Below are 41,571 nucleotides of genomic sequence, written 5' to 3' on the forward strand. Positions count from 1 at the left end.
CTGCTCCCCGCCGCCGAGCGCGAGGCGCTGGCGATCGCGCCCGCGGGGCCGCTCGCGCTGCGCGGCAGCGTGCCGGTCGCGACCTATGCGCCGAGCCGCCTGCCGCAGGCCGACGCCGACCTGATCGCGCGGCTGACCGCGCTCTATGCCGACGACGCGCTGCTCCGCCCGCTGTGGGACAGCGCGGTCAAGACGCAGGAGCTGGCGAGCGACATCGGCGGCAATAATGGCCGCAACGGCGCCGAGCTCGGCAAGCTCGCCGCCTCGCTGATGCTGCCCCCAGACGGCGCGCGGGTGATGATGGTCGAAACCGGCGGCTGGGACACCCACAGCGGCCAGCGCGGGCGGCTCACCGCGCAGCTTCGCGGGCTCGACCAACTTGTGGGCGCGCTGCAGGCGGGGCTCGGTCCGGCGTGGGGCGACACGCTCGTCGTCGTCGCGACCGAATTCGGCCGCACGGTCGAGGTCAACGGCACCGGCGGCACCGACCATGGCACCGCCTCGACCGCGATGTTCTTCGGCGGCGGGCTGGCGCAGGGCGGCAAGGTGTCGGCCGACTGGCCGGGGCTCGCCGCCGCGGCGCGCTACGAAGGACGCGACCTCAAGCCGACGCGCAGCCTCGAAAGCGTGATCGCCGGCGCGGTCGCGCATCATTATGCGCTCGATCCGGGGCGGGTGACGAAGACGCTCTATCCCGATGTCTGACATGGACGTGCCCCTGCGAAGGCAGGGGCCCATCTCCGTTTGGCGCGAACTCGAACCGGCGGGAGATGGGTCCCCGCCTTCGCGGGGACACGTGGGGTTTTATCCGTCACCGAAGTGTGTAGGCTGACCCTGAAACCAGCGGGTGGGGACGGATCATGTGCCGCGCGATGATGTATCTGGGCGAGCCGGTGCAGCTCGACGACCTGCTGTTCAAGCCCGATAGCAGCCTCGTCAATCAGGCCTATATGCCGCGGATGCTGCACATGCTGAACCTCGCGGGATTCGGGATGATGGCGTGGGATTCGTCGAGCTTTCTCCCCGCGGAACCGCACTGCTATCGCTCGCCCTCGCTGCCGATCTTCGACGGCAATTTGAAATCGCTGGCGGTCAAGACGCGCGCCGAATGCGTGATCGCGCACGTCCGCGGCGTCGCCTACTCGACCAGCGTCAAGGTCAGCGAGCAGAACACCCACCCCTTTCACTTTCCCGGCGCCGCGGTCGCGATGGCGCATAACGGCGACATCTATCGCATCGGCGAGATGAAAGGGACGCTGATGGCCGATATCGGTCCCGGCCTGCTTGCGCAGATTTCGGGATCGACCGACAGCGAGTGGGTCTATGCGCTGCTGCTGTCGCAGCTTCGCGACTGGCGCGTCGAGCCGGATCGCGACGAATTGATCGCGGCGGTGCTGCGAACCGTCGATCTGATCGAGGCGGCGCGGCGGCATCACGGCATCGCGATCTCGTCGAGCTGCAACCTGTTCATCACGACCGGGCGGCAGATATTGGGGCTGCGCCATTGTTTCGACTTCGGCCATTACCGCACCGGGTCGCCCGATCAGCTTCACGAGGCGAACATGAATTTCCTGTCGATGTGGTTCACCACCGGGCGCGACTATGGCCTGCACGACGGCGAGTGGCAGATGGTCGGCGGCGAGGAGGAACCGCGCGCGGTGATCGTCGCGTCGGAGCCCTTGTCGTCGAACAGCGCGACGTGGATGCCGGTCCCCGAATATGCGATGGTCCATGCCGAGATGGTCGGGAACCGCCCCGAATTCCGGGTGGTGCCGCTGGCGCGCTAGGCTCCGGCTAACCTGCCGGATTGCGCGCGGTGACGATCCAGGCGGCGCCGTCGATCATCACCGATCGCTCGCCCGGCTTCGCCGCGAACGCGCGCCGCACGGCCGCAGCCGCCTGCGCGCGAATTTCGTCCGGCTGTTCGGCGAGCAGGCGCGCCAGCGGACCGACCTGAAAGGCCATTTCGACGGCATTATCGATCGCCGCCTCGCGCGTCTCGCCATGGCCGAAGGGAACGGGATGGTCGAAGGGGGTGACGGAGATGCCGGCGAAGCCTGCATCGGTCAGGATGCGCGCGACGCGTTCGCCGTCGCCGAACGAAAAGGGACCGGGCGCCTCGGGATCGGGCGGCGGCGGCAAGGGAATCAGATCGCGGACCGCCGTCATCGGCAGGCGCACCCAGTCATTCTCCGCCGCGCTCCGCCAGCAGACGAACGCGAGACGGCCTCCGGCCTTCAGGCTCCGCCGCATATGCGCGAAGGCCGCGGCGGGTTCGTCGAAGAACATCACCCCGAAGCGCGAGAAGAGGAGATCGAGCGCGCGCTCGGGAAGCGCGGCGGTGCCGGCATCGGCGAGCTCGAAGGCGAGCGGCGCCCCGGCCGGAGCCGCCTCGCGCGCGCGGTCGATCAGCGGGGCGGAAATATCGACGCCGAGCACGTGACCGCGCGGCCCGGCGCGCGCGGCGAGCGCCCGGCTGGTCGCGCCCGCGCCGCAGCCGACATCGAGTATCTGCTCGCCCTCGCCGGGTGCCGCGGCCGCGATCGCCGCGTCGCCGAACGCAGCGAGCATCGCATCGAGCCGCACTTGGTTGGCGACCCATTGCTCGCCGCTGCGGCCGTTCCAGTCGGCGACCTGATATGTGCTGCTTTCCGTCATCGGTTCCTCTTGCTGGCTGTTCGTCAGGCCGCGACCGCGTGCCCGCGGCGCATCGCGAGGATACGCGCCTCGACCTGATCGAGCGCGTCGAGTGCGGTGACGAGATCGGCGTTGACCGACGCGCCGAGCTCGCGGCTGAGCGCGTCGCCGGTATCGAGCATCTCGGCAAAAGTCGCGCGATCGAAGGCGAGCAGCGTCGCCTGTTCGCTCGTTCGCAGCAGCCGGTCGTGCGTGCTCCCCGCGAGCATCGCCGCGATACCGACGAGCTGGCCGGGGCCGGTGACGGTGAGCTGGTAGATGCCGTCCCCGTGCGGCAGCGCGCTGCGCACCGCGCCGCGCACGACGAGCCAGATCTTGTCCGACGCGCCGCCCACATGTGCGAGATCGGTGTCGGCCGGGGCTTCGACCCGTTCGCCGGCGTCCCAGAAGGCGAGCCGCTGCGCCGGGGTCATCGCCGCGCAGCAAGGCAGCCTGGCGAGGAAAGGCTCGGGCGTGAAGCTGTCCTCGATGACCGGTGCCAACGCGCGCTGCGGACGCGGGGTAAAAGCGTCGGGGCCATCGGCGATCAGCGCCGCGATATCCGCCGCCTTGGCAACGACCCGTCCGGCGATCAGCCGCCCGAGTTCGGCCTGCAATTGCAGCGAGGCGGGGCGGAGCCGCGCCAGCGCGGCGCGGAACTGGTCGGCGGGAAGATACCAGGTCGCGACCGGTCCGCGCGCGATCCCCATCGCCGAGCGGCGAAGGTCGCGGCCGATCAGCGCCATGTCGCCGATCACCTCGCCCGGCCCGACCTCGGCGAGCCTGGCAAGCCCGCCGCCGGGCAGCCGCTTGCCGATATCGACACGGCCCCGATCGATCAGGAACAGCCCGTCGGCGCGTTCGTTCTGGACGAGGATCGCGGCGCCGTCGGCGAAATGGCGCGGAAGGAAGGCGTCGGCGAGCTCGGCGCGCTCGGCCTCGCCCAGTCCCGCGAAGAGCGGCGCGTCCGCCAGCCGGCTGGCGGACAAGAGGCTCATGCAAAGACCGCCCAGGTCGGCGCGTGGTCGCTCGCCTTTTCGCGCCCGCGATAATCCTTGTCCACCTGTGCGTCGACGAGCCGATCGGCCATCGCCGGGCTGAGCAGCAGATGGTCGATGCGGAAACCATGGTCGCGCTGCCAGCCGCCCGCCTGATAGTCCCAGAAGGTCCACACCCCGCCCGCCGGATGGCGGCTGCGGATCGCGTCGGTCCAGCCGTCGCCGAGGATACGGAACCAGGCGTCGCGCGAATCGGGCTGCATCAGCGCGTCGTTCGCCATCGCGCGCGGGTCCCACACATCGTCGTCGTGCGGGATGACGTTATAGTCGCCGGTCAGAATCGCGGGGACCTCGGCGGCAAGCAACGCCTTCGCGCGTTCGCGCAGCCGCGCCATCCAGCGCAGCTTGTAGTCGAATTTGGGGCCCGGCTGCGGATTGCCGTTGGGAAGGTATATGCAGCCGACGCGCACGCCGAATATATCGGCCTCCAGATAGCGCGACTGCTCGTCCTCGGCCTCGCCGGCGAGGCCGCGCTGGATTTCGACGGGTTCGGCGCCCTTGGCGAGGATCGCAACGCCGTTGAAGCCCTTTTGCCCATGATAGAGAAAGCCGTAACCCGCTGCCTCGATCTCCTTCGTCGGCATCGTCTCGTCGCTCGATTTCAGCTCCTGCAGGCAGGCGACGTCGGGCCGGGTTTCCTCGAGCCATTCGATAAGGCGCGGCAGGCGCGCCTTGATTCCGTTGATGTTGAAGGTCGCGACTTTCAGGGGCACCGGCTCACATCACTTTCCGTTTGCCCTGAGCTTGTCGAAGGGCCGTTCTTTCCTTCCAGCGTAAAAGAAGGACGGTGCTTCGACAAGCTCAGCACGAACGGAAGCGAGGTAGCTCTTAGATCGAGAAGCTCGACCCGCAGCCGCAGCCCGAGGCCGCGTTCGGATTTTCGACCTTGAACGACGATCCGCCGAGCGAATCGACGAAATCGACGACGCAGCCGCGCACGAGGTCGATGCTTACGGAATCGACGACCAGCTTCACCCCGTTGGTTTCGGTCACGATGTCGTCGGCGTCGATGCTCTCGGCGAGGCCGAAGCGATAGGTGAAGCCCGAACAGCCGCCGCCATCGACCGCGAGGCGGAGCGCCGCCTCGGCCTCGCCCTTGCGATCCGCGATCCAGCGGACGCGCGCCGCGGCGGCGGGGGACAGGCTAATGTCGGAAATCTGCGTGGCCATGGCGGCAAGATAGGGGGCGCGGCCCCAAATGAAAAGGGCGCCCCGGCCGTTTACCGTGGGGCGCCCCTCCTCTCCGACCCAGAGAAGCTGTTATTCGGGACCGCCCATCGCGAGCTTGTCGCCCGTCAGTGCCGCGATCGTCATCGAGTCCGAACGGACGAAGGGCATCGGATTGACCGGCGCGCCTTCGATGCGAACTTCATAATGGAGGTGGTTGCCGGTCGAACGGCCGGTCGAGCCGACATAGCCGATCACATCGCCCTTCCGCACCTGCTGGCCGGGGCGGACGATGTACGACGACATATGACCGTAGCGCGTCTCGATCTCGTTGCCATGTTCGATCTCGACATAATTGCCGTAGCCGCCGAGGCGCTGGGCGCGGCCGACAATGCCGTCGGCGGTGGCGTAAATGGGGGTGCCGTAGGGCGCCGGGATATCGACGCCATTGTGGCGCGCGAGCTTCCCGGTGATCGGATGGACGCGCATGCCATAGGTCGATGAAAGCGACATCTGCTCGATTGGGCGGCGCGAGGGCACCGAAACGCCGATGTTCGCAGCCAGGCCGGTGTCGAGGCGCTTCCACGCCTGGAAGATCGCGCGCGCTTCCTGATTTTCGGTCGGCGCGGTCACCCCGGCCGGGAAATTATCTTCCTCGGGCTCGTCGGGAACCGTGATGCTGGCGTCGCTGCTGCCCGCATTGGCGGCATGGGCCGCCGGAACGGTCGCGACGGTCAGCGCACCGGCGCAGACAACAAGACCAAGATGAAACTTTTGCGCCAGAGAAGCGTATCGCACGTATCGACCCCGCAGTCCTTGTCGCCAGTGCCCTTTTTTAAGGGCCGCTGGTGCCGGATGTTCGCTCGGTTGGGATTATTCCCTGCCCGCGAGCGTTGATGACGGGGCAAAGCTTACCAAGCAATAACCGCGTAATAGTCTTGCGTTAAACCGGCTTTGTCGCGCGCCGAGTCGTTGAACGGCGGCTTAACGGAGCCCCGGAATCGCGATTTTACGAGGGTCTGCCACGTTTCGACGGCGTTGAATCCCATTTCGTCGCACTTCTGGTTAAACCAGACTGTGCCGGCGGTCACATGGCGGATTTCATCGTTGAAAATACGCGATAAAATCTTCGCCGACGCCTCGTCGCCAACGGCGCGGAAGCGGGTGATCGTCGCCGGAGTGACATCGAGCCCGCGCGCTTCGAGCACCATCGGCACGATCGCCAGCCGCGCCAACGCGTCGTCGCTGGTCGCCTCGGCGGCTTCCCACAAACCCGCATGCGCGGGCAATTCGCCGTAGAAGCTGCCAAGCTGGCGCAATCGCCGGTCGAGCAAAGCGAAATGCATCGCCTCGTCGGCCGCGACGGAAATCCAGTCGTCGACGAAGCCGCGCGGGAATTCGCCGCCGAAGCGGCCGACGAGATCGACCGCGAGATCGATCGCGACGAATTCGATGTGCGCGAGCGCGTGGAGCATCGCGATCCGCCCGCGCTCCGACCCGCCCCTCCGGCGGCGCGGCATCTGATTGGGGGCGAGCAGTTCGGGTTTGGCGGGCCAGGCGGGCCGATCGGGCATCGTCCCATCGCAGCGATGCGCGAGCGCGCCGCGCCGCCACGCCCGCGCGAGCGCACGCGCCGCACGGCGCTTGTCGTGCGGGTCCGGCGTCAGCAGGACCGCACGCGCGGCTTCGCCCAGCGATAGCATTTACAGCGCCTTCGCGGCCTCCAGCACGGCCTCGGCATGGCCCTTCACACGCACCTTGCGCCATTCCTTCGCAAGCTTGCCGTCGGCGCCGAACAGGAAGGTCGAGCGCTCGATCCCCATATAGGTGCGGCCGTAATTCTGCTTTTCGACCCAGGTGCCGAACGCCTCGCACACCGCTCCGTCCTCGTCCGAGGCAAGGCGGACGGTCAGCCCATATTTGTCGCGGAACTTGCAGAGCTTCGCGGGCGCGTCGCGCGACACGGCGAGCACCTGCGCATTCAGATGCGCGAAGTCGGGCGCGAGGCGGGTGAAATCCTGCGCCTCGACCGTGCAGCCCGGCGTATCGGCCTTGGGGTAGAAATAGACGACGAGCGGCACGCCCTTCATCGCCGCGAGGTCGATCGCGGCGCCGTCGGCGTCGAGCAGCTTTACCGCGGGAATGGCGTCGCCGATGGCGAGGGTCATGAACCTGTCTCCTGCTGCGGCGGGCGAATCGAGGCCCACCAGTTCGCGATCTCCTGCCGCGCCGCTTCGTGCGCGGCAAGCAGTTGCGGCCAGCCGGGCTCGCCGCACGCCGCCGCGACCAGTTGACGCGCGGCCGCGGTCGCGGGTTCCCCGTCGGGCGCGGTCAGCCGCAGCATCACGAGCATCCGCCCGAGCAGGCCGTGCGCGTCGCAGACCTCCGCCGGCGCCAGCCCGTCGATGCGCAGGCAGGCGAGCGCCGAGCCGATATTGGGATCGTGGCAGCGGCCGGTCGCGAGCTGCGTCACCTGCATCGCGAACTCGAGATCGACGAGGCCGCCGGGGCCGCCCTTGATGTCGAGCGGGCCTTTCGCGGGTTTGTGCGCGGCGATCTTGTCGCGCATCTCGGCGGCGTCCTTCGCTACGGCATCGCGATCGCGCGGGCTCGCGAGCAGCTCGTCGATGATCCGGTGGAGCTCCGCCTTCGCGCCGTCCGAGCCATAGACCGGCCGCGCGCGGAGCAGCGCCATATGCTCCCACGTCCAGGCTTCCTCGCGCTGGTAGCGCTCGAAGCTGTCGAGGGTGACGACGAGCGGGCCCTGCGCGCCCTGCGGGCGCAGCCGCGTATCGACGTCGTAGAGCTTGCCCGCCGCGGTCGGCACCGACATCGCCGCGGTCACGCGCTGCGCGAGGCGGTTGTAATAGGTCGTCGCGCCGAGCGGGCGCGGCCCGTCCGATTCGGCGAGATGATCGCCGGTGAAGAGATAGATGAGGTCGAGGTCCGAGGCGTGGGTCAGCGCCCGCCCCCCGAGCCGCCCGAGCGCGAGCACGACGAGTTCGCTATCGGCGATGCGCCCGTGCGTCGCCACGAACTCGGCGACCGTCGCGTCGGCGAGCACCTGCAATGCCGCCTCGGCCAGTTCGGAATAGCCGCAGGCGACCGTCATCGGATCGGTCGCGCCGGCGATGAGCTGCACGCCATAGGCGAAGCGCCACTCGCCGACGCGGTCGCGGACGCGGTCGAGCAGGCGTTCGTAATCGAGCCCCGACAATCCCGGCGCCCATTCGGAAAGCAGCTCGTTTTTGGTCGCCGGCGCCTCGAACGCGCGCTTGTCGATCAGCCCCTCGATCAGCTCGACCCGCGTGCCGAGCGCGTCGGCCAGCGTCGGGGCGAGCGACAGGATGCGCGTCGCGATCTTCGCGAGCTCGGGCTGCGCCGCGAGCAGATGAAAGAAATTGATCGCGCTCGGCAGCCCGCCGACGAGCTTGTCGAAGCGCACCAACGTCGCCTGCGGATCGGGCGCGGCGCCGATCGCTTTCATCAGTTCAGGCAGTACGGTTTCGAGCGCGTCGAGCGCCGCGGGGCTGCGTAGCGCGCGCAATTTCCCGCCGCGCCACTCGGCGATCGTGCGGATCGCCGCATCGGGCGGCTCGAACCCCATCCCCATCAGCGCGCCGGAAAGTTCACCCTCTTCGCGCGGCAAGCCGGCCGTCGTCGCACGTTCGACGACAAGCCGATCGTAGCAGGCAGCGACTTCAAGCGTGACCGGCTCCAGCGCGGCGAGGAGCGCCGCGCCGTCGGTCTCGCCATCGAGCCGCGCGACCGCGTCGAGCGCGGCGGGCTGCACCGGCAGGCTGTGCGTCTGCTGATCCTCGATCATCTGCAGCCGATGCTCGATCCGGCGTAGCGTCGCGTAGTGACCGGTCAGCCGCCCGGCGACCGCCCCGTCGATCCGCCCCGCCCGCGCCAGCGCGGCGAGCGCATCGACCGTCGCCGGCGCGCGCAGCGACGGATCGCGGCCGCCGTAGATGAGCTGATGCACCTGCGCGAAAAATTCGATCTCGCGGATGCCGCCGCGCCCGCGCTTCAGGTCATAGCCCGGACCGAAGGCCTGGCCCTGCGAGAAATGATCGCGGATGCGGTCGCTCATCGCGCCGATTTCCTTGAGCTGCCGGAAATCGAGGCTGCGGCGCCAGATGAAGGGCTGGATCGCGGCGAGAAAGCTCTCCCCGAGCGCGCGGTCGCCCGCCGAGGCGCGCGAGCGGATGAACGCCGCCTGCTCCCACGCCAGCGCCTCGGATTCGTAATAGGAGATCGCCGCGCTTTCGGGGAGGACGATCGGCGTGACCTCGGGATGCGGGCGGAGGCGGAGATCGACGCGCAGGACATGACCGTCGGCGGTGCGCGCCGAGAGAATCTCGACCATCCGCCGCGCGATCCGCACCGCCGCCTCGTCGGGGTCGTCACGCGACCGGCGCGGCAGCGTTTCGGGATCGAAGATCAGGATCGGGTCGATGTCCGAAGAATAGTTGAGTTCGTGGCTGCCGAGCTTGCCGAGCGCGATGACCGAAAGCCCGCGCGGTTCCTCGCCGGGCACACGCTCGGCGAAGGCGGCGGCGAGCGCCGCGTCGCACGCCTGATCGGCGAAGGCGGCGAGCAGCCGCGTCGTCGTCGCCACATCATGCTCGCCCGACAGATCGCCGAGCGCGAGCAGCAGCGCCACCCGCCCACGCCATTGGCGGAGCGTGCGCATGATGTCGTCATCGACCGGCGGCGGCACGACATGCGCGAGCGCGGCGTCGGTGCCCTGAGACAGAAAGCGCGTCACATCGTCGGGATGGAGCTCGGCGAGCCGCGCGAGAAAAGGCGCGTTGGCCGTGAGCCGGTCGAGCGCGGACTGGCGCGCGGGAGCGTCGGGTGCGGTCATCGAATGGTGCTATCGCCTGCTCATCCCGGCGTATCAACCCCAACCGCGTCATTGCGAGCGAAGCGAAGCAATCCAGGGCGGTTTATGCCTGCTCTGGATTGCTTCGCTTCGCTCGCAATGACGGCTTTCTTGAATGCCGATCAGGCCGGCACCGTGCTCTCGTCGAAAAACAGCACCTGCGAGATCGCCGCGCGCAAGGTCGCGGGCTGATAGGGCTTGGTCAGCAGGAAGGCCGGCTCGGGCCGGTCGCCGGTGAGCAGCCGCTCGGGAAAGGCGGTGATGAAGATGACCGGCACGCTCATGCTGCCCAATATCTCCTGCACCGCCTCGATCCCCGAACTATTGTCGGCAAGCTGGATGTCGGCGAGAACGAGCCCCGGCTGGTGCGTCTGCGCCTCGGCAACCGCTTCGGCGTGGGTGGTGGCGACCGCGACGACATCGTGGCCGAGCTCGCGGACGATCATCTCGATATCCATCGCGATGATCGGCTCATCCTCAATGATCAGGATGCGCGCGCGCGTCTGCCGGTCGATCTCGTCCATCGCCTCGCCGATCAGCGCCTCGACCGCGGCGCCATCGCGGCCGATGATCCGCCCCGTATCCCCGGCGTTGAAGCCCTCGACCGCGGTCAGCAGCAAGGCCTGACGTGCCAGCGAGGGCAAGCGGCGGAGGCGCGCGTCGGCGACCGCGGTTTCGGCAGGCACCACCTCGTCCCCGGCCGCGGCCTGCTCGGCCATCAGCCCAAAATTGTCGTGCACCATGCGATAGAGCTGGATGCGAAGATCGGCGCCGGTATCGACCGCGTCCGGATGCGCGACGAGCGTTTCCAGCAGGCGCGCGACAAGCGCGTCGCCGCTTTGCTGGCTTCCCGAAATCGCGCGGCCATAACGCCGAAGATAGGGAAGATGCGGCGCGATCGCCTGACCCAATGACATAAAGACCCTCCTGATGCCGTGGAAACGGCGGATTTTGGTTCCCGACGGGGATAATTCGGCCGCCGACGGCATAATTTCACCCCTTGGGAACGAATGTGCCGTAAAATAGTTTCCCAGAGAAGCAACAAAGGCGCATTGCGCTTTGGTTTCCGCGCGGTTAGCAAAAGGCCCCATGTCGACCATTTGGCAAGATAATGTCGTCTAAATCCGGTACGTCGCCTCGCAAGCCGGCCGGAAAGGACGCCGAGAAAAAGCTCCCCGGGAAGGCGCAGGAGATCAATATGGCCCTGCGTCGCGCCTATGATTCGGCCGTTGACGAGACGATTCCGCCGGCGATGCTCGACCTGCTCAGCAAACTCGACTGATCATCTTTTATAGCGCGCGGCGAAATCCGACCGGAACGCCGCGAAGCTGCCCGCCGCGATCGCGTCGCGCATCGCCTGCATCAGCGCCTGATAAAAATGAAGATTATGCTGCGTCATCAGCATCGCGCCGAGCATCTCGCCGGCGCGGACGAGATGGTGGAGATAGGCGCGCGACCAGGTCGTGCAGACCGGGCAGTCGCACGATGCATCGAGCGGCCCCAGATCCTCGGCATGCTTCGCGTTGCGGATATTGACCGGGCCATCCCGGGTAAAGGCCTGGCCGTTGCGGCCCGAGCGCGTGGGCAGCACGCAATCGAACATGTCGACTCCGCGCGCGACCGCACCGACGAGGTCGTCGGGTTTGCCGACCCCCATCAGGTAACGCGGCTTGTCGGCGGGAAGCTGGCCCGGTGCATAGTCGAGCACCCCGAACATCGCCTCCTGACCTTCCCCTACGGCCAATCCGCCGATCGCATAGCCGTCGAAGCCGATGTCGGTCAGCGCCGCGGCCGAACGCGCGCGTAGCGTCTCATCGAGCGAGCCCTGCTGGATGCCGAACAGCGCCGAGCGCGCCGCATGCTCCTCCCCGGCATCGAAGCCCGCGCGGCTGCGCGCCGCCCAGCGCATCGAGCGCTCCATGCTCGCCGCGGCGCGCTTTGCGTCGACCCCGGCGGGCGGGCATTCGTCGAACGCCATCACGATATCGCTGCCGAGCAGGCGCTGGATTTCCATCGAGCGTTCGGGGGTCAGCATGTGGCGCGAGCCGTCGAGGTGGCTCCTGAAAGACACCCCTTCCTCGCTCTGCTTCGTCAGCGCCGACAGGCTCATCACCTGATAGCCGCCGCTGTCGGTCAGGATCGGCCGGTCCCAGCCCATGAAGGCATGCAGGCCGCCGAGCCGCGCCATGCGCTCGGCGCCGGGACGCAGCATCAGATGATAGGTGTTGCCGAGGATGATGTCGGCACCGGCCGCGCGAACATCAGCGGGGCGCATCGCCTTCACCGTCGCGGCCGTTCCGACGGGCATGAAGGCGGGCGTGCGGATATCGCCGCGCATCATGCGGATCACGCCGGTGCGCGCCGCGCCGTCGGTCGCGGCGACCTGAAAAGCGAATCTGTCGGTCATCGCGGGCGCCTATGACGGGGACGCGGGCGAAAGTCGAGACGGGGCACCGGGCCCCGAGGATGAAAGCCTTACTCCCGCTCCTCCTCGCTCGACGGCTCTTCGGCGGCCGCCTTGGCCTTTTCCTTTGGCTTTTCCTTGTCGAAGATCGCCGCGAGCTCCTTCTGCTTCGTCTCGGACAGTCCCTTCTCGGCGGCAGGGAACATCTCGTCCTCCTCCTCGTCGATATGGTGAAGATAGCGATCCTTCATCGTGCGGAATCGGGTCAGCCAGCCGGTCGAACCGAAATCCATCTCGTAAAGCTCGGTCAGCATGTCGTCGATTTCCTTGTGCTCCGACACGCTGTGCTGCGCGTCCTCGCGCAGGCCGGGCTTGGCGAGCATCGTCGCATAGAGCGACATCTCCTCCGACGCGGCATGCGCGGTCACCTCGACGCGGAACGTCTCGAACAGTTCTTCGCGCTCGGGGCTGTCGCCTTGCGTCGCGTCGATCTGCTTCAGCAATTTGCGATGCCGGTCGTGGTCGGCCTTCAGCCGGGCGAAGATTTTGGTTTCGGCCATGCGGGCCTCCTTCGACAGTTGATCGAAGGGAAAACGTTGGAGCCCTCTGGCGGTTCCGTCGTCAGGCCGCCTGCCAGTCGCTCGTCGTGGTGAAGGCCGGCAGCGCCAGATGGGATTGGGTCTGCTGGCTCGCCGCCGCGATCAGATAGGGCGAGACGCGATGGCGCGTGCAGAGCCCGCCATTGCCGTCACTGACCAGCGACTGCTCGAACTCGATGCCCTGCTGATGCTTCATCGACCGGCGGACGGTCGCGGTCGCGAGCTGGCCTTCGCCGAAATCGATCACGAACTGGGTCCCGACCGGGACATCGAGCATCCCCTCGATGAAGGCGCCGGTCGCCGACAGGTTGCGGATCACGACATTGTAGCGGTGATTGCCGTGAATCGCGCCGACCTTGCGGAACATGTGGAAGCGATCGTTGCGCTGGCGCGCCGGACCCGACGGCTTGATCGTCCACGACCCGGCCTCGGCATGATCGAGCAGCGCCTCGCTCGACACCGGCTGGCTGTAGATATAGCCCTGCACATGGCTGACCGCGAGCTTGCGGATCAGATCGAGCTGATCGTGCGATTCGATTCCCTCGGCGGTGGTTTCCATATCCAGCGCTTCGGCCAGCGCGACGATCGCGGCGATGATCGCGGCATTGCGCGATCCCTTCTCGGTCGCGCCGCGCACGAAGCTCTGGTCGATCTTGATCTTGTCGAACGGCGCCGACTGCAAATAGCCGAGCGACGAATAGCCGGTGCCGAAATCGTCGAGCGCCAACCGGACGCCGAGTCCCTTCAGCGCCTTGAACATCCGCGCCGTCTCGTTCGAATCGGCGAGAAACACGCTTTCGGTGATCTCGAGCTCGAGTCGCTCGGGCGACAATCCGGCAGCCGCGAGCGCGTGGGTGACGATTTTCGGCAGATCCTCGTTCGCGAACTGGATCGGCGAGACATTGACCGCAACGCGCAAATCGCCCGGCCAGCGCGCGGCATCCGCGCAGGCGGTGCGGAGCACCCATTCGCCGAGCGGCCAGATCAGATTGGCCTCTTCGGCGATCGGAATGAACACCGAAGGCGAAATCACGCCGCGCTCGGGGTGCGTCCAGCGAACGAGCGCCTCGACCCCGGTCACGATATTCGATTTGGCGTTGACCACCGGCTGATAGCTTAGCTGCATCTCGCCGCGGGCGAGCGCGTCGCGCAGATCCTCTTCGAGCTTGCGGCGGTCGTCGGCGGCCTGATGCAGGTCGCTCGAATAGAAAGCGAAGCGCCCGCGGCCATTGCCTTTCGCGGCATAGAGCGCGAGGTCGGCGTTGCGGACGAGATCGTCGCTCGTCTGCCCGTCGAAGGGCGCGATCGCGACCCCGACCGACGCGCCGATGATGCAGCGGCTGCCCTCGACCGAATAGGGCTGCGACAGGCTGGCAATGATGTCGGCGGCCATGTCGCCCAGCTTGCCGCGATCCTCGACGTCGGGGAGAATGATCTGAAACTCGTCGCCGCCGAGACGGCTGACCATCTCCTTGTCGCCGACGATCTTGAGCAGCCGCTCGGCGACCTGCTTGAGCAGCGCGTCGCCCGCCGGATGGCCGAGCGTATCGTTCACCTGCTTGAAACGGTCGAGGTCGAGGAGCATGATCGCGCAGCTCCGCTGCTGCTGCGTGAAGGCCGCGAGCGTCATGTCGAGCTTCTTCGAGATATGAAAGCGGTTCGCAAGGCCGGTCAGCGAATCATAGAGCGCGAGGCGCGACGCATCCTCGGCCGAGCGGCGCTGCGCGGTGATGTCGGCGCCGCTGCCGCGATAGCCCGCGAAATTGCCGTTTGCATCGTAATGCGGGCGCCCCGAGATCGCCCACCAGCGATCGTCGCCCTCGAACGCGCTGCGCAGCGGCAGTTCGTCGAACTTCGACTGTTTGGTGAAGAGAAAAGGCAGGGTGCGCTGGCGCTCGCTCTGGCTGTCGACAGGCAGGAACAGATCGGTGAAGCCGGCGCCGACGAGCTCGCCGCCGGATCGTCCCATCAGCCGCGCGACCGCGTCGGTGATATAGGTCAGCCGCCCCTTCGCGTCGGTCGCCCAAAACCAGCCGCGCTTGCTTTCCTCGAAATTGCGGAGCAGCAGCAACGCCTCGCGCGTATCGAGGTTTGCGAGCGTTGCCGCACCGTCGCGCGGCCGCGCCTTGCGCGCGCCGAGCTTGCCGAAAAACCCGCGCGCGCCATCGCTTTCCGCGCTGTCCTTGCGGTCTCCGCCCCCGATACCCGATGGCATGTCCATCAACGAACCCTTGCCCACCCCTTAAGTCAGGGGTCCGCAATGCCCGCAATGCCTTGCCATAATGTAAATTTCAGCAGCCCCGGCGGGCCGGACTGTCCCATTTAGGGAAGCAACAGGCTCGCGTCGCCATAGCTGTAGAAGCGATAATCATGTCCGATGGCATGAGCATAGGCCGCCTGCATCGTCTCCAGCCCCATCAGCGCGCTGACCAGCATGAACAAGGTCGAGCGCGGGAGGTGGAAATTGGTCATCAGTCCGTCGATCGCCCTGAAGCGATAGCCCGGGGTGATGAAGATCGCCGTGTCGCCCTCGAAGGGCGCGATACCATCATGGCCCTGTGCGGCGCTTTCGAGGAGGCGGAGGCTGGTCGTGCCGACCGCGATCACCCGGCCGCCGTTCGCGCGGACGGCGTTCAGCCGGCCGGCGGTCGCGGCGTCGATTCGGCCCCATTCGGCGTGCATGACATGATCGTCGGTGTCGTCGGCCTTCACCGGCAAAAAAGTGCCTGCGCCGACATGCAGCGTCAGCGTCTCGGTCGCGATCCCCGCCGCATCGAGCGCGGCAAGCAGTGCGGGCGTGAAGTGCAGTGCCGCGGTCGGCGCGGCGACCGCGCCGTCCTTTTCGGCGAACATCGTCTGATAATCGCTGCGATCGGCCTCGTCGGTCGCACGCTTCCCAGCGATATAGGGCGGCAGCGGCATGGTACCTGCGCGTTCGAGCAGCAGCTCAACGGGTTCATCGCCGGCGAAGGCGAGGATGAAGCTGCCGTCGGCGAGCCGTTCCTCGGCCACCGCCTCGACCCCCGCACCGAAATCGACCGTCTCGCCGACGCGCAGCCGCTTCGCGTTGCGGACGAACGCCTGCCAGCGACGCAGGTCGATCCGCTTGTGGAGCGTCGCGCCGATCTTCGCGTCGCCGCGCTTGCCCTCGAGCTGTGCCGGGATCACGCGCGTGTCGTTGAAGACGAGGCAGTCGCCCGCGCGCAATAAGGATGGCAGGTCGCGGACACCCCGGTCGCGAATTGCCTCTCCCTCGACGACGAGCATCCGCGCGGCATCGCGCGGGCGCGCGGGGCGGAGCGCGATGCGTTCGGGCGGCAGATCGAAATCGAAGGCGTCGACGCGCATAGGAGTTCGCGCGTACTTTCGCGCTTAACGTTTGATCGGGGCGTTGAGCTCGTCGACCGTGATCGCGGGCGGTGCAGCGGGCTGGTCCTCGACCAGCGCCGAGGCGGGCGGCATCGGCTTGTTGTCGGCCGCGACCGACATCTGGACGATCCGCGACATCACCGCCGGCGGCTCGCCCTTATGGATCGCGTCGATATATTGCATGCCCGAAATCACGCGGCCGAAGGCGGTGTAGCGATGATCGAGGCTGAAGCGCGGCTGGAGCATGATGAAGAACTGGCTGTTCGCGCTGTCGGGGCTTTCGGCGCGCGCCATCGACAGCGTGCCGCGCAGGTGCGGCGTATCGTTGAACTCGGCCTTGAGGTCGGGAAGCTGCGAGCCGCCCTGTCCGGTCGCGGTCGGATCGCCCGTCTGCGCCATGAAGCCGTCGATCACGCGGTGGAACTTGATCCCGTTGTAGAAGCCCGCGCGCGCGAGCTGCTTCAGCCGCTCGACATGGTTCGGCGCGACGTTGGGATAGAGCTGGACCACGACGCGCCCGCCCGTCGAAAGGTCGAGATCGAGCATATATTCGGGGTTATTGATATATTGGTCGGGCGTCATCGCCGGAACCACGGGCGCGACCGGAGCGGGCGTGGCCGTGTCGGGTGCGGGCGCCGGGGCCTCGACCGGCGGCGTGGGCTCGCTCGGCACAGGCTCGGGCGGCGGCGCCTCGCTGCCTTGCGGCGGGGGCGCCGGCGGCACCTCCTGCGCGGCGGCCGAGGCCGCAAGACCGATCGCCATCGCCGTCAGGATCAGGGGGCGGAAGGAAAGTTTCATGCTGGATCGGCCTCTTGTCGAATCTGAATATGCGCCCCGCTGGCCGCGACCTAGCGGGAAAAAGCTGAACGCTCAATGATTGGGATGGTGCGCGGGATCAGCCCTCGCCCTGGCGAAGGCCCCGTTCGTCGATCCGCGACACCACCGCGTCGCGCACCGCGGGGGTGACGAATTTACGGATGTCGCCGCCGAAGATCGCGATTTCCTTGACGAGGCGCGAGGCGATCGGCTGCAGCCCGACATCGGCCATCAGGAACACCGTCTCGATGCGGTCGTTGAGCTGCTGGTTCATCCCCGCCATCTGATATTCATATTCGAAATCGGCCACCGCACGCAGCCCGCGCACGATGAGGCTCGCGCCTTCGCGCTCGGCGAAATCCATCAACAGCGAGTTGAATCCCACGACGCGAATATCGCCGCCAATGCCCGCCACCTCGCGGCGTACCATCGCGATCCGCTCCTCGTCGTCGAACAGGGGCGATTTGGTGATGTTCGTCGTCACCCCGATCACCAGCCGGTCGACGAGCTTCGCGCCGCGGCGGATGATGTCCATATGGCCGAGCGTGATCGGATCGAACGTGCCCGGATAAACCCCCACCCGCATCAATGGTCCCTTTCCACCACATAGCGCGCGATCGCGCGGAGCAGCGCCGCCTCTTCGCCGAAACCGGCAAGATGCGCAATCGCCTGATCGACGAGCAGCCGCGCCTGTTCGCGCGCGCGATCGAGCCCCATCAGGGTGACGAAGGTCGCCTTGCCCGCCGCATCGTCCTTGTGCAGCGCCTTGCCCGCGAGCGTCTCGTCGCCCTCGACGTCCATGATGTCGTCGGCGATCTGGAAGGCGAGCCCGATGTCGCGCGCATAACCGCGCAAGGGGCGCCGGCCTTCGACCGGAATGCGCGCAAGGATCGCCCCCGCCTCGACCGAGAAGCCGATCAGCGCGCCGGTCTTGAGCTGTTGAAGCCGCGTCACCGTCGGCAGATCGAAATCGGCACTCTCGGCGACAAGATCCATCATCTGCCCGCCCGCCATGCCCGCCGGCCCTGCGGCGCGCGCAAGCTCGCAGCAGAGCTCGGCGCGCACGAAGGGGTCGCTGTGCGTCGCGGGATCGCAGAGCCATTCGAAAGCGAGCGCGTGGAGCGAATCGCCCGCGAGCACCGCGGTCGCCTCGTCATAGGCGCGGTGCACCGTCGGCTTGCCGCGCCGCATGTCGTCGTCGTCCATGCAGGGGAGGTCGTCGTGGATCAGCGAATAGACGTGCATCGCCTCGACCGCCGCGCCGACTCGCAGGCTGAGCGAGCGGTCGACGTGGAACAGGTCGCCCGCGGCGCGGACGAGCAGCGGACGCAGCCTCTTGCCCCCGGCGATCGCGGCATGGCGCATCGCTTCGTACAGCCGGGCGCGCGGATCGGCGGGGATGGCGAGCAGCCGGTCGAACAGCGCATCGATTCCCGCCGCGACCTCTTCCTGCGCGGTGCCAAGCAAGGGCGCCGCCTGGTCGCTGTCGCCGCCGACGAACGCCACCACCACTCAGCTTTCGCCGAAGGGCGTGGTTCCCGCCGGCTGGCCGTCGGCGCCGAGGCTGACCTGCTCGATACGCGCTTGTGCCGCCGCGAGCCGTGCCTCGCAATGCGTCCTGAGCGCATGGCCGCGTTCGTAGAGCGCCACCGATTCCTCGAGGCTGACGTCGCCGCTTTCGAGCCGGCGCACGATCGTTTCGAGCTCGCCCATCGCGGCCTCGAACGACAGGGCGGAAATTGCGGTTTCGGGGGTCTCCGTCATCCTGACGCTTTGGCCCCTTCGCCCCCTTGCGGTCAAGTGCGGTCGCGCTTGACGCCGTGCGCGGACGCGATAGCATCGGATCATGTTCATCGGGCATTTCGCACCGGCACTGATCGTCGCGACGCGGCCGAAGGCCGCCGGACTCGGCACGCTGTTCGTCGCCGCGCAGCTCATCGACATCGGATTTGCGGCGCTGCTGATCCCCGGCATCGAGGCGATGCGGATCGTGCCCGGGATCACCGCGATGAATCCGATGGACCTTTACCAAATGCCCTATACGCACAGTCTGCTCGGTGCCCTGTTATGGGCCGCCGGCTTCGGGCTGCTGGTCCAGTTCGCCACGAAGCGGCGTGAGGCGGCGATCGGCGCCGCGCTCGTCGTCGTCTCGCACTGGCTCCTCGATCTGTTCGTCCATATCCCTGACCTGACGCTGTCCGGAGGACCGCCGAAGCTAGGGCTCGGCCTCTGGAATCATCCGCTCGTCGAAATGCCGCTGGAAATCCTGCTGACCTTCGGCGCACTGCTCTATTACGCCCGGCGGACGCGCGCGCACTCCAGCAACCTCCGCCTCTGGATTCTTGCCGTCCTGCTCGCGCTGGTGCAGGCGATCGACTGGTTCGGGCCGAAGGAGCCCGTCTATTCGCTCGCGATTCCGGCGACGATGCTCGCCGCCTATGCGGTGTTGGCGGCCGCGGCGGCGTGGACCGGCGCGAATCGGCGTCCGGCGGACGGCTGACCCCTTCCGCTTTCGCGCAAGCGTGATTCCGCTTTTTGCAATTGCCCCCGCCGGGCGGGCAAGCCATGCTGCATCGCACAAGAAGAGAGGGGCTCAAAGGCAAGTTTTGTTTCATCAACAAGGACTTGCATCATGAAAAACATCTTCCTCCCCACCCTCGCCCTGTTCGCGCTCTTTCCCGCTGCCGTCCAGGCCGAAGAGCCCGCCGCGCAACGCTTCGAACATGGCGGCAGCATCTACAGCTATACGGTGACGCAGGTCGGCGACACACGCGTGATCAGCGGCATCGAGGAAAAGACCGGCAAGCCGTTCAAGCTGCGCGTGGGCGAACATCGCGTCCGCGGCACCATCGGCTCGCAACAGGTCAGCTTCGCGCTCCGCGACGTGAAGCCGCTGACCCAGCCCGCGACGACGCTCGCCGCGCGTTAATCCTCTCCGTCCGCAGACCCCATGGTGCGAAATGCATCATGGGGTCTGTTCCTATCGCGCGCGCGCGGCTAAAGGCGCGCCATGACTCAGACAGCAGCCGCGCCCGCCTCCGTCATCACCCCCGAGATCGTCGCCGACCACGGCCTGTCTCCGCAAGAATATGAGCGCGTCCTCGCCGCGCTCGGGCGCGAGCCGAACCTCGTCGAACTCGGCATCTTTTCGGTCATGTGGTCCGAGCATTGCAGCTACAAAAGCTCGCGCATCCATTTGAAGAAACTGCCGACCGAGGCGCCGTGGGTGATCTGCGGCCCCGGCGAGAATGCCGGCGTCATCGACATCGGCGAAGGCCCGGACGGCAAGAAGCTGGCCGCGATCTTCAAGATGGAGAGCCACAACCACCCGTCGTACATCGAACCCTATCAGGGCGCGGCGACCGGGGTCGGCGGCATTTTGCGCGACGTGTTCACCATGGGCGCGCGGCCCGTCGCCAACCTCAACGCGCTGCGCTTCGGGCGTCCCGATCATCCGAAGATGAAGCACCTCATCTCGGGCGTCGTCCACGGCATCGGCGGCTATGGCAATTGCGTCGGCGTGCCGACGGTCGGCGGAGAGGTCAATTTCCACAAGGCCTATGACGGCAATATCCTCGTCAACGCGATGACCGTCGGCGTCGCCGAGCAGGACAGGATCTTCTATTCGGCCGCCAGCGGCGTCGGCAATCCGATCGTCTATGTCGGCTCGAAGACCGGCCGCGACGGCATCCACGGCGCTACGATGGCGTCGGCGGATTTCGGCGAAGATGCCGAGGAAAAGCGCCCGACCGTGCAGGTCGGCGATCCTTTCACCGAAAAATTGCTGATCGAGGCATGCCTCGAACTGATGGCGTCGGACGCGATCGTTGCGATCCAGGACATGGGCGCCGCGGGCCTCACTTCCTCGTCGGTCGAGATGGCATCGAAGGGCGGCGTCGGACTGCACCTGAAGATGGACGACGTGCCGCAGCGCGAGACCGGCATGACGGCGTATGAGATGATGCTGTCCGAATCGCAGGAACGCATGTTGATGGTCCTGAAGCCCGGCCGCGAGGATTTCGCCGCCGCGATCTTCCACAAATGGGAACTCGACTTCGCGGTCATCGGCACGGTCACCGACACCGGCCGCATGGTGCTGGAGCATCATGGCGAGATCGTCTGCGATATCCCGCTCGCGCCGCTCGCCGACGATGCGCCGCTCTACGACCGCCCGCATATTCCGACCCCGAGGCAGGCCGAGCTGACGAACGTCCCCGAAACGAAGGACGTTGCGGCCGACCTCAAGACGCTGATGGGCACCCCCGACATCGCCAGCCGCCGCTGGATTTACGAGCAATATGACAGCCAGGTCGGCGGCGACACGGTGCAGATCGGCGGCGACGCGGCGCTCGTCCGCATCCACGGCACCAATCGCGCGCTCGCGATGTCGACCGACTGCACCCCGCGCTATTGCTACGCCGATCCCGTCGAGGGCGGCAAGCAGGCGGTCGCCGAGACCTGGCGCAACATCAGCGCGGTCGGCGCGACGCCGCTCGCGATCACCAACTGCCTGAACTTCGCCAACCCGCAGCGTCCCGAAATCATGGGGCAGATCACCGGCTGCCTCGACGGCATGGCAGAAGCGTGCCGTGCGCTCGACTATCCGATCGTGTCGGGCAACGTCAGCCTCTATAATGAGAGCAAGGCGACCGGCGGCGGCAGCGCGATCCTGCCCACCCCCGCGATCGGCGGCGTCGGCGTGATCGACGACCTCGCGAAAGCTGTCGGCATCGGCTTCAAGCGCACCGGCGACATCGTGCTCGCGGTCGGCGAACGCGCCGGCCACCTCGGCCAGTCGGTGTGGCTGCGCGAAATCCTCGGCCGCGAGGAAGGCCCGCCGCCGCCCGTCGACCTCCGCGCCGAAAAGCGCACCGGCGACTTCATCCGCGGCGCGATCAACGCCGGTTGGATCACCGCGTGCCACGATGTTTCCGATGGCGGCATCGCGGTCGCGCTCGCCGAAATGGCGCTCAAATCGGACATCGGCGTGCTCGTCAGCGAGGAACAGCCCTTCGGCATCGCCGAAAGCTTCTTCGGCGAAGATCAGGGGCTCTATCTCGTCACCGTCTGCGACACCTGCCTCGCCGACTTCCTCGACGCCGCGGGCCGCGCCGATGTGCCGGTCGACCCCGTCGGCCGCACGATCAAGGACCGCATCGTCTTCGAACTGCCCGAAAGCGACCATCAGGTGACGCTCGCCGAACTGCGCGAGGCGCATGAGGGTTTCTTCCCGACGCTGATGGGCGCCGACGCGGCGCTCGCCTGATGCGGCGCGCGCTCGTCGCGCTGGCGCTGCTGACGACCGCCCTCCCCGCTGAGGCCGCGCCGCGCACGATCACCTCGCCGCAGGCACTGCCCGCCGACCATGAGCGGCCGCGCATTTTCCTCGGCGGCAGCATCGACATGGGCCGTGCCGCCGACTGGCAGGCCGAGCTGGTCAAATCGCTCGGCGACCTCGACGTCGTGTTTCTCAATCCGCGGCGGCCCGACTGGAATCCCGCGTGGAAGCCGGATGCGAGCGAACCCGAGTTTCGCCGGCAGGTCGAATGGGAATTGGGCGCGCTCGAATCCGCCGACATCGTCGTGATGTATTTCGCGCCGGGATCGCAAAGCCCGATCAGCCTGCTCGAGATGGGCCTCCACGCGCGCGGCGGAAAATTGATCCTGCTTTGTCCCGAGGGCTTTTGGCGCAAGGGCAATGTCGATATCACCGCCGGACATTATGGCATCGAACAGGTCGCGACGATGGACGAGCTCGCCGCGGCGGTCCGGCGCCGCGTGGCGAAATGGGCCGAGCCGGAATCGCCCGCCTGAGGAGCGGATATATGAGCATTCATGTCGGAATCGGCGGCTGGACCTTCGAGCCCTGGCGCGGAGCCTTCTATCCGCCGAAGCATCCGCAGAAGCGCGAACTCGAATATGCCGGACAGCATCTGACCGGAATCGAGATCAACGGCACCTATTACGGCAGCCAGAAGCCCGAGAGTTTCGCCAACTGGGCCGCATCGGTGCCGGGCGGGTTCAGGTTCAGCGTCAAGGCGTCGCGTTTCGCGACGAATCGCAAGCGACTCGCCGAGGGCGCCGGATCGATCGAGAAATTCCTGAACCAGGGTGTGACGCGGCTCGGCGACCGGCTCGGGCCGATCCACTGGCAGTTCATGGCGACGAAGACATTCGAGCGCGACGATTTCGCGAGCTTCCTCGACCTGCTGCCCGAAACGCTCGACGGGCTTCCGCTCCGCCACGCGATCGAGGTCCGGCACGAAAGCTGTCGCGATCAGACGTTCATCGACATGCTGCGCGAGCGGAACATGGCGCTCGTCTTCGCGGACAGCGACGAATTTCCCTGCATCGACGAACAGACCGCCGACTTCACCTATGCGCGCCTCCAGCGGTCGCAGGAGGAGGTCGAAACCGGCTATGACGACGCGGCGCTCGACCATTGGGCACAGCAGGCCCGCAACTGGGCGAAGGGCGAGCGCGATGTCTACATCTTCTTCATCGCGGGCGCGAAGGTCCGCAATCCGGCCGCCGCGCAGGCGCTGATCGCGCGGCTGGCGGCTTAGCAAAGGCGTCAACCAAAACAGGAGGCCATCATGCAGACCATCTATAACCGGCTGGTCCGGACGTCGCTCGCGGCCGCAGCGTGCACTCTCGCCTTATGGGCAGCAACAGGGCAGACGGCCCCGGCCAAAGAAAGCGCCGATCTGCTCATCGACGGCGGCACGATCATCACCATGGACCCGGCGCGGCGGATCATCGACGACGGCGCCGTCGCGATTCTCGGCAACCGGATCGTCGCGATCGGCACCTCGGCCGAGCTTCAGCAGCGCTTTCACGCCCGCGAGGTGATCGACGCGCACCGCAAGATCGTGATGCCCGGACTGATCGACGGGCACGGGCACGCCGGGCACGCGATGCTGAAGAGCCTCGACGCCGACGGCGAGGATTGGAACGCAGCGGTCGAGCGCCTCTATGCCCACGGATCGACCCCCGATTTCTGGAAGGCCGACGCCGAGCTTGCCGGGCTGGAACGGCTGAAGGGCGGGGTCACCACCTCGGTCAATCTGTTCGGGGGAGGCGCCGACGTCTACCGCGTCGACGATCCCAAATATGCCGATGCCTATCTGGGCGCGATCCGCGATATCGGCGTGCGATGGTTCCTGGGCGTCGGGCCGCGGCGCGGACCGTTTCCGAGCGCCTTCACCGACTGGACGAGTGGCAAGCCGCACGCGATCAAGGTCGATTTCGCGCAGCAGCTGGGCGTCTCCGAAGCGCTGATCCGCAAGTGGGACAAGGCCGGCGACGGGCGCATCCGCATGGCGACGGTTTTTCCGACGATCGCGGCCAAGGACGCCCCACCGGGAGCGGTGCTGGACGAGATCAAGCGCGAGGCCCGCGCCGTGCGCGACCTGTCGAAGCGGGCCGGCGTCCTCTTCCTGCAGGACGGGCATACGAAGGGGACGGTCCAGTTCGCAAATGACGAACTCGGCCTGCTCGGCCCCGACGCGATCTTTTCGCACGCCACCGACCTCACCGATCAGGAAATCAGGCTGATCGCATCGACCGGCACGCGCATCTCGCACAATCCGAGCGCGATCTTTTCGATCATGGGGCGCAATCCGACAACCGAGCTGATCGATGCCGGCGCGATCGTCATGCTCGGATCGGACGGGGCGGCGCCCGATCGCAGCTATGACATGTTCCGCCACATGTTCCAGGCGACGCGCTATCACCGCCGGCATTTCCGCGACCCCGACGTGCTGCCCGCCGGCAAGGTGCTGGAAATGGTGACGATCGACGCCGCCCGCGCGATCGGCATGGAGAAGGAGATCGGATCGCTGGAGGCCGGCAAGCGCGCCGACATCATCCTGATCGACTGGTTCAAACCCCGCCTGATGCCGATGAACATGCCCGTTCACCGGGTCGTCTATTATGCCAATGGCGAGGATGTCGCGACCGTGCTGGTCGACGGGCGCGTACTGATGCGCGACCGCAAGGTACTGACGGTCGACGAGGGCGCGGCGCTATCCTTCGCGCAGGGCGAGATCGACAGCGCGCTCACCCGTGCGGAGCTCGGCGATCTGACCGTGCTCCCCAAAGGTTTCTGGGGGAGCACGCATCTGATCCGCTGACCGAAGCCCCGCTGCGCTCAGGCCGCCGCGGGCTGCGCCGCGAGGAAATTATAGGGGTCGATGCCGTTGCTGCGATAGGCCCGGTGCGCCGCTTCGTAGAGCGTCGGCTTGGCGATGCCGAGCCGCGCGCGCGCGGCTTCGAGCGGCTCGGCGAGCAAGGCGCGGATGTCCTGCTCGATGATCGCCTTCGACACCTGGCCGTGGCGCTGGCCCTGACGGATCGCGCCCATCACCGGAGCATCGCCCTTGACGCTGCGTTTGAGCTCGAGGCCGCCGGCATAGGCGATGAAGAAATTGCCGTAATTGCCGGTCTGGCCATAGGTGAAGCCGAGCACGCACTGTTCGCCGAGCGCGTCACGGCCGTAGCCGGTCAGGATATGGAACAGGTCGTGCGTGTCGCGCAGGCGGTTCGCATACCATTGGAGCTGGTCGTCATATTGCGGGCGCCCCATCTTCTCGGCCTCGGCGACGAGCCCCGCCGCCGACAGGCCTTCGCGGCGCATGAAGGTGACGTAAGCGTGGCCGACGCTGCCCTCTGGGAGTTTGTCGATCCAGCCATGATCGTCGAGCAGGTCGGGAAGATAAGGTTCGCTCGCCATCAGCCGCTTGCCGAGGTCGCTTTCGACGAAGGCGCGGGCATCGTCCATGAAGCCCTTGCGCGGCAGATTTTCGAAGATGTGGAAGACCTGTTCGGTATCTTCCTTGTCCTTGATCAGCTTGCGGAAGTGCTGAAAGGCCTTGAACGGGCGGAATTTCGCGGGGACGCGATCGGGATGGGAGAAGAGGGTCGGGGTCATGGCGGCTCTTTCGCGAATCATCTGATGCTGTGGAGATAGCATTACTGACATAGATGTCAATAACCCTTTAACGGAGACGAGAAACTCCTCGACGCCCTTCCGGCGGGCCGATAGGTCTTCGCATCATCGGCGGCGGGGGAAACCGGCATGGAAACGCAGGCAACCATGAGGCGCTATGAAAGCCTCGACGCGATCCGCGGGGTCGCGGTGATGGGCATATTGGCGATGAACATCGTCGCCTTCGCGCTGCCCTTCGCCGCCTATATCAATCCGGTCGCGGGCGGGCCGGTCGGCAAGGCCGACCTCGCGGCCTGGTTCTTCAACTTCGTCTTCATCGATTCGAAGATGCGCGGGCTGTTCTCGATGCTGTTCGGCGCCAGCACGCTGCTCGTGATCGAGCGCGCGGAGGCGAGCGGACGCAGCGCGGCCGGATCGCATTATGCGCGGATGATCTGGCTCGCGATCTTCGGCCTCGCCCATTTCTATTTCATCTGGTTCGGCGACATCCTGTTCCTCTATGCGATGTGCGGGCTGCTCCTCTTCGCCTTCCGCAACCTTTCGGTGAAGGCGCTGCTGATCTGGGCGCTCGTCTTCTTCGTCGTCGCGATCGGCCTGCTCGGTTCGGCCTGGATCGCCTTCGCGCTCGCCGAAGCGGGGAAATTACCGCCCGAAGTGATGGCGCAAATGCAGAGCGACCTTGCCGACATGAACGCCGACATGGGTCCCGGCGCCGCAAGCTATGCAAAGGATATCGCGGTGCACCTCGGCAGTTATGGCAGCATCGTCGCCGAAAAGCTCGGCGCGAAAGCGGCGGAGCCCTTCGTCCAGGCGCTGATGTTCCTGTGGGAGACGATGGGGCTGATGCTGATCGGCATGGCGCTGTTCAAATCGCGCTTTCTGACCGGCGAATGGGAGCCGGCGCGCTACCGCAAATGGACGCTCACCGGCTTCCTCGTCGCCATTCCGCCGCTCGCCGCCCTTGCCTGCTATCAATATACGCAAGGGTTCAGCGCGGTTTCGACCTTCGGCGCATCGCTGTCGCTATCGATGCCGTTCGACGTCGCGATGACGATCGGCTGGGCGGCGCTGATCATGCTGCTGATCCGGACCGCGGCGAGCGACGCGGTGAACGCCCGGCTTGCGGCGGCCGGGCGGATGGCCTTCACCAATTATCTCGTCACCTCGATCGTGATGACGACGATCTTCTATGGCTATGGGCTTGGCCTGTTCGGCAGTATCGGGCGCACCGCGCTCTATCTCTTCTGCTTCGGCATGTGGGCGGCGATGCTGCTCTGGTCGAAGCCGTGGCTCGACCGCTTCCACTATGGCCCGCTCGAATGGCTCTGGCGCAGCCTGTCGCGCCGGCAACTGCAGCCGATGCGGAAAGCGGCCCCGGCCTAATAACCGGCAGCGCGGCCGAAACTCGCGGGTCTGCGCTGGACGAGCGGGTTCGCTTCGCGCTCGAGCGCTTCCAGCGTCTGCTCGAACAAGGTCCGGAGCGTGACGACGCGTGGCAGATATTCCTCTGGGCTCAGCTGCGCCTCGACGCAGTGGCGCGCGAACATCTCGATATCCTCGGCGAGCGCGCCGAGCCGTTCGCCGCCGAACTGGCGTGCCTCGCTCTTCAGCGTGTGCGCGGGCATGACGAGGCCGCGCGCGTCGCGGGCGCGCATCGCCTCCTCGATCGCGGCGACCGATTTGGTGCCGTCTTCGCGGAAATAACCGAGAATGCGCACGAACGCCGCGCCCAGCTGGGTACGGGTCGCTCGAAACTCATCCCAATCGACCAGGATCTCGTCCAATGTCCTGTCCCTCGGTGTTCAATATGGTCGTGGTCCCGTGTCCCCCATGCCGAAAGTCGGTAAAAAAGGGGTTACGAAAAGACGCGGCGACCAAAGCCGCCCCGTTTCGGGTCAATCGCGGCGAACCCGCCAGCCTTCCTCGCCATCGCCCTCGACGCGCCAGCCCTGTTCGGCCGCGAGCGCTGCAACCTCGCGTCCCGCCTGCGGATCGTCGGCAAACAAGGTCACGTCCGTCGCGCCACGCATCGCGCGCGCGAGGCGGAGCGCGGGCCAGGGACAGCGCATCCCGCGCGCATCGACCACGACGGCCGGCGCCTCGGTCGCCATAGGGCCCGCGACGTCAGTCGCCATAAGGATTGCGCGTATTGCGGAAATTGAGGCGGATCGGCACGCCCTGGAACCCCAGCTCCTTGCGCATCCCGTTCATCAGATAGCGCTGATAGCTCGCGGGCAGATCGTCGGTGCGGCTGCCGAAGACGACGAAGGTCGGCGGCCGCGTGCGCGCCTGTGTCATATAGCGCAGCTTGATCCGCTTGCCGCCGGGTGCCGGCGGCGGATTGGTTTCGACCGCGCGCTCGAACCAGCGGTTGAGCTTCGCGGTCGAGACGCGCTGCGTCCAGATCGCGCGCTGCTCGAAGGCGACGCGCACCAGCGTGTCGATCCCCTTCCCCGTCGCGCCCGAGATGCTGAGCAAAGGCACGCCCTTGATCTGGCTGAGCCCGTCGTCGAGCGCCGCGCGCACACCGTTGAACAGCGACGAGGGGTCGCCGGCGACGTCCCATTTGTTGAGCGCGACGATCAGCGCGCGGCCCTCGTCGAGCACCTTGTCGGCGATCTTCAGATCCTGTGCTTCAAGGCCCTTGGTGGCATCGAGCAGCAGCACGACGACCTCGGCGAAATCGACCGCGTGGAGCGCGTCGGCGACCGAAAGCTTTTCAAGCTTGTCCTGCACCTTGGCGCGCTTGCGCATCCCGGCGGTGTCGAAGAGCTGGATCGGGTGAACTTCGCCGTCCTTTTCCCATTGCCAATCGACGCGAATCGAGTCGCGCGTGATCCCCGCCTCCGGGCCGGTGATCAGCCGGTCCTCGCCGATCATGCGGTTGATCAGCGTCGACTTGCCGGCGTTCGGGCGCCCGACGATCGCGAGCTTGAGCGGGCCGAGCGGTTCGTCCTCGCCCGCTTCGGCGCTTGCCGCGTCCTCGGCGGCCTCCATGAAGGGCTCGACGATCGGGCGGAGCGCGTCGAACAGGTCGACCAGCCCTTCGCCATGCTCGGCGCTCAAGGCGAACACCGTGTCGAAGCCGAGGCTATAGGCCTCCATCAGCCCCGCCTCGCCCTGCTTGCCTTCGGCCTTGTTCGCGCAGAGGATGATCGGCGTGTCCTCGCTGCGCAGCCAGCGCGCGATTTCCTCGTCGAGCGGAGTGACCCCCGCGCGCGCATCGACCATGAACAGCGCCGCGTCGGCCTCGCGCACCGCCTTCTCGGTCTGGACGCGCATCCGGCCGGGCAGGGTCGCGGCATCCTGATCCTCGAACCCCGCGGTATCGACGATCAGGAATTCGAGGCCGAGCAGCTTCGCATCGCCCTCGCGCCGGTCGCGCGTCACCCCCGGCTGGTCGTCGACGAGCGCGAGGCGCTTGCCGACGAGCCGGTTGAACAGCGTCGATTTGCCGACATTGGGCCGACCGACAATGGCGATCGTCGCGGATCGCGCCATGGCTTGGTTCCTATCTCATCCGGGCCGCCCCGGCCCGGACGCCTCAGCGCCAGGCCGTGATGGTTCCGTCGTCTGCCAGAATATACAAAATATTGTTCGCGACCACCGGCGTCTGCGACAGCGGCGTCTTGAACTCGGTCGTCGCGAGGGTCGAGCCGTCGGTCGGCGAGAATTCGACCAGCTGGCCCTCGCTGTTCACCGCGATCAGGCGACCGCCGGCCAGGATCGGCCCGGTCCAGCGGATCGGGTCCTTCTTCTTCTTTTCGGTCTCGACACGATAGCGTGCGAGCTGCTGGAGCCAGCGGACCTTGCCGCTGGTCCGCGCGACGCAGAGCAGCTTGCCGTCGTCGGTCATCGCATAGACCCACTCGCCGACCACATAGGGGGTCGAGATGCCCGCGATCGAGATTTCCCAGCTGCGCTGGCCGGTGACGAGCTCATAGCTCGCCATGCGGCCGCCCTGACCGAGCGCGAAGACGCGGCCGCGGTCGATCACCGGATCGGCATCGACATCCGACAACGTCGAAACCGACAGCGCCATCGAGGTGCGCGCAAGCGCATCTTCCCAGAGGTCGCGGCCGTTCTCGTAACGATAGGCCTGGACCTCGCCCGACGAATAGCCCGCGACGATCGTGCCCTGCCCAGCCGCCGGCGATGCGGCGCCGAAGACGCTCCCCGGCTCGAGCGAGGCGGTCGCCTGCCACTGCACCGCGCCGCTCGCGGCGTTGAGCGCAAAAATCTGGTTGTCCTGGCTGATCACATAGACGCCGCCGAAGGCGACCGTCGGCGCGCCGCGCAGCGGCCCCGCGGGCTTCGCCTTCCACAGCACGCTGCCGTCGGCGACGTTCAGCGCGGCGACGTCGCCCGATCCGCTCGTCGCATAGACGGTGTTGCCATCGACCGCGGCGCCGCCGCCGAACAGCGAGTTCTTGTAATCCTTGCCGGTGCTGCCGATCGACGCGCTCCACAGCCTGGCGCCCGTGTCCGCAGCATAGGCGGTCACCACCGCGTCGGTATCGACGACGAACAGCCGGTTGTCGGCGATCACCGGCGACGAGGCGAGCCGTTGCTTGTTGGTGCTGCCCGCGACGCGCGCCTCCCAAACCTTCTCGCGCGCGGCGCCGAGCGCCGGATGGCCCATCGATTTCGAGGCATTGCCGCCCGATTGCGCCCAGTCTGCGTTGACCGCAGGATCGGGCAGCACGACCGCGACCGCTTCGGTCGCCGGATCGACCTTGATGCTGTTGTCGTTAGACAGGATCGACACGCGCTGGCCGACCGTCGGCGTCTTGGGGCCGCCGTTGCCCTTGAGCGCACCGCAGCCCGCGAGCGGCAGTGCGAGCAGCACCGCGCCCATCACATAATGGCGTTTCCGCATCTTACTTGGCTTCCTCACTCTTCGCGGCCGCCGCTGCGCCCGGCGCGCCTTTCTGGTCCCCGTTGTCCGTGTTTCCGGCCGCCCGCACCCGCTCGGCATCGGCCTTGAGGCTCTCCGCCGCGCGGTCGGCCACGGCATCGACGCCGAGCATCCCCGCCATCTGGACGGCGCGCGACTGGAGCGACTTCGTCACGCCCGGCATCTTCGCGATGCGGCCATAGAGCTTGCCTGCCTGGTCGTACTGGCCCTGCTGATAATAGGCCGCGGCGCTGAGCTCGGCGGCGCTCGGGAACCAGCTCGAGACCGGGTCCTTGGCATCGACGATCGGCTTCAGCCGGGCGACGATCGCCTCGGGCTTCAGCGTGTCATATTCGAGTGCGGTCTGGCGGATCAGCGCCATATCGCGCAGCGACTGGTCGAGCTTGGTGTCGGTCGCAACCTTCGCCATCAACGCGGCCGCCGCCTTGAGGTCGCCGGTCTGCGCCTTGAGGTTCGATTGCTCGATCAGCGCCGCGGCACGATAGGCGGGGTTGCCCTCGCCCTCGAGCGTCTTGAGTGCGGCGGTCGCCGCGGTCGGCTGACCCGACTTTACCTTGTCGAAAGCGGCGAGCAGTTCCTCCGCCTTTTCGCCGCGCACGACGTCCTGCCGATGCCCCCAATAGAGATAGCCGCCGAACGCGAGGAGCGCAGCGACCGCGCCGCCAAGTATCCAGCGCCCATAGCGCTGCATGATCGTGTCGAGCTGGTCCTTGCGGACCGCTTCATCGACTTCCTGCAACAGGGCCGCATCGTTGGTCGGGCTCAGGGCCAATCAAACCTCCATCAACTTCAAATCGGCTCCGCGCCGCCGCTTCCTTAGCGACGGCGCGGAGAAACGCCAAGCGATTCACATTGCACGGCTTCGCGCCGCCTTACCCTGCGTAGATCTGATCCTCGGTCGGAAATGAACGGGACCTGACCTCGTCCGCATAGTCGCGGACCGCGCCGTTCACGACGCTCGCCATGTCCTGATAGCGCTTCACGAACTTGGGCACGCGTTCGAACATGCCGAGCATGTCGTCGGTCACCAGCACCTGCCCGTCGCAACGGGCCGAGGCGCCGATGCCGATCGTCGGGCAATCGACCTTGTCGGTGATCTCGATCGCAATCGATTCGAGCACGCCCTCGATCACGATCGAAAAGGCGCCCGCCTGCGCGACCGCGACCGCATCCTCGACGATCGAGCGCGCTTCTTCTTCGCTCTTGCCGCGCACACCATAGCCGCCGAGGATATTGACCGCCTGCGGCGTCAGCCCGACATGCCCCATCACCGGAATGCCGCGCTGGGTCAGGAACTCGATCGTCGGGGCCAGCACCTTGCCGCCCTCGACCTTCACCGCTGCGGCGCCGGTTTCCTTGAGCAGGCGCGCCGCATTGTCGAACGCCTGCTGCGGGCTGCCCTCGTAGCTGCCGAAAGGCATATCGACGATCACCGCGGCATGATAGCTGCCGCGCACGACCGCAGCGCCGTGCAGCGCCATCATGTCCATCGTCACGCCGACCGTATGCGGCAAGCCATAGATCACCTGCGCAAGCGAATCGCCGACGAGCAGCATATCGCAATGCGGGTCGAGCAGCTGCGCCATGCGCACGGTGTAGGCGGTCAGCATCACAAGCGGCTCGCCGCCCTTGCGCTGGCGGATACGCGGCACCGTCAGCCGCTTCATCGGCTGCGGCGTCGGATTGGCGCGGCTCGTCGAGGTGTCGAGGGTGAGCGTTTTGGGGAGCGTGGACATGGCGCGGGGGTCTAGCCCGTCCGGCCCGGCAGCGAAAGCTCGAAACGCCGCCCATCGTCCACCAATGTAAAAAAATATTGACTCAATGTTCTATATTTTTAACATAACGTCATGAATAACGAACATGAGGAGTTTCCTGTCATGGCTTTTCGCGAAAAGACGGCGTGGCTGACGCTGATCAGCATGCTGGTTGCCTATGCGCTCTATTTTGGGCTCCTCGTCGCGGGCCATCCTGCCAGCCACGAGCTGTTTCCGATGCTGTGGCTGTTCGGAGCGATCACGCTGACCCAGCTCGTCATCGTGATCGCCGGGTCGCTCTATCTGACCGCGCGCGCACCGGGGAAGGAGCGCGCACGCGCCGACGAGCGCGATCGCGCGATCAGCCGTCGCTGCGCCGCTGCGGGCTATTATGTGCTGATGATCGGGACGATCGTCGCCGCGGTCGTCATGCCCTTTCTCGAAAGCGGCGCGCGGCTCGCCAACATCGGTCTGTTCGCGCTGGTGACCGCCGAGGCGGTCCACCATCTGGTGGTCCTGACCAGCTACCGGAGGGGCTGGCATGGCTAAGCTTCCCTTCAGCAACGACATCCGTACCCTGCGCTTCCTTGCCGGCGAAATGACCCAGGGCGAACTCGGCGACCGCGTCGGCGTGACGCGGCAGACGGTCGCGGCGATCGAACAGGGCAAATATTCGCCTTCGCTCGAAGTCGCCTTTCGTATCGCCCGCACTTTCGACAAGCCGCTCGAGACGGTCTTTCAATGGGACGGCGACTGAATCGCGGGGACGAACAGCGGGACATCTAGTGTGACCTCGGTGGCTTCTGGAATAAAATTACGCGAGTCGGGTCAAGCAGGACATTCGCATTGGCCAAGGGCGCGCATCACGCTATCGGCTGCGCCATGAAGCTGTTTCCGCCTGCCGCCTGCCCCCGCCTGATCGTCAAGATCGGCTCCGCGTTACTCGTCGATCCCGACGGCGCGGTGCGGCGCGACTGGCTGGCGGGCATCGCCGCCGACATCGCCGACCGGACCCGCGCGGGCCAGCAGGTCGCGGTCGTTTCGTCAGGCGCCATCGCGCTCGGCGCGCGGCGGCTGGGGCTGGCGAAGGGCGGCCGCGCTTCGCTCGAAGACGCGCAGGCGGCGGCCGCGACCGGCCAGATCGCGCTGAGCCAGGTCTGGGCCGAGGTGCTCGGCGCCGAGGGACTGACCGCGGCGCAGATTCTCGTCACGCTCGACGATCTCGAGCATCGCCGCCGCTATCTCAACGCCGCCGCGACGCTCGACCGGCTGCTGGGGCTCGGCGTCGTGCCGGTGATCAACGAAAATGACAGCGTCGCGACCGAAGAAATCCGCTTTGGCGACAACGACCGCCTCGCCGCGCGGGTCGCGCAGGCGGCGGGCGCAGGTGGCGTGATCCTGCTCTCCGACATCGACGGCCTCTACGACAAAAATCCCGCGCTGCCCGGCGCCAGCCATATCGCCCGCGTCGAGCGGATCGATGCGGCGATCGAGGCGATGGCCGACACCGGATCGGCGTCGGGCATGGGGTCGGGCGGCATGGTGTCGAAGATCGCGGCGGCGCGCATCGCCAACGCCGCCGGCGCGCACCTCGCCATAGCCTCGGGCCATGTCGATCGCCCGCTGTCGGCTGCCGCGCGCCACACGCTGTTCGCCGCCGAGAAAGGCGCGAGCGCGCGCAAGGCATGGCTTGCGGGCGGGCTGACCGCGAAGGGCAAGCTCATCATCGACGCCGGCGCGGTAAAGGCCCTCAGCGGCGGCGCGAGCCTGCTCGCCGCGGGCGTCACCGCCGCGACCGGCAGCTTCGTGCGCGGCGACATCCTCGACATCGCGGGTCCCGACGGGCGCACCGTCGCGCGCGGCCTGTCCGAATATCCCGCCGCCGATGCCGCCGCGATCCTCGGCCTCGGCCGCGACGCGCAGGAAGCGGCGCTCGGCTATGCGCCGCGGGCCGCGATCGTCCACCGCGATCATATGGTGCTGCTTTGAACCAGCGCACCCTCGCGATGACCGGCGCGACGGGCTTCGTCGGCAAGGCGGCGCTGCGGCAGGCGGTCGAAGCGGGATGGCACGTCCGCGCCCTCACCCGCCGTCCGCAGGATGAACGCGAAGGCGTGACCTGGATCGCCGGAGCGCTCGACGAGCGGGACAACCTCGCCGAGATGGCGGCAGGCAGCGACGTCGTGATGCACATCGCGGGTGTCGTAAACGTCCCGACGCGCGCCGATTTCGAGGCAGGCAATGCGACGGCGACCGCGAACGTCGTCGATGCTGCACGCGAAGCCGGCGTCCGCCGTTTCATCCATGTCTCCTCGCTCGCCGTGCGCGAGCCCGGCCTTTCCAACTATGGCTGGTCGAAGGAACGCGCGGAGAAAGTCGTCATCGAAAGCGGGCTCGACTGGACGATCGTGCGTCCGCCCGCGGTGTTCGGCCCCGGCGATACCGAGATGCTCGACCTGTTCCGCATGGCGCAGCGCGGCCTCGCGCTGGTTCCGAGCGGGCGCCTGTCCGCAATCTATGTCGAGGAACTCGCGCGGCTGCTCGTCGCGCTTGCCAGCGACCGCGAGGCGAGCATCGGCCAGATGTACGAACCCGACGACGGCACGCCTTCGGGCTGGTCCTATCGCGGTTTCGCGCGCGCGATCGCCGATGCGGTCGGGCGGCAACGGCTGGCGACGGTCGCGACCCCTGCGCTGCTGCTCAAGACCGCCGGTCGGCTCGACACGCTGGTCCGCCGCAGCCGCGCCAAGCTGACCGCCGATCGCGCCCGTTACATCGCGCACCCCGACTGGGTTGCGAGCGGCGGCGCCTGCCCTCCCGCCGCGCTGTGGCGCCCGGAACGCGACACCGGCGACGCGCTGGCAGAAACCGTGCGCTGGTATCGCCGCGAGGGATGGCTGTGATGTCGCCGGTGGGGGACTGCCGTCCGCCCGTCGAAGCGCGCATTGCCAACGCCGGGGCGCATCCCTAGGTTCGCGGGCATGACCGACACCACCGCCACGCCTCCCAACGACCCCGCAGGCCCCTGGGCCATTCCTGTCCGCCGGCCGCTGCCGGGCGACGGCAAGCCTCGCAGCGGCACGAGCTTCCCGCGCAAGGTCTGGAACCTGCTCGTCGGCATCAAGGACGCGCTGGCGCTGATCTTTCTGCTGATCTTCTTCGCCCTCCTCTTCGGCCTGCTCGCGGGACGGCCAAACGCCGCACTGCCGGTGAGCAAAGGCGCGCTCGTCGTCGATTTCGACGGCATCGTCACCGAACAGCCGTCGGACGTCGATCCGCTCGCGGCGCTCTCGGGCGGCAACCAACTCAAGGAAATCAGGACCCGCGATGTGGTGCGGGCGCTCGAAACCGCGGCGACCGACAAGCGCGTCACCTCGGTCGTGCTCGACCTCGATCGTTTCCTCGGCGGCGGTCAGGTTTCGCTCGCCGAGATCGGCGCCGCGGTCGACAAGGTGCGCGCAGCGAAAAAGCCGGTGCTCGCCTTCGCCACTGCTTATACCACCGACAGCTATCAGGTCGCGGCGCACGCCAGCGAAATCTGGTCCGACGACATCGGAGGCGTCGCGATCGCCGGGCCGGGCGGCTCGCGCCTCTATTACAAGGGATTGATGGACAAGCTCGGCATCACCGCGCACATCTATCGCGTCGGCACCTTCAAGAGCGCGGTCGAACCCTATCTGCGCAGCGACCAGTCGCCCGAGGCGAAGGAAGCCGACATGGCCTATGCCGGCGCCTTGTGGGAAAACTGGCTGACCGAGGTCAAGAAAGCGCGGCCGAAAGCGAAGATCGACGCCTTCGTCGCCGACACCGCGGGCGCGGTGAAGGCGGCGGCCAATGATCTGTCGAAGGCGGGCGTCGATGCCGGACTGATCGACAAGGTCGGCAGCCGCATGGCGTTCAGCGCGCGCGTCGCCGAGATCAGCGGCGCCGACGACGACAGCCGGCCGTGGGAATTTAACGCGATCCCGCTCGAAAATTGGGTCGCCGCCAATCCGCCCGAGACGAAAGGCGCCGCGATCGCGGTCGTGCCGGTGGTCGGCGAGATCGTCGACGGCGAAACGGGCGGCGGCAGCGCGGGCGGCGACACGATCGCCGAACATATCCTCGACGCCGTCGCCGACAGCGGCACCAAGGCGATCGTGCTGCGCGTCGATTCGCCGGGCGGGTCGGTGCTGGCGTCGGAGCAGATCCGGCAGGCGCTATTGCAGGCGAAGGCGAAGAAGCTGCCCGTCGTCGTGTCGATGGCGAATGTCGCGGCGTCGGGCGGCTATTGGGTCTCGACCCCCGCCGACCGCATCTTCGCCGAACCCGAGACGATCACCGGATCGATCGGCGTCTTCGGAATCATCCCGAGCTTCGATCAGGCGCTCGCCAAGATCGGCGTCAATGCCGACGGTATCGCGACGACCCCGCTGTCGGGCCAACCCGACGTGTTCGGCGGCGTGAACGACGAGTTCAACGCGATGGCGCAGGCGAGCGTCGAGGATATCTATGCGCGCTTCACCGGCCTTGTCGCGAAAAGCCGTAAGCAGCCGATCGAGAAGATCCGGGAGATCGCCGAAGGCCGCGTCTGGGCGGGCGGCACCGCGCGCCAGATCGGCCTGGTCGACCAGTTCGGCGGCCTGCCCGACGCGCTCGCCGCGGCGGCGAAGCTGGCGAAGATCGACGGCGCCTATCATGCCAAATATTATGAGGAAGAGCCGAGCGAATTTTCCAGGATGCTCGCCAGCCTGACCGGCGCCGAGCAGGAACAGGAAGCCGCCTTGCCGCGCGGCTGGTTCGGCATCGCGGCCATGAACCGCGAGCTCGCCGAGCGGCGGCTGGTGCAGGATATGGCATTATTCACCAAAGCGGGGTCGGTGCAGGCAAGCTGCCTCGACTGCCGCGCCTTCCTGCCTGCGGTGCCGCGGGCGGGCGATGCGCAGGCGAAGGGATTGCTGGCGACACTGGCGCTGCTGCTGAAATAATTCCTCGCCCATTTGCGGGAGGGGAGGAATCAGGCCGCGACCGCCACGCCCTTCGCATGATCCGCGATCGCGTCCGCCAGCGTATCGACGAGCGCGAGCGGCAGGTCGTGGCCCATGCCGGGGATCGTCAGCAACCGCGCGCCGGAGATGTTCGCCGCGGTATCGCGTCCGCCCTCGATCGGCACGAGCGGGTCGGCCTCGCCATGGATCACCAGCGTCGGCGCGGTGATGCGCTTCAACATCGATCGGCGGTCGCCGTCGGCGACGATCGCCGCCATCTGCCGCGCGACGCCCTGCGGATACCAGCCGCGCTCATAATCGTTTCGCACCCGGCGCTGCAGCCGGTCCTCGGCGGCGGGATAGGCGGGGCTGCCGATCACCCGCGCGGCGTTGACCGAATAGGCGATCATCGCTTCGGGATCGCCGCTCATCGGCCGATTGGCGAGGACACGCATCGCTTCCTTCTGCGCGCGGGGCAGGCGCGGATTGCCGGTGGTTGACATGACCGACGTCAGCGACAGCACCCGCTCGGGATAGCGCGCCGCCATATGCTGGACGATCATCCCGCCCATCGACGCGCCGACGATATGCGCACGCTCGATGCCGAGATGATCGAGCAGCGCCATACCGTCGGCCGCCATGTCGGCGAGCGTGTAGGCGCTGCGCACCGGCAGCTTGAGCGCCGCCTTGACGAACATCCATTTGAGATTGGGGACCCCCGCCGCATCGAAGCGGGTCGACAGGCCGACGTCGCGATTGTCGTAGCGGATCACGCGAAAACCGTGCCCAACGAGCGCATCGACGAACTCGTCGGGCCAGAGGGTGAGTTGTCCCCCCAGCCCCATCACGAGCAGGATCGCAGGCGCGCCCTTCGCGCCCCTGTCCTCATAGGTGATGCTGATGCCGTTCGCGCTGGTCTGTTCTGTCGTCATTCCGCCGGGGTCCGTTACCGTTAGCCCCTCAACATGCCGCGTTGCGCGGCGCGGTCAAGCCGCGACGGAAACGCGCTTTCGGGATCGAAGGTGGCGAAAGACCCGATAGATCGGCAGCGATGCGATGAACGGCAACACGAAGATGACCAGCGACAGCCCGACGATCCAGCGGCCGGTCGCCGCCGGCTCGCCGCACGCGCTCGCGCAATCGGGCGCCGCGACCCCGGCGCCGAACGAGATCAGCAATGTCATCAAGGTTGAAACTGGTCCCCTGGGCGCGCCCCTCCGCGCGTCCCCGGATCCGTAGCGGATCGATGTTAAGCCGGCGTTGCGGCTCGATTAGCCCGCTGTTTACCGCGATTCGCGGGGGCCTTTATAGGCGGGAAGCGCCAATGACCAGCGAATTGCGGCGCCGCGCAGGACAAAGCCGGCGCAGGCGCCCGCCACCGCGGCGATCGCGGTGCCCAGACCGAGCCACAGTAAAACGAGATAGAGCCCCGACGAAAGTGCCGCCGCGGTCACATAGATTTCGGGGCGCATGATGATCGACGGGACGCCCGCCAATATGTCGCGGATCGTGCCGCCGACGCAGCCGGTGATCACCCCCATCATCAGCGCCGGCACCGGAGGGACGCCCCACGCAAGCGCTTTCGCGGTGCCGAAGACGGCATAGGCGGCAAGCCCCACCGCGTCGGCCCATTCGAGGAGTTGGCCCTGTTGCCACCAGCGCTCGGGCGTCGCCCAGACGGTCAGCGCGATGGCGATACACACCGCGGCGATCGCGCCGTCCTGCACCCAGAAGACCGGCGCCCCGATCAAGAGGTCGCGGACGCTACCGCCGCCGACCCCGGTGACGAGCGCGAAGAAGCAGGCGGTCACGAGCGTCTGACGCAGCCGTACCGCCATCAGCGCGCCCGACAGCGCGAACACGCCTATCCCCGCCAGATCGAGCAGGCGAACGATCAGCGCATTGTCGATGCCGGGCACCACCGGCATTATTTTGCAGCCGGGCGCACGCCGCCGATGATCGACAGGGTGATCGCCCGCACCGCATTGCGGATCGCGGGCTCCGCCTTGGGCGCAAAGAAGGGCGAATGATTGGTCGGCGCGGGCTCGCCCTTTGCCTTGAGGTCGGCGAGCACCGCGGGATCATAGCCGCCGATGCCGAAGAAGACCGACGGCACGCCGGCATCGACGAATTCCGAATAATCCTCGCTGCCCGACATCGGCGCCCCGGCCGCAGGCGCGAAAACCAGTCCCTTGCCGAACACCGGCCCGAGCAGCGATGCCGCCGAAGCCGCCATCGTCTCGTCGTTCATCAGGACGCCGGTGCCGCCGAGATAGGTGATCGTCGGTTCGGGGGCGTTGCCCATCATCGCCGCCGCCTTCGCCGCGCGCGCGGTGCCGCCGCGCAGCAGTTCGCGCACGTCGGGCGCCTGCGAGCGGAGATTGACCTTCACCTCGGCGCTGTCGGGGATGATGTTCGGGGCGCTGCCGGCGTGAATCGCGCCGATCGTCAGCACCCCGAACGCAGCGGGGTCCTTCTCGCGGCTGATCAGCACCTGCGCATCGGTCACGAAGCGCGCGGCGATCGGGATCGGGTCGATCGTCGCCGCGGGCATCGAGCCATGGCCGCCGCGGCCGTGAAAGGTCACCGAATAGCTGTCCGACGCCGAGGAGGACGGCCCCGCCTTGATCGCGACGACGCCAGCGGGAAGATTGCTGACATGCGCGGCGAAACCGAAATCGGGCTTGGGAAAGCGCGTGAGCAGCCCGTCGTCGAGCATCGCGCGCGCGCCCTTGAGCGGTTCCTCGGCGGGCTGGCCGATCAGCACCACCGTGCCCGACCAGCTGTCGCGCATCGCGCTCAGCGCCTGCGCGACGCCGACGAGATAGGCGACATGCGTGTCGTGGCCGCAGGCGTGCATCACCGGCACATCCTTGCCTTCATAGGTCGCGCGCGCCTTGCTCGCCCAAGGGAGGCCGGTTTTTTCCTCGAGCGGCAGCGCATCCATGTCGGCACGGACGAGGATCGTCGGGCCGTCACCATTCTTCAGAACGCCGACGACGCCGGTGCCCCCGACCTTCTCGGTCACGGTGAAGCCGGCCTTGCGGAGCTGCTGCGCGAGGATGCCCGCGGTGCGAACCTCCTGCATCCCGAGCTCGGGGTGGAGGTGCAGGTCCTTGTAGATCGCCTCCAGCGCCGGATAATTTTTGTCGAGCAGCGCCGACAGGCGCGCGTCGGCCGCGGCGATATCCGGCGCCGCCTGCGCGCCGGTCGCCATGAGCGAGAGGACGAGCGAAGCCGCCCCCAAGAGCCCGCGCTTCGCCATATCCCGTCTCCCCTGTTTTGCTTGTCTCAGATGTGGATCGGCTTGCCCGTCACCGCCATCGCGGCTTCCTTGATCGCCTCGCTGTGCGTCGGATGCGCGTGGCAGGTGTAGGCGATGTCTTCGCTCGTCGCGCCGAATTCCATCGCCTGCGCGGCCTGCGCAATCATCGTCCCGGCGACGCTCGCAATGATCCAGACGCCGAGCACGCGGTCGCTCTTGGCATCGGCGATCACCTTCACGAATCCGTCGGGCTCGTGGTTGGTCTTGGCGCGGCTGTTCGCGAGCATCGGGAATTTGCCGACCTTCACCTCACCGCGCTCCCTCGCCTGTTCTTCGGTCAGGCCGACCCCGGCGATTTCGGGCCAGGTGTAGACGACCGAGGGGATGACATCGTGGTTCACGATGCCAGTCTGACCGGCGATATTCTCGGCGCAGGCGATGCCTTCGTCCTCGGCCTTGTGCGCGAGCATCGGGCCCGGAATGACGTCGCCGATCGCCCAGATACCGGGGACCGAGGTGCGGAAATCATGGTCGGTCTCGATCTGGCCGCGCTGGTTGAGCGCCAGCCCCGCCTTGTCGAGGCAGAGGCCTTCGGTATTCGGGCGCCGTCCGATCGAGACGAGCACGACATCGGCCTCGAGCGTTTCGGCCTCGCCGCCCGCCGCGGGTTCGAGCGTCAGCACGGCCTTCTTGCCCTTCACCTCGGCCTTGGTGACCTTGGTCTTGAGCTTGAATTC

The 41,571-nt window shown here is 67.1% G+C and carries 44 protein-coding genes; 16 read left to right on the top strand and 28 right to left on the bottom strand.

Annotated features, from left to right (window positions below):
* Together ACE3SL_RS02485 and ACE3SL_RS02490 are read left to right on the top strand one after the other, a co-directional pair.
* On the top strand, window positions 1-705 hold a 705-nt coding region (locus ACE3SL_RS02485), incomplete at its 5' end, for a DUF1501 domain-containing protein (RefSeq protein ID WP_374524181.1).
* Window positions 706-860: 155 nt separating this feature from the next.
* Entirely contained in the window at window positions 861-1,787 is a 927-nt protein-coding gene (locus ACE3SL_RS02490) for a class II glutamine amidotransferase (protein WP_374524182.1), read from the top strand.
* A gap of 7 nt (window positions 1,788-1,794) precedes the next feature.
* Here ACE3SL_RS02490 and ACE3SL_RS02495 read toward each other — a convergent pair whose 3' ends face one another.
* From ACE3SL_RS02495 to ACE3SL_RS02535, 9 genes are all read right to left on the bottom strand, one after another.
* Window positions 1,795-2,658 carry a class I SAM-dependent methyltransferase gene (locus tag ACE3SL_RS02495; RefSeq protein ID WP_374524183.1) on the bottom strand — a complete coding sequence of 288 codons (864 nt, stop codon included), beginning with the start codon at window positions 2,656-2,658 and terminating at the stop codon, window positions 1,795-1,797.
* Window positions 2,659-2,681: 23 nt separating this feature from the next.
* Window positions 2,682-3,674 carry a cyclic nucleotide-binding domain-containing protein gene (locus tag ACE3SL_RS02500; RefSeq protein ID WP_374524184.1) on the bottom strand — a complete coding sequence of 331 codons (993 nt, stop codon included), beginning with the start codon at window positions 3,672-3,674 and terminating at the stop codon, window positions 2,682-2,684.
* The gene (xth, locus tag ACE3SL_RS02505) at window positions 3,671-4,441 is read right to left on the bottom strand and encodes an exodeoxyribonuclease III (RefSeq protein ID WP_374524223.1); all 771 of its coding nucleotides are present in this window, start codon (window positions 4,439-4,441) and stop codon (window positions 3,671-3,673) included. The genes ACE3SL_RS02500 and xth overlap by 4 nt, the downstream gene beginning before the upstream one ends.
* 121 nt (window positions 4,442-4,562) lie before the next feature.
* Window positions 4,563-4,904, bottom strand: coding sequence for an iron-sulfur cluster insertion protein ErpA (gene erpA, locus ACE3SL_RS02510; protein ID WP_374524185.1), 342 nt, complete (start codon window positions 4,902-4,904; stop codon window positions 4,563-4,565).
* Window positions 4,905-4,994: 90 nt separating this feature from the next.
* Entirely contained in the window at window positions 4,995-5,699 is a 705-nt protein-coding gene (locus ACE3SL_RS02515) for a M23 family metallopeptidase (RefSeq protein WP_374524186.1), read from the bottom strand.
* A 113-nt stretch (window positions 5,700-5,812) separates the two neighbouring features.
* On the bottom strand, window positions 5,813-6,604 hold the full coding sequence (locus tag ACE3SL_RS02520) for a ferritin-like domain-containing protein (RefSeq protein WP_374524187.1): 792 nt from the start codon (window positions 6,602-6,604) through the stop codon (window positions 5,813-5,815).
* The gene (locus ACE3SL_RS02525; protein ID WP_374524188.1) at window positions 6,605-7,069 is read right to left on the bottom strand and encodes a peroxiredoxin; all 465 of its coding nucleotides are present in this window, start codon (window positions 7,067-7,069) and stop codon (window positions 6,605-6,607) included.
* Window positions 7,066-9,774, bottom strand: a complete 2,709-nt coding sequence (locus tag ACE3SL_RS02530; RefSeq protein ID WP_374524189.1) for a bifunctional [glutamine synthetase] adenylyltransferase/[glutamine synthetase]-adenylyl-L-tyrosine phosphorylase — start codon at window positions 9,772-9,774, stop codon at window positions 7,066-7,068. Before ACE3SL_RS02530 ends, ACE3SL_RS02525 begins: the two co-directional genes overlap by 4 nt.
* Window positions 9,775-9,914: 140 nt before the next feature.
* Window positions 9,915-10,709 carry a response regulator gene (locus ACE3SL_RS02535; protein ID WP_374524190.1) on the bottom strand — a complete coding sequence of 265 codons (795 nt, stop codon included), beginning with the start codon at window positions 10,707-10,709 and terminating at the stop codon, window positions 9,915-9,917.
* 194 nt (window positions 10,710-10,903) lie between these two features.
* Between ACE3SL_RS02535 and ACE3SL_RS02540 the strand changes: the two genes are divergently transcribed.
* Window positions 10,904-11,074: a NepR family anti-sigma factor gene (locus ACE3SL_RS02540; RefSeq protein WP_374524191.1), complete on the top strand. Its 171-nt coding sequence runs from the start codon at window positions 10,904-10,906 to the stop codon at window positions 11,072-11,074.
* On the opposite strand, the gene tgt is transcribed toward ACE3SL_RS02540, so the two are convergent.
* From tgt to ACE3SL_RS02580, 8 genes are all read right to left on the bottom strand, one after another.
* On the bottom strand, window positions 11,075-12,199 hold the full coding sequence (tgt, locus tag ACE3SL_RS02545) for a tRNA guanosine(34) transglycosylase Tgt (RefSeq protein ID WP_374524192.1): 1,125 nt from the start codon (window positions 12,197-12,199) through the stop codon (window positions 11,075-11,077). It lies immediately after the preceding gene.
* 68 nt (window positions 12,200-12,267) lie between these two features.
* Entirely contained in the window at window positions 12,268-12,756 is a 489-nt protein-coding gene (locus ACE3SL_RS02550; RefSeq protein WP_374524193.1) for a hemerythrin domain-containing protein, read from the bottom strand.
* 61 nt (window positions 12,757-12,817) lie between these two features.
* Window positions 12,818-15,016 carry an EAL domain-containing protein gene (locus ACE3SL_RS02555; RefSeq protein WP_374524194.1) on the bottom strand — a complete coding sequence of 733 codons (2,199 nt, stop codon included), beginning with the start codon at window positions 15,014-15,016 and terminating at the stop codon, window positions 12,818-12,820.
* 101 nt (window positions 15,017-15,117) lie between these two features.
* Window positions 15,118-16,143 (bottom strand): tRNA preQ1(34) S-adenosylmethionine ribosyltransferase-isomerase QueA, encoded by a 1,026-nt coding sequence (gene queA, locus ACE3SL_RS02560; RefSeq protein ID WP_374524195.1) that lies wholly within the window; start codon window positions 16,141-16,143, stop codon window positions 15,118-15,120.
* Window positions 16,144-16,167: 24 nt separating this feature from the next.
* A complete protein-coding gene (locus ACE3SL_RS02565) occupies window positions 16,168-16,962 on the bottom strand; it encodes a peptidylprolyl isomerase (RefSeq protein ID WP_374524196.1) in 795 nt (264 codons plus the stop codon).
* 97 nt (window positions 16,963-17,059) lie between these two features.
* On the bottom strand, window positions 17,060-17,566 hold the full coding sequence (gene coaD / locus ACE3SL_RS02570; RefSeq protein ID WP_374524197.1) for a pantetheine-phosphate adenylyltransferase: 507 nt from the start codon (window positions 17,564-17,566) through the stop codon (window positions 17,060-17,062).
* A complete protein-coding gene (locus ACE3SL_RS02575; protein WP_374524198.1) occupies window positions 17,566-18,486 on the bottom strand; it encodes a polyprenyl synthetase family protein in 921 nt (306 codons plus the stop codon). The genes coaD and ACE3SL_RS02575 overlap by 1 nt, the downstream gene beginning before the upstream one ends.
* A 6-nt stretch (window positions 18,487-18,492) precedes the next feature.
* Window positions 18,493-18,744, bottom strand: coding sequence for an exodeoxyribonuclease VII small subunit (locus ACE3SL_RS02580; protein WP_374524199.1), 252 nt, complete (start codon window positions 18,742-18,744; stop codon window positions 18,493-18,495).
* Between the two features lie 82 nt (window positions 18,745-18,826).
* On the opposite strand from ACE3SL_RS02580, the gene ACE3SL_RS02585 reads away from it, so the two are divergent.
* The 6 genes from ACE3SL_RS02585 to ACE3SL_RS02610 all read left to right on the top strand — a co-directional run bounded on the left by ACE3SL_RS02585 (window position 18,827) and on the right by ACE3SL_RS02610 (window position 25,115).
* The gene (locus ACE3SL_RS02585) at window positions 18,827-19,480 is read left to right on the top strand and encodes a hypothetical protein (RefSeq protein WP_374524200.1); all 654 of its coding nucleotides are present in this window, start codon (window positions 18,827-18,829) and stop codon (window positions 19,478-19,480) included.
* Window positions 19,481-19,612: 132 nt separating this feature from the next.
* Window positions 19,613-19,909, top strand: a complete 297-nt coding sequence (locus ACE3SL_RS02590; RefSeq protein ID WP_374524201.1) for a hypothetical protein — start codon at window positions 19,613-19,615, stop codon at window positions 19,907-19,909.
* 81 nt (window positions 19,910-19,990) lie between these two features.
* Entirely contained in the window at window positions 19,991-22,246 is a 2,256-nt protein-coding gene (purL, locus tag ACE3SL_RS02595; RefSeq protein ID WP_374524202.1) for a phosphoribosylformylglycinamidine synthase subunit PurL, read from the top strand.
* Window positions 22,246-22,794, top strand: coding sequence for a nucleoside 2-deoxyribosyltransferase domain-containing protein (locus ACE3SL_RS02600; RefSeq protein ID WP_374524203.1), 549 nt, complete (start codon window positions 22,246-22,248; stop codon window positions 22,792-22,794). Before purL ends, ACE3SL_RS02600 begins: the two co-directional genes overlap by 1 nt.
* An 11-nt stretch (window positions 22,795-22,805) precedes the next feature.
* Window positions 22,806-23,546 (top strand): DUF72 domain-containing protein, encoded by a 741-nt coding sequence (locus tag ACE3SL_RS02605; RefSeq protein ID WP_374524204.1) that lies wholly within the window; start codon window positions 22,806-22,808, stop codon window positions 23,544-23,546.
* Between the two features lie 30 nt (window positions 23,547-23,576).
* Window positions 23,577-25,115 carry an amidohydrolase family protein gene (locus tag ACE3SL_RS02610; protein ID WP_374524205.1) on the top strand — a complete coding sequence of 513 codons (1,539 nt, stop codon included), beginning with the start codon at window positions 23,577-23,579 and terminating at the stop codon, window positions 25,113-25,115.
* A 17-nt stretch (window positions 25,116-25,132) separates the two neighbouring features.
* On the opposite strand, the gene ACE3SL_RS02615 is transcribed toward ACE3SL_RS02610, so the two are convergent.
* Complete coding sequence (locus tag ACE3SL_RS02615) at window positions 25,133-25,912, bottom strand: Coq4 family protein (protein ID WP_374524206.1); 780 nt, start codon at window positions 25,910-25,912, stop codon at window positions 25,133-25,135.
* A gap of 165 nt (window positions 25,913-26,077) precedes the next feature.
* Between ACE3SL_RS02615 and ACE3SL_RS02620 the strand changes: the two genes are divergently transcribed.
* Window positions 26,078-27,313 carry a DUF418 domain-containing protein gene (locus ACE3SL_RS02620; protein ID WP_374524207.1) on the top strand — a complete coding sequence of 412 codons (1,236 nt, stop codon included), beginning with the start codon at window positions 26,078-26,080 and terminating at the stop codon, window positions 27,311-27,313.
* Here ACE3SL_RS02620 and ACE3SL_RS02625 read toward each other — a convergent pair.
* From ACE3SL_RS02625 to panB, 6 genes are all read right to left on the bottom strand, one after another.
* Window positions 27,310-27,714 carry an Hpt domain-containing protein gene (locus tag ACE3SL_RS02625; RefSeq protein WP_374524208.1) on the bottom strand — a complete coding sequence of 135 codons (405 nt, stop codon included), beginning with the start codon at window positions 27,712-27,714 and terminating at the stop codon, window positions 27,310-27,312. The genes ACE3SL_RS02620 and ACE3SL_RS02625 overlap by 4 nt on opposite strands.
* Window positions 27,715-27,825: 111 nt before the next feature.
* On the bottom strand, window positions 27,826-28,065 hold the full coding sequence (locus ACE3SL_RS02630) for a sulfurtransferase TusA family protein (protein ID WP_374524209.1): 240 nt from the start codon (window positions 28,063-28,065) through the stop codon (window positions 27,826-27,828).
* Entirely contained in the window at window positions 28,055-29,431 is a 1,377-nt protein-coding gene (gene der, locus ACE3SL_RS02635) for a ribosome biogenesis GTPase Der (protein WP_374524210.1), read from the bottom strand. Before der ends, ACE3SL_RS02630 begins: the two co-directional genes overlap by 11 nt.
* 43 nt (window positions 29,432-29,474) lie before the next feature.
* Window positions 29,475-30,809: a PQQ-binding-like beta-propeller repeat protein gene (locus ACE3SL_RS02640; RefSeq protein WP_374524211.1), complete on the bottom strand. Its 1,335-nt coding sequence runs from the start codon at window positions 30,807-30,809 to the stop codon at window positions 29,475-29,477.
* A 1-nt stretch (window position 30,810) separates the two neighbouring features.
* The gene (locus tag ACE3SL_RS02645; protein ID WP_374524212.1) at window positions 30,811-31,620 is read right to left on the bottom strand and encodes a tetratricopeptide repeat protein; all 810 of its coding nucleotides are present in this window, start codon (window positions 31,618-31,620) and stop codon (window positions 30,811-30,813) included.
* A 100-nt stretch (window positions 31,621-31,720) separates the two neighbouring features.
* Window positions 31,721-32,584 carry a 3-methyl-2-oxobutanoate hydroxymethyltransferase gene (gene panB / locus ACE3SL_RS02650; RefSeq protein WP_374524213.1) on the bottom strand — a complete coding sequence of 288 codons (864 nt, stop codon included), beginning with the start codon at window positions 32,582-32,584 and terminating at the stop codon, window positions 31,721-31,723.
* Window positions 32,585-32,725: 141 nt separating this feature from the next.
* On the opposite strand from panB, the gene ACE3SL_RS02655 reads away from it, so the two are divergent.
* The 5 genes from ACE3SL_RS02655 to sppA all read left to right on the top strand — a co-directional run bounded on the left by ACE3SL_RS02655 (window position 32,726) and on the right by sppA (window position 37,569).
* Window positions 32,726-33,151 (top strand): hypothetical protein, encoded by a 426-nt coding sequence (locus ACE3SL_RS02655; protein ID WP_374524214.1) that lies wholly within the window; start codon window positions 32,726-32,728, stop codon window positions 33,149-33,151.
* A complete protein-coding gene (locus ACE3SL_RS02660) occupies window positions 33,144-33,359 on the top strand; it encodes a helix-turn-helix transcriptional regulator (RefSeq protein WP_374524215.1) in 216 nt (71 codons plus the stop codon). Before ACE3SL_RS02655 ends, ACE3SL_RS02660 begins: the two co-directional genes overlap by 8 nt.
* Before the next feature lie 125 nt (window positions 33,360-33,484).
* Window positions 33,485-34,591, top strand: a complete 1,107-nt coding sequence (proB, locus tag ACE3SL_RS02665) for a glutamate 5-kinase (protein ID WP_374524216.1) — start codon at window positions 33,485-33,487, stop codon at window positions 34,589-34,591.
* Between the two features lie 17 nt (window positions 34,592-34,608).
* Window positions 34,609-35,505, top strand: a complete 897-nt coding sequence (locus tag ACE3SL_RS02670; RefSeq protein WP_374524224.1) for an NAD-dependent epimerase/dehydratase family protein — start codon at window positions 34,609-34,611, stop codon at window positions 35,503-35,505.
* Window positions 35,506-35,583: 78 nt separating this feature from the next.
* A complete protein-coding gene (sppA, locus tag ACE3SL_RS02675) occupies window positions 35,584-37,569 on the top strand; it encodes a signal peptide peptidase SppA (protein ID WP_374524217.1) in 1,986 nt (661 codons plus the stop codon).
* A 29-nt stretch (window positions 37,570-37,598) separates the two neighbouring features.
* Here sppA and ACE3SL_RS02680 read toward each other — a convergent pair whose 3' ends face one another.
* Entirely contained in the window at window positions 37,599-38,501 is a 903-nt protein-coding gene (locus ACE3SL_RS02680; protein ID WP_374524218.1) for an alpha/beta fold hydrolase, read from the bottom strand.
* Window positions 38,502-38,643: 142 nt separating this feature from the next.
* Between ACE3SL_RS02680 and ACE3SL_RS02685 the strand changes: the two genes are divergently transcribed.
* A complete protein-coding gene (locus ACE3SL_RS02685) occupies window positions 38,644-38,808 on the top strand; it encodes a hypothetical protein (protein ID WP_374524219.1) in 165 nt (54 codons plus the stop codon).
* A 44-nt stretch (window positions 38,809-38,852) separates the two neighbouring features.
* Here ACE3SL_RS02685 and ACE3SL_RS02690 read toward each other — a convergent pair whose 3' ends face one another.
* The 3 genes from ACE3SL_RS02690 to ACE3SL_RS02700 all read right to left on the bottom strand — a co-directional run.
* Window positions 38,853-39,497, bottom strand: a complete 645-nt coding sequence (locus ACE3SL_RS02690; protein WP_374524220.1) for a trimeric intracellular cation channel family protein — start codon at window positions 39,495-39,497, stop codon at window positions 38,853-38,855.
* Window positions 39,497-40,834: an amidohydrolase gene (locus ACE3SL_RS02695; protein WP_374524221.1), complete on the bottom strand. Its 1,338-nt coding sequence runs from the start codon at window positions 40,832-40,834 to the stop codon at window positions 39,497-39,499. The genes ACE3SL_RS02690 and ACE3SL_RS02695 overlap by 1 nt, the downstream gene beginning before the upstream one ends.
* A 26-nt stretch (window positions 40,835-40,860) precedes the next feature.
* Window positions 40,861-41,571, bottom strand: a 711-nt coding sequence (locus ACE3SL_RS02700; RefSeq protein WP_374524222.1) for an FAD-dependent oxidoreductase, incomplete at its 5' end; no start/stop codon positions are given.

The organism is Sphingopyxis sp. (assembly GCF_041916015.1).
Taxonomy (GTDB): domain Bacteria; phylum Pseudomonadota; class Alphaproteobacteria; order Sphingomonadales; family Sphingomonadaceae; genus Sphingopyxis.

What these genes read in the sequence shown, in the direction of transcription:
- ACE3SL_RS02540 (WP_374524191.1), top strand. Translation starts at nt 10,904, where the DNA reads ATGTCGTCTAAATCCGGTACGTCGCCTCGCAAGCCGGCCGGAAAGGAC.
- ACE3SL_RS02695 (WP_374524221.1), bottom strand. Translation starts at nt 40,834, where the DNA reads ATGGCGAAGCGCGGGCTCTTGGGGGCGGCTTCGCTCGTCCTCTCGCTC.
- ACE3SL_RS02630 (WP_374524209.1), bottom strand. Translation starts at nt 28,065, where the DNA reads ATGGCGACTGACGTCGCGGGCCCTATGGCGACCGAGGCGCCGGCCGTC.
- ACE3SL_RS02605 (WP_374524204.1), top strand. Translation starts at nt 22,806, where the DNA reads ATGAGCATTCATGTCGGAATCGGCGGCTGGACCTTCGAGCCCTGGCGC.
- ACE3SL_RS02655 (WP_374524214.1), top strand. Translation starts at nt 32,726, where the DNA reads ATGGCTTTTCGCGAAAAGACGGCGTGGCTGACGCTGATCAGCATGCTG.
- ACE3SL_RS02615 (WP_374524206.1), bottom strand. Translation starts at nt 25,912, where the DNA reads ATGACCCCGACCCTCTTCTCCCATCCCGATCGCGTCCCCGCGAAATTC.
- ACE3SL_RS02495 (WP_374524183.1), bottom strand. Translation starts at nt 2,658, where the DNA reads ATGACGGAAAGCAGCACATATCAGGTCGCCGACTGGAACGGCCGCAGC.
- ACE3SL_RS02530 (WP_374524189.1), bottom strand. Translation starts at nt 9,774, where the DNA reads ATGACCGCACCCGACGCTCCCGCGCGCCAGTCCGCGCTCGACCGGCTC.
- ACE3SL_RS02685 (WP_374524219.1), top strand. Translation starts at nt 38,644, where the DNA reads ATGACCAGCGACAGCCCGACGATCCAGCGGCCGGTCGCCGCCGGCTCG.
- ACE3SL_RS02555 (WP_374524194.1), bottom strand. Translation starts at nt 15,016, where the DNA reads ATGGACATGCCATCGGGTATCGGGGGCGGAGACCGCAAGGACAGCGCG.
- ACE3SL_RS02640 (WP_374524211.1), bottom strand. Translation starts at nt 30,809, where the DNA reads ATGCGGAAACGCCATTATGTGATGGGCGCGGTGCTGCTCGCACTGCCG.
- proB (WP_374524216.1), top strand. Translation starts at nt 33,485, where the DNA reads ATGAAGCTGTTTCCGCCTGCCGCCTGCCCCCGCCTGATCGTCAAGATC.
- ACE3SL_RS02670 (WP_374524224.1), top strand. Translation starts at nt 34,609, where the DNA reads ATGACCGGCGCGACGGGCTTCGTCGGCAAGGCGGCGCTGCGGCAGGCG.
- ACE3SL_RS02680 (WP_374524218.1), bottom strand. Translation starts at nt 38,501, where the DNA reads ATGACGACAGAACAGACCAGCGCGAACGGCATCAGCATCACCTATGAG.
- ACE3SL_RS02535 (WP_374524190.1), bottom strand. Translation starts at nt 10,709, where the DNA reads ATGTCATTGGGTCAGGCGATCGCGCCGCATCTTCCCTATCTTCGGCGT.
- ACE3SL_RS02610 (WP_374524205.1), top strand. Translation starts at nt 23,577, where the DNA reads ATGCAGACCATCTATAACCGGCTGGTCCGGACGTCGCTCGCGGCCGCA.
- ACE3SL_RS02600 (WP_374524203.1), top strand. Translation starts at nt 22,246, where the DNA reads ATGCGGCGCGCGCTCGTCGCGCTGGCGCTGCTGACGACCGCCCTCCCC.
- erpA (WP_374524185.1), bottom strand. Translation starts at nt 4,904, where the DNA reads ATGGCCACGCAGATTTCCGACATTAGCCTGTCCCCCGCCGCCGCGGCG.
- ACE3SL_RS02660 (WP_374524215.1), top strand. Translation starts at nt 33,144, where the DNA reads ATGGCTAAGCTTCCCTTCAGCAACGACATCCGTACCCTGCGCTTCCTT.
- queA (WP_374524195.1), bottom strand. Translation starts at nt 16,143, where the DNA reads ATGCGCGTCGACGCCTTCGATTTCGATCTGCCGCCCGAACGCATCGCG.
- ACE3SL_RS02620 (WP_374524207.1), top strand. Translation starts at nt 26,078, where the DNA reads ATGAGGCGCTATGAAAGCCTCGACGCGATCCGCGGGGTCGCGGTGATG.
- ACE3SL_RS02590 (WP_374524201.1), top strand. Translation starts at nt 19,613, where the DNA reads ATGAAAAACATCTTCCTCCCCACCCTCGCCCTGTTCGCGCTCTTTCCC.
- sppA (WP_374524217.1), top strand. Translation starts at nt 35,584, where the DNA reads ATGACCGACACCACCGCCACGCCTCCCAACGACCCCGCAGGCCCCTGG.
- ACE3SL_RS02520 (WP_374524187.1), bottom strand. Translation starts at nt 6,604, where the DNA reads ATGCTATCGCTGGGCGAAGCCGCGCGTGCGGTCCTGCTGACGCCGGAC.
- ACE3SL_RS02500 (WP_374524184.1), bottom strand. Translation starts at nt 3,674, where the DNA reads ATGAGCCTCTTGTCCGCCAGCCGGCTGGCGGACGCGCCGCTCTTCGCG.
- der (WP_374524210.1), bottom strand. Translation starts at nt 29,431, where the DNA reads ATGGCGCGATCCGCGACGATCGCCATTGTCGGTCGGCCCAATGTCGGC.
- tgt (WP_374524192.1), bottom strand. Translation starts at nt 12,199, where the DNA reads ATGACCGACAGATTCGCTTTTCAGGTCGCCGCGACCGACGGCGCGGCG.
- coaD (WP_374524197.1), bottom strand. Translation starts at nt 17,566, where the DNA reads ATGCGGGTGGGGGTTTATCCGGGCACGTTCGATCCGATCACGCTCGGC.
- purL (WP_374524202.1), top strand. Translation starts at nt 19,991, where the DNA reads ATGACTCAGACAGCAGCCGCGCCCGCCTCCGTCATCACCCCCGAGATC.
- panB (WP_374524213.1), bottom strand. Translation starts at nt 32,584, where the DNA reads ATGTCCACGCTCCCCAAAACGCTCACCCTCGACACCTCGACGAGCCGC.
- ACE3SL_RS02525 (WP_374524188.1), bottom strand. Translation starts at nt 7,069, where the DNA reads ATGACCCTCGCCATCGGCGACGCCATTCCCGCGGTAAAGCTGCTCGAC.
- ACE3SL_RS02565 (WP_374524196.1), bottom strand. Translation starts at nt 16,962, where the DNA reads ATGAAACTTTCCTTCCGCCCCCTGATCCTGACGGCGATGGCGATCGGT.
- ACE3SL_RS02550 (WP_374524193.1), bottom strand. Translation starts at nt 12,756, where the DNA reads ATGGCCGAAACCAAAATCTTCGCCCGGCTGAAGGCCGACCACGACCGG.
- ACE3SL_RS02580 (WP_374524199.1), bottom strand. Translation starts at nt 18,744, where the DNA reads ATGACGGAGACCCCCGAAACCGCAATTTCCGCCCTGTCGTTCGAGGCC.
- ACE3SL_RS02690 (WP_374524220.1), bottom strand. Translation starts at nt 39,497, where the DNA reads ATGCCGGTGGTGCCCGGCATCGACAATGCGCTGATCGTTCGCCTGCTC.
- ACE3SL_RS02490 (WP_374524182.1), top strand. Translation starts at nt 861, where the DNA reads ATGTGCCGCGCGATGATGTATCTGGGCGAGCCGGTGCAGCTCGACGAC.
- ACE3SL_RS02585 (WP_374524200.1), top strand. Translation starts at nt 18,827, where the DNA reads ATGTTCATCGGGCATTTCGCACCGGCACTGATCGTCGCGACGCGGCCG.